Source organism: Bacillus sp. BK450 (genome assembly GCF_004364885.1).
GTDB lineage: Bacteria > Bacillota > Bacilli > Bacillales > Bacillaceae > Bacillus > Bacillus safensis.
This window is the reverse complement of sequence record NZ_SOBQ01000004.1, coordinates 57,672-115,342: the sequence shown is the minus strand read 5'-3', so window position 1 is coordinate 115,342 and position 57,671 is coordinate 57,672. Positions and strand designations below refer to the sequence as shown.

55 protein-coding genes (2 of these 55 cut by a window edge) are annotated in these 57,671 nt (G+C 42.8%); 22 read left to right on the top strand and 33 right to left on the bottom strand.

Annotated elements, in window-relative coordinates; translation table 11 throughout:
• Window positions 1-342, bottom strand: partial view of a glucose 1-dehydrogenase gene (locus EV579_RS14840; RefSeq protein WP_133744713.1) — the beginning only. It extends 438 nt beyond the left edge of the window; the window shows 342 of its 780 coding nt (coding positions 1-342); its start codon is at window positions 340-342; its stop codon lies beyond the left edge, outside the window.
• Between the two features lie 119 nt (window positions 343-461).
• A complete protein-coding gene (locus tag EV579_RS14835; RefSeq protein ID WP_024424361.1) occupies window positions 462-890 on the bottom strand; it encodes a cell wall hydrolase in 429 nt (142 codons plus the stop codon).
• Between the two features lie 527 nt (window positions 891-1,417).
• Between EV579_RS14835 and EV579_RS14830 the strand changes: the two genes are divergently transcribed.
• Complete coding sequence (locus EV579_RS14830) at window positions 1,418-2,479, top strand: DUF4352 domain-containing protein (RefSeq protein ID WP_024424362.1); 1,062 nt, start codon at window positions 1,418-1,420, stop codon at window positions 2,477-2,479.
• Between the two features lie 185 nt (window positions 2,480-2,664).
• Here the strand turns inward: EV579_RS14830 and EV579_RS14825 are convergent, their stop codons facing one another.
• The 3 genes from EV579_RS14825 to EV579_RS14815 form a co-directional block, all read right to left on the bottom strand.
• Window positions 2,665-3,003 (bottom strand): hypothetical protein, encoded by a 339-nt coding sequence (locus tag EV579_RS14825; protein WP_133744712.1) that lies wholly within the window; start codon window positions 3,001-3,003, stop codon window positions 2,665-2,667.
• A gap of 129 nt (window positions 3,004-3,132) precedes the next feature.
• On the bottom strand, window positions 3,133-4,308 hold the full coding sequence (locus EV579_RS14820; RefSeq protein WP_024424364.1) for an ABC transporter permease: 1,176 nt from the start codon (window positions 4,306-4,308) through the stop codon (window positions 3,133-3,135).
• Window positions 4,308-5,048: an ATP-binding cassette domain-containing protein gene (locus tag EV579_RS14815; RefSeq protein ID WP_025092774.1), complete on the bottom strand. Its 741-nt coding sequence runs from the start codon at window positions 5,046-5,048 to the stop codon at window positions 4,308-4,310. Before EV579_RS14815 ends, EV579_RS14820 begins: the two co-directional genes overlap by 1 nt.
• 161 nt (window positions 5,049-5,209) lie before the next feature.
• Between EV579_RS14815 and EV579_RS14810 the strand changes: the two genes are divergently transcribed.
• Window positions 5,210-5,911 carry a LytR/AlgR family response regulator transcription factor gene (locus EV579_RS14810; RefSeq protein WP_034623942.1) on the top strand — a complete coding sequence of 234 codons (702 nt, stop codon included), beginning with the start codon at window positions 5,210-5,212 and terminating at the stop codon, window positions 5,909-5,911.
• 11 nt (window positions 5,912-5,922) lie between these two features.
• Window positions 5,923-6,888, top strand: a complete 966-nt coding sequence (locus EV579_RS14805; protein ID WP_133744711.1) for a sensor histidine kinase — start codon at window positions 5,923-5,925, stop codon at window positions 6,886-6,888.
• 33 nt (window positions 6,889-6,921) lie between these two features.
• On the opposite strand, the gene EV579_RS14800 is transcribed toward EV579_RS14805, so the two are convergent.
• Entirely contained in the window at window positions 6,922-7,851 is a 930-nt protein-coding gene (locus tag EV579_RS14800; protein WP_044333610.1) for an aldo/keto reductase, read from the bottom strand.
• Between the two features lie 158 nt (window positions 7,852-8,009).
• On the opposite strand from EV579_RS14800, the gene EV579_RS14795 reads away from it, so the two are divergent.
• The 4 genes from EV579_RS14795 (at window position 8,010) to EV579_RS14780 (ending at window position 11,715) form a co-directional block, all read left to right on the top strand.
• Window positions 8,010-8,471 (top strand): DUF1453 domain-containing protein, encoded by a 462-nt coding sequence (locus EV579_RS14795; RefSeq protein ID WP_243837429.1) that lies wholly within the window; start codon window positions 8,010-8,012, stop codon window positions 8,469-8,471.
• A gap of 22 nt (window positions 8,472-8,493) precedes the next feature.
• Entirely contained in the window at window positions 8,494-9,708 is a 1,215-nt protein-coding gene (locus EV579_RS14790; protein ID WP_133744709.1) for a sensor histidine kinase, read from the top strand.
• Window positions 9,705-10,361 carry a response regulator gene (locus EV579_RS14785; RefSeq protein ID WP_044333593.1) on the top strand — a complete coding sequence of 219 codons (657 nt, stop codon included), beginning with the start codon at window positions 9,705-9,707 and terminating at the stop codon, window positions 10,359-10,361. The genes EV579_RS14790 and EV579_RS14785 overlap by 4 nt, the downstream gene beginning before the upstream one ends.
• Window positions 10,362-10,674: 313 nt before the next feature.
• Window positions 10,675-11,715 carry a DUF4352 domain-containing protein gene (locus tag EV579_RS14780; protein WP_133744708.1) on the top strand — a complete coding sequence of 347 codons (1,041 nt, stop codon included), beginning with the start codon at window positions 10,675-10,677 and terminating at the stop codon, window positions 11,713-11,715.
• Between the two features lie 46 nt (window positions 11,716-11,761).
• On the opposite strand, the gene EV579_RS14775 is transcribed toward EV579_RS14780, so the two are convergent.
• The 3 genes from EV579_RS14775 to EV579_RS14765 form a co-directional block, all read right to left on the bottom strand.
• Window positions 11,762-12,847 (bottom strand): SEC-C metal-binding domain-containing protein, encoded by a 1,086-nt coding sequence (locus tag EV579_RS14775; protein WP_133744707.1) that lies wholly within the window; start codon window positions 12,845-12,847, stop codon window positions 11,762-11,764.
• 191 nt (window positions 12,848-13,038) lie between these two features.
• The gene (locus tag EV579_RS14770) at window positions 13,039-13,977 is read right to left on the bottom strand and encodes a response regulator (RefSeq protein WP_025092765.1); all 939 of its coding nucleotides are present in this window, start codon (window positions 13,975-13,977) and stop codon (window positions 13,039-13,041) included.
• Between the two features lie 4 nt (window positions 13,978-13,981).
• Window positions 13,982-15,268 (bottom strand): ATP-binding protein, encoded by a 1,287-nt coding sequence (locus tag EV579_RS14765; protein WP_024424375.1) that lies wholly within the window; start codon window positions 15,266-15,268, stop codon window positions 13,982-13,984.
• Between the two features lie 517 nt (window positions 15,269-15,785).
• Here EV579_RS14765 and EV579_RS14760 point away from each other — a divergent pair.
• Both EV579_RS14760 and EV579_RS14755 read left to right on the top strand, forming a co-directional pair.
• A complete protein-coding gene (locus EV579_RS14760; RefSeq protein WP_044333602.1) occupies window positions 15,786-16,766 on the top strand; it encodes a glutaminase in 981 nt (326 codons plus the stop codon).
• A gap of 33 nt (window positions 16,767-16,799) precedes the next feature.
• Window positions 16,800-18,227, top strand: a complete 1,428-nt coding sequence (locus tag EV579_RS14755) for an alanine/glycine:cation symporter family protein (protein ID WP_133744706.1) — start codon at window positions 16,800-16,802, stop codon at window positions 18,225-18,227.
• Window positions 18,228-18,266: 39 nt separating this feature from the next.
• Here the strand turns inward: EV579_RS14755 and EV579_RS14750 are convergent, their stop codons facing one another.
• The 4 genes from EV579_RS14750 to EV579_RS14735 all read right to left on the bottom strand — a co-directional run bounded on the left by EV579_RS14750 (window position 18,267) and on the right by EV579_RS14735 (window position 22,663).
• The gene (locus EV579_RS14750; protein ID WP_044333504.1) at window positions 18,267-19,127 is read right to left on the bottom strand and encodes an alpha/beta fold hydrolase; all 861 of its coding nucleotides are present in this window, start codon (window positions 19,125-19,127) and stop codon (window positions 18,267-18,269) included.
• Between the two features lie 112 nt (window positions 19,128-19,239).
• On the bottom strand, window positions 19,240-19,605 hold the full coding sequence (locus EV579_RS14745; protein WP_044333502.1) for a VOC family protein: 366 nt from the start codon (window positions 19,603-19,605) through the stop codon (window positions 19,240-19,242).
• Window positions 19,606-19,705: 100 nt separating this feature from the next.
• Window positions 19,706-21,088, bottom strand: coding sequence for an amino acid permease (locus EV579_RS14740; protein ID WP_041106205.1), 1,383 nt, complete (start codon window positions 21,086-21,088; stop codon window positions 19,706-19,708).
• 66 nt (window positions 21,089-21,154) lie between these two features.
• Window positions 21,155-22,663 (bottom strand): class I adenylate-forming enzyme family protein, encoded by a 1,509-nt coding sequence (locus EV579_RS14735; protein ID WP_044333499.1) that lies wholly within the window; start codon window positions 22,661-22,663, stop codon window positions 21,155-21,157.
• Window positions 22,664-22,925: 262 nt separating this feature from the next.
• On the opposite strand from EV579_RS14735, the gene EV579_RS14730 reads away from it, so the two are divergent.
• Window positions 22,926-23,363 (top strand): MarR family winged helix-turn-helix transcriptional regulator, encoded by a 438-nt coding sequence (locus EV579_RS14730; protein ID WP_012008812.1) that lies wholly within the window; start codon window positions 22,926-22,928, stop codon window positions 23,361-23,363.
• Window positions 23,364-23,571: 208 nt separating this feature from the next.
• Here EV579_RS14730 and EV579_RS14725 read toward each other — a convergent pair whose 3' ends face one another.
• The 4 genes from EV579_RS14725 to EV579_RS14710 all read right to left on the bottom strand — a co-directional run bounded on the left by EV579_RS14725 (window position 23,572) and on the right by EV579_RS14710 (window position 28,058).
• Window positions 23,572-24,705, bottom strand: coding sequence for a zinc-dependent alcohol dehydrogenase (locus EV579_RS14725; RefSeq protein WP_024424382.1), 1,134 nt, complete (start codon window positions 24,703-24,705; stop codon window positions 23,572-23,574).
• A 158-nt stretch (window positions 24,706-24,863) separates the two neighbouring features.
• Window positions 24,864-25,886, bottom strand: a complete 1,023-nt coding sequence (locus EV579_RS14720; protein ID WP_133744705.1) for a quercetin 2,3-dioxygenase — start codon at window positions 25,884-25,886, stop codon at window positions 24,864-24,866.
• An 80-nt stretch (window positions 25,887-25,966) separates the two neighbouring features.
• Window positions 25,967-26,539, bottom strand: a complete 573-nt coding sequence (locus tag EV579_RS14715) for a TetR/AcrR family transcriptional regulator (RefSeq protein ID WP_024424384.1) — start codon at window positions 26,537-26,539, stop codon at window positions 25,967-25,969.
• Between the two features lie 37 nt (window positions 26,540-26,576).
• Window positions 26,577-28,058, bottom strand: coding sequence for an amidase (locus EV579_RS14710; RefSeq protein ID WP_208300742.1), 1,482 nt, complete (start codon window positions 28,056-28,058; stop codon window positions 26,577-26,579).
• A gap of 187 nt (window positions 28,059-28,245) precedes the next feature.
• Between EV579_RS14710 and EV579_RS14705 the strand changes: the two genes are divergently transcribed.
• Complete coding sequence (locus tag EV579_RS14705; RefSeq protein WP_044333492.1) at window positions 28,246-29,859, top strand: S8 family peptidase; 1,614 nt, start codon at window positions 28,246-28,248, stop codon at window positions 29,857-29,859.
• Window positions 29,860-29,898: 39 nt separating this feature from the next.
• Here EV579_RS14705 and EV579_RS14700 read toward each other — a convergent pair whose 3' ends face one another.
• Window positions 29,899-30,438: a ribonuclease FAU-1 family protein gene (locus tag EV579_RS14700; protein WP_200891451.1), complete on the bottom strand. Its 540-nt coding sequence runs from the start codon at window positions 30,436-30,438 to the stop codon at window positions 29,899-29,901.
• 111 nt (window positions 30,439-30,549) lie between these two features.
• Between EV579_RS14700 and EV579_RS14695 the strand changes: the two genes are divergently transcribed.
• A complete protein-coding gene (locus tag EV579_RS14695; RefSeq protein WP_044333490.1) occupies window positions 30,550-30,753 on the top strand; it encodes a hypothetical protein in 204 nt (67 codons plus the stop codon).
• A gap of 58 nt (window positions 30,754-30,811) precedes the next feature.
• Here EV579_RS14695 and EV579_RS14690 read toward each other — a convergent pair whose 3' ends face one another.
• Window positions 30,812-31,348 (bottom strand): GNAT family N-acetyltransferase, encoded by a 537-nt coding sequence (locus tag EV579_RS14690; protein ID WP_133744703.1) that lies wholly within the window; start codon window positions 31,346-31,348, stop codon window positions 30,812-30,814.
• Window positions 31,349-31,561: 213 nt separating this feature from the next.
• Between EV579_RS14690 and EV579_RS14685 the strand changes: the two genes are divergently transcribed.
• Window positions 31,562-32,779: a multidrug effflux MFS transporter gene (locus tag EV579_RS14685; protein ID WP_044333487.1), complete on the top strand. Its 1,218-nt coding sequence runs from the start codon at window positions 31,562-31,564 to the stop codon at window positions 32,777-32,779.
• A 69-nt stretch (window positions 32,780-32,848) separates the two neighbouring features.
• On the opposite strand, the gene EV579_RS19035 is transcribed toward EV579_RS14685, so the two are convergent.
• The 4 genes from EV579_RS19035 to EV579_RS14670 form a co-directional block, all read right to left on the bottom strand.
• A complete protein-coding gene (locus tag EV579_RS19035; protein WP_166644703.1) occupies window positions 32,849-33,019 on the bottom strand; it encodes a hypothetical protein in 171 nt (56 codons plus the stop codon).
• Window positions 33,016-33,603, bottom strand: coding sequence for a DUF1700 domain-containing protein (locus EV579_RS14680; RefSeq protein ID WP_024424391.1), 588 nt, complete (start codon window positions 33,601-33,603; stop codon window positions 33,016-33,018). Before EV579_RS14680 ends, EV579_RS19035 begins: the two co-directional genes overlap by 4 nt.
• The gene (locus EV579_RS14675; RefSeq protein ID WP_024424392.1) at window positions 33,596-33,913 is read right to left on the bottom strand and encodes a PadR family transcriptional regulator; all 318 of its coding nucleotides are present in this window, start codon (window positions 33,911-33,913) and stop codon (window positions 33,596-33,598) included. Before EV579_RS14675 ends, EV579_RS14680 begins: the two co-directional genes overlap by 8 nt.
• A 98-nt stretch (window positions 33,914-34,011) precedes the next feature.
• Window positions 34,012-34,842 (bottom strand): YitT family protein, encoded by an 831-nt coding sequence (locus EV579_RS14670; protein WP_243837428.1) that lies wholly within the window; start codon window positions 34,840-34,842, stop codon window positions 34,012-34,014.
• Window positions 34,843-35,180: 338 nt separating this feature from the next.
• Between EV579_RS14670 and mmuM the strand changes: the two genes are divergently transcribed.
• Both mmuM and mmuP read left to right on the top strand, forming a co-directional pair.
• Window positions 35,181-36,119 carry a homocysteine S-methyltransferase gene (gene mmuM / locus EV579_RS14665; protein ID WP_133744701.1) on the top strand — a complete coding sequence of 313 codons (939 nt, stop codon included), beginning with the start codon at window positions 35,181-35,183 and terminating at the stop codon, window positions 36,117-36,119.
• A 46-nt stretch (window positions 36,120-36,165) separates the two neighbouring features.
• Complete coding sequence (gene mmuP, locus EV579_RS14660; RefSeq protein ID WP_133744700.1) at window positions 36,166-37,569, top strand: S-methylmethionine permease; 1,404 nt, start codon at window positions 36,166-36,168, stop codon at window positions 37,567-37,569.
• Between the two features lie 140 nt (window positions 37,570-37,709).
• Here mmuP and EV579_RS14655 read toward each other — a convergent pair whose 3' ends face one another.
• Together EV579_RS14655 and EV579_RS14650 are read right to left on the bottom strand one after the other, a co-directional pair.
• Entirely contained in the window at window positions 37,710-38,192 is a 483-nt protein-coding gene (locus EV579_RS14655) for an Ig-like domain-containing protein (protein WP_133744699.1), read from the bottom strand.
• 108 nt (window positions 38,193-38,300) lie between these two features.
• Window positions 38,301-40,967, bottom strand: coding sequence for a S8 family peptidase (locus EV579_RS14650; protein WP_133744698.1), 2,667 nt, complete (start codon window positions 40,965-40,967; stop codon window positions 38,301-38,303).
• Between the two features lie 179 nt (window positions 40,968-41,146).
• Between EV579_RS14650 and EV579_RS14645 the strand changes: the two genes are divergently transcribed.
• Genes EV579_RS14645 through EV579_RS14620 form a run of 6 tightly spaced genes read left to right on the top strand, consistent with a single transcriptional unit; the run spans window position 41,147 to window position 48,697 of the window.
• On the top strand, window positions 41,147-41,668 hold the full coding sequence (locus EV579_RS14645) for a PTS sugar transporter subunit IIA (RefSeq protein ID WP_226340863.1): 522 nt from the start codon (window positions 41,147-41,149) through the stop codon (window positions 41,666-41,668).
• Window positions 41,665-41,994: a PTS fructose transporter subunit IIB gene (locus tag EV579_RS14640; RefSeq protein ID WP_024424400.1), complete on the top strand. Its 330-nt coding sequence runs from the start codon at window positions 41,665-41,667 to the stop codon at window positions 41,992-41,994. The genes EV579_RS14645 and EV579_RS14640 overlap by 4 nt, the downstream gene beginning before the upstream one ends.
• A 35-nt stretch (window positions 41,995-42,029) precedes the next feature.
• Complete coding sequence (locus EV579_RS14635) at window positions 42,030-43,148, top strand: PTS fructose transporter subunit IIC (RefSeq protein WP_024424401.1); 1,119 nt, start codon at window positions 42,030-42,032, stop codon at window positions 43,146-43,148.
• 28 nt (window positions 43,149-43,176) lie between these two features.
• Window positions 43,177-45,840, top strand: a complete 2,664-nt coding sequence (gene mngB, locus EV579_RS14630) for a mannosylglycerate hydrolase (protein WP_133744697.1) — start codon at window positions 43,177-43,179, stop codon at window positions 45,838-45,840.
• A 56-nt stretch (window positions 45,841-45,896) separates the two neighbouring features.
• On the top strand, window positions 45,897-46,781 hold the full coding sequence (locus EV579_RS14625) for an ROK family protein (protein WP_024424403.1): 885 nt from the start codon (window positions 45,897-45,899) through the stop codon (window positions 46,779-46,781).
• Complete coding sequence (locus EV579_RS14620; protein WP_133744696.1) at window positions 46,778-48,697, top strand: BglG family transcription antiterminator; 1,920 nt, start codon at window positions 46,778-46,780, stop codon at window positions 48,695-48,697. The genes EV579_RS14625 and EV579_RS14620 overlap by 4 nt, the downstream gene beginning before the upstream one ends.
• 57 nt (window positions 48,698-48,754) lie before the next feature.
• Here EV579_RS14620 and arr read toward each other — a convergent pair whose 3' ends face one another.
• The 5 genes from arr to licT all read right to left on the bottom strand — a co-directional run bounded on the left by arr (window position 48,755) and on the right by licT (window position 54,021).
• Complete coding sequence (gene arr, locus EV579_RS14615; protein ID WP_024424404.1) at window positions 48,755-49,171, bottom strand: NAD(+)--rifampin ADP-ribosyltransferase; 417 nt, start codon at window positions 49,169-49,171, stop codon at window positions 48,755-48,757.
• Between the two features lie 111 nt (window positions 49,172-49,282).
• Complete coding sequence (locus EV579_RS14610; RefSeq protein ID WP_024427440.1) at window positions 49,283-49,495, bottom strand: hypothetical protein; 213 nt, start codon at window positions 49,493-49,495, stop codon at window positions 49,283-49,285.
• A gap of 153 nt (window positions 49,496-49,648) precedes the next feature.
• Window positions 49,649-51,070 carry a glycoside hydrolase family 1 protein gene (locus tag EV579_RS14605; RefSeq protein ID WP_041106167.1) on the bottom strand — a complete coding sequence of 474 codons (1,422 nt, stop codon included), beginning with the start codon at window positions 51,068-51,070 and terminating at the stop codon, window positions 49,649-49,651.
• 19 nt (window positions 51,071-51,089) lie between these two features.
• Window positions 51,090-52,949: a beta-glucoside-specific PTS transporter subunit IIABC gene (locus tag EV579_RS14600; protein ID WP_133744695.1), complete on the bottom strand. Its 1,860-nt coding sequence runs from the start codon at window positions 52,947-52,949 to the stop codon at window positions 51,090-51,092.
• A 235-nt stretch (window positions 52,950-53,184) separates the two neighbouring features.
• The gene (gene licT, locus EV579_RS14595; RefSeq protein ID WP_024424409.1) at window positions 53,185-54,021 is read right to left on the bottom strand and encodes a BglG family transcription antiterminator LicT; all 837 of its coding nucleotides are present in this window, start codon (window positions 54,019-54,021) and stop codon (window positions 53,185-53,187) included.
• A gap of 185 nt (window positions 54,022-54,206) precedes the next feature.
• Here licT and EV579_RS14590 point away from each other — a divergent pair, with 185 nt between their 5' ends.
• Entirely contained in the window at window positions 54,207-54,407 is a 201-nt protein-coding gene (locus tag EV579_RS14590; protein WP_024424410.1) for a hypothetical protein, read from the top strand.
• A gap of 35 nt (window positions 54,408-54,442) precedes the next feature.
• Here the strand turns inward: EV579_RS14590 and EV579_RS14585 are convergent, their stop codons facing one another.
• The 3 genes from EV579_RS14585 to EV579_RS14575 form a co-directional block, all read right to left on the bottom strand.
• A complete protein-coding gene (locus tag EV579_RS14585; RefSeq protein ID WP_034283122.1) occupies window positions 54,443-56,062 on the bottom strand; it encodes an APC family permease in 1,620 nt (539 codons plus the stop codon).
• Between the two features lie 342 nt (window positions 56,063-56,404).
• Window positions 56,405-57,373, bottom strand: a complete 969-nt coding sequence (trhO, locus tag EV579_RS14580; RefSeq protein ID WP_024424412.1) for an oxygen-dependent tRNA uridine(34) hydroxylase TrhO — start codon at window positions 57,371-57,373, stop codon at window positions 56,405-56,407.
• 248 nt (window positions 57,374-57,621) lie between these two features.
• Window positions 57,622-57,671: the 3' portion of an aldo/keto reductase gene (locus EV579_RS14575; protein ID WP_034283114.1), read on the bottom strand. The gene runs 778 nt beyond the window's last position; only the last 50 of its 828 coding nucleotides appear in the window; the start codon falls outside the window, past its right edge — the gene reads right to left on this strand; it ends in the stop codon at window positions 57,622-57,624.

Genomic DNA, 57,671 nt, shown 5'->3' with positions numbered 1-57,671 from the left:
GATGACGTTTTGCCATTGCTCCAGCGTCATCTCATGCGGCAGCGCTTCTTCGCCGTTGAAGCCTGAATTATTGACGAATACATCTACTGTACCGAAATGCTCCAGTGCTGTATCCATGATGGCTTGGATGCCTTCCTCTTTGGAGACATCTGCGTGTACTTTCACCGCCCCACCTCCGTGCTGCTGAATGGCTTTTACGGTCTCTTCAGCTCCATCTTCATCGCCTTTATAGTTTACAACCACATTCATTTCCTCTTGTCCAAACCGTAATGCGATCGCTTGTCCAATTCCTTTTGAAGAGCCTGTGACAATGGCTGTTTTTCCTTTTAAATCTTGATACATCTTTATTTCCTCCATTCACGTGCTTCATCTTGCTGATACACAATGGTTACCCATTTTGGAAAAAACAAAAACACAACCCTCTGCATTTGTACTCTAAGAGGGTTGTGCGTTTCATCAAGCTAAAAGGTGTTATAAACATTTTCACACGTTTCGGCGGTTGGCTGATAAAAGCAATGCGACTTATACCTTGCCACAAACGGCTGATTGTACCAAGTCGCTGGACAATCGCCAGGCGGTTTAAAATACCAAAGGCTGAATTTTGCCGGCCAAAAACGTTCTCCGTTAATATTTCTCCGCGCAAGTGTTTTTTCCGTTTCTCGTGCTCGCTGATAGAAGTAACCATGCGTGACCGCTTCGAATGCATGCTCCTGATAAATCATTTGTGGAATCGTACGCAGCCCTTTAAAGTCAGAGCAGTTGGCACGCAAACGATTGATGCCCACGTTTCCTACGAGCAGCATCCCTCGCCTCCCTTCACCTTCTGCCTCCGCTCTCAGCAGTCTGGCCATTAAATCAATATCAGAGCTTGTCGCTCTTACCACTGCCATACATCCACCTCCAGTTCGTTTCTCTTTTATTTTATGTAGCGTTTCTGTGTAGATGACTGCCATTTTGACATGAAAAAGCACGTTCAGTGTCGGCAGCCTGTCTAAATTTGCTGGACATGTGTCTCGCTGCCAACAACACTCAAACCAAGTGACCATATACATAACAGGAAGAAATATTCATTACTATATACTCATTTACAAGTCATAAAAATCCTTCTAATTGCGACATCATCTTCAAAAACAGTCATTTGAACCTATTCAATAATCCGACTCAAAACCTTAAAATATAAAATGTTGAGTTTCTACAGGAGATATCAAATAATAAATTACAAGTTTCTCCTCTCAACTTAGTGTCATTTTTACTACTTGAAGCCAATCAACCTCGGAAACGCACTGAGGTATTGACAGTACTTTCGCTTCATTCTACAGTAAAAAACATACAGTATTTTTCTTTTTGTGCAAAAAGAATGATATGAACTACAGCTTTTCAATGAAATTCACCATAAACCCGAGGAGGAAAACACGCCATGTTTAAAAAGAAATTATCCCTGTTTCTTCTGATCTTGTGTGTAACTGTTGTCGCTGCTGCTTGTAGTGGTGGAAAAGACAAAACAGCTGCGAAAGAAAACGATACCAAAAAATCTCTTGATGCAGCAGAGGTAAAGGTAGAAAGTGCTGAGTACACATTACCACCTCAATACGATACATCTGTACAGGATGATCAGTATGTACTAAAAGTGAATGTATCTGTAAAAAATATCAGCAAAGAGCCTCTCAATGTTGATAAAAGCAACTTCACGCTTTACCAAGATGACGCACAGGTATCTACAATCTCTCCAGATGACTACAACGAAGTATTATCTTCAAGCTCTTTAAATGCAGACAAAGTGACAAAAGGCGGTCTTTTCTTTGTTGTTGACAAAGACAAAGACTATCAGCTTGTTTACACAGAGCCAGGAAGCGGATCGAAAAAAGATGACAAAACACTAGAATTCGATATTAAAGGAAAAGACTTAATGAAAAAAGCAGATACACTACAAGCATCTGCAAAAGCTCTTTCTTCTTATATTGATGTGATGATTTTTGGTAAGAAAAACGATGATTTCGAAAAACTAACAGGTGATAACAAATCAACTGTTGTGAACGAATTTGATAAATCATTCAAACAAGGTTACATCACTTCTTCAGGTATTTCTTCTAGCTCAGCGAAGGACGAAAACCTTGATAAGCTTTTAAAAGCAGTGAAAGAAACATTAGCTGAAAAATCAAAAGTTTCAACAAAAACTAAATCCATCAGTGGTGATAAAGCTGTCGTGACTGTGACTCTTACACCAATCGATGCAAGTCCGCTTGTCGATCGTTTGAAAGAGAAAGCGACTGAGTTCTACAGCAAAAACCGTTCAGCTTCTTACGATGAAGCGCAAAAATACTTACTATCGATTTACCCAGATGAGTTTAAAAAATTAGGACCATCATCTTCTGAAGAAACAGTAGAAGTCAACATGAAGAAAAATGATATCGACCAATGGAAACTTGATTTGAACGACTACAAAACAAGCTCATTAGTTGAGAAATTCATCAAGAACTAAAGAAAAACCCCCGATTCCGGGGGTTTTTTCTTAATTTATTTCGGTTGTTTCCTATATTTGATTCTGAAATACATACAAGAAAGCAAGAAAATCGCCAGCCACCCCACTGAATGTCCACCATAAATATAGTAATGGCTGCTACTATTAATATAGTGAGATCGAGCTTTTTTCATATCGCAAACATTTTATAAAGATGAATCCCTCTTTTCAGCTTCATATTCTTTAATGATCTCAATTGGATCAATCGCATCTTCCTCTTGTGCGTATTCCTCTACATAAGGAGTTGTTAATTTTTCAAACCTTTGCTCATCGTCTACTAAAGCAATATAGACATCATATCCCTCATAATCAGAAGGGAATAACGTTGCAGTAGAACTACCGGTTTCTAAAGCCTTGTCTATTGCATTTTTTAATTCTAATAAACCTACCCTGTTTCCCAAAATAAAGGCTTCAAAATGGTGTATTTGCTGAGCATATATATTACATAGTCCTAACACATCATCGTCATCTGTTTGATAAGACATACCCGAACTCCTTTCCTTGGTAAAATTAGGATAATCATATCATTTCCTCTTCCATCATGCTATCGCGAGCCTCTTTTATATGAATCTCTGAATATAAAAAACTTGCAGAATATATCTGCAAGTTTTTCTTTATTTCGCAAGCATCCATTTCTCTTTCATAAACAAGCTTCTGACGATGACAAACAGGATGACGACTGCCAAGGCTGAGGAGCCGAGTGTCAGGGCGATGGACATTGGATCGATGATACCAAACATCAATTGCTTACACAGCGCATGAATATTGAGAAATGGGATGGCAAAGTAATACGTATCTAGCTGCGTAGCACCTGCTCTCATGGTAAAGAACATTGGGAGCACACCTAGCGTAATGATCATGGACATGTACGACTGCGCTTCTTTGACTGAGCCCGACATCACACTGAGCAGCAATTCAATCATGGATACCATGAAGGAGAAGATGATTAACGCCGCAAACATAACGCCGATAATGCTCCACATTTGATCACCAAAGTTCAGAGCTTGCTTCAGCTTTTCTGTAAAGAGCAAAGTGGATAGAAGCAGCATGCCGATCGCCACAATCCCACTTAAAATACCGAACATAGAGACAGCGAGCCATTTTCCGATGAGAATCTGGAGTCTGCTGGCCGGCGTCAGAAACAACGCTTCAATGGATTTTCGGTCTTTTTCACCCGCTACAATATCAAGCGCTGCCGGCAAAGCACCTGAGATCACGGAGGTCACCAAAATCATTGGAAGGAGAATCGACAACAGCATAGCAGTCACTCCGTTTTCCCCTTCATCACCTTCTTCTACATCAACGGACTGCACTTCGAACGGATGAATAACGGACGTATCGATTTGATCCGCTGCTAAACGCTTCTCGACCACCTGGTTTTGATACTGCTCCAGCAACGATTGCAGCATTTGAACGGTGATCACTGAATCATCATCTGTCGTATATCCATGAATTTTAATGGCGAATGGCTTTTGATGCTTGAGCATATCGCCTGCCTCTTTCGGCATTTCTAGGTAAGCATTTGCCTCCCCATCCTTGACGGCTTGCTGCGGATCATCAAATGTTTCAAGGTTTAGGTTTTTGACCTCTTTGATCATTTGGTTCATTTCGGCTGGAAGCTGTTCATTGATGGCGACTGTATAGGCTTTATCCCCTGGATCTGCAATCATGCTTTCATAAAAGAACACCAGCCCAAGCATGGTCAAAAGAGGAATCAGTACGGTTAAGAGCAACGTTTTTCGATCCCTTAGCGCATCTGTCATTTCTTTCAAAAAGACGGTTTTCCACATTATGAAATCCCCCTAGCGAGCTTCGACATAAAGATATAGTTCAAGTCTTCACTTTGTTCCTGTGCATATAATTCTGGAAGTGTCCCTTTGTAAACAAGCTCTCCTTGATGAATCATCATCACACTGTCACAAAGCTGGCTGACTTCTTCCATGATGTGGCTTGAAAAGAGGATCGTTTTATTTTGCTGCTTGAGCTGATGGATAAAATCTCTGAAAATATTACTCGACGTGATATCTAAGCCTGTTGTCGGCTCATCAAATAAAATAATGTCAGGATCATGAATTAACGTTCTGGCAATCGCCACCTTTTGTTTCATTCCTCTTGAGAATCCTTTCACCTTGCGATCCATGTATTGTCTCATCCCAAAACGCTTTGCCAAATCCTCTATTCTTGCTTTGATTTCATGCTGATCTAAGCCATATAATTTGCCAAAGTATTCAAGGTTTTCTCTTGCCGTCAAACGATCGTAAAGCCCCGTCTCTCCGCCAAACAAGACACCAATTCGCTTTTTCACTTCTGTTGCTTCTTTCACTGTATCAAAGCCTGCGACAGTGACTGTTCCGTGTGTAGGCTCTAATAATGTGGCTACAGCGCGCAATAATGTTGTTTTTCCTGCACCATTTTCTCCTAGAATGCCAACGACTTCCCCTTCCTTCACGGAGAACGTCATGTGTTTCATCGCTTTTACGACTTTTTTCTTATCTTTAAACCAGCAGCTGCAATCGCTGAGAGTAATCATGTGGTTCGCCCCTTTCAACTTTCTAAGTCTATGATAGAAAAAATAACGCTTGCCTGATATAAAAATGTCGCGAAACGTCCTTTTTCTGTCTTGAAATGATCTATTTCAAAAAAACAAATGGTAAAATAGACAAATAATAAGAATGGTCATAGGTGATTTTTATGATAAAAGTAGGTCTCGTCGACGATTACCGAGTAGATTTAGAAAAGTTGCACGCCATTGTAGGCAGGATGGAGGCTGTGGACATCGTCTTTGTCACGCAGTCAGCAGAGGATGCATATGAGAAGGTCAAAAAAGGAGACATTGATCTGTTGTTCGCTGACATTGAAATGCCTGGAATGTCTGGCTATGAATTAGCGGACCTCATTCACTCTCACGCACTGAATGTCGATGTGGTCTTTGTGACAGGAAACAGTGGATATGCGGTCCATGCGTTTGATTTGAATGTACATGATTATATTATGAAGCCCTACCAAGCTGATCGAATTGCCAAATGCTTAGAGCGTTATCTGTCCACCAAGCAGGAGAAAAGCATTCATGGACGGCTTCTCATTAAACAGCAGTCAGATATTCATGTGCTGCAGAAAAAGGATGTTATTTTTGTTGAGCGAACAGGCCGGTCAACAACTATCGTGACAACAACAGGAGATATCCAGACCTATCAGACATTAAATGAGCTAAAGGGCGATCTGGCTGAAAAGGATTTTATCCGCTCCCACCGATCGTTTATCATTAATATTCATTACATTAAGAATTTCTCGGCGTATGCTAAAAATTCGTATATCGTGTCTTTTGAAGGTACAGATAAAAAAGCCATGATGACCAAGCAGCAATTAGAATTCTTTAAGAAATACTATTTTTAAGGAGAACAAACGTGAACGCTTTCTATCTTGGATTTCGCATTTATGCTCTCATATGGTTAGGTCTTGCGTTTCATGCAGCTGCTGAAGCCTTTCTGCCGCTTTCATCCATTGTGTTGTGGCTTCTTACCTTTTGCGCGGTGTGTGTTTATACATTTTTCATGTACAAAAGATTTTTGCCTCATACGAGTGGTGATGTGATATTAGGCGCTTTTATACTCATTACCTGCACAGGCCTTTTGCTCTTTCTAACGCAACCTAATGAGCTGAGCTGTCTTTTGGCGCTCATCATGATGGTGACTGTCGATATCCTCTCGTTGAAGGTGATGCAGACAGAGAAACAGTTAAATGGACGGCTTCAAGAGCTCATAAACGCAGAATCAAGAACCAATGAATTACTTCTTGAACTGCGCAGTAAACATCATGAAACAGCCAGACATTTAAATGCCTTTTCCGCGTCGAACGACGAGCTTGAGATTAAAGATTTGATTCAGCAATACGTCAAACATTTCCCCTGGATTAAAGGAGAAAATGCATATTTAGCCTCAACTCTACATTCCTTTTTGGAGCGGGCTGAGAAAGAGGACATTGCACTTTCACTAGACCTTCAAGCACCCTTTTCATCGCTTCCTTTTTCAAAGGTGGATCAGGTTAGTTTTACTGGCAACCTGCTTGATAATGCTCTAGATGCAGCGATTGAAGCGAAGCAAGCCGGAAAAGAGGGCAGCATTTCGGTCAAGACCTCTATTCGGAGCGGGCTATTTTTAATCCATTGTGAAAACAGCACAAAAGGTATGGAAAAACACGTGCTAGATCATTTGTTCAGAACTTTTGGCCGTTCGACAAAAGGCGGCGATCATCAAGGCATGGGGACGTATATCATTCAACAGCTTGTAGAAAAGGCAGACGGTACACTTGATTTCACTTACCGTTCTCCAAATTTGCGGCTCGTCATCAAAATCCCTCTCACCATGTCATAAAAAAAAGGTGCATAGCTGCACCTTTTTTTAGTGTTAAGAGAAGATCTTATCGATTTGATTGATTTCCTCTTCTGTTAATTGAACATCGTTTGTTTTTAGGTTTTGCAGCACTTGGTCTGCTCGTTTTGCCCCTGGAATAATAGCATCAATGCCATCCTGCGCTAAGAGCCAGGCGAGTGCGACGTGTGCTGTTTCTGCATTCTTTGATTGAGCAATGGCTTTCAGCTTGTCTACTTTTTCGAGATTTGAAAGGAATGCATCGCCTTGGAAAAGCGGGTCCTTTGCTCGAATATCATCAAACGTCGCATCTTTTGTAAATTTCCCAGTCAACAAGCCTGATGCCAATGGGAAATAAGGAATAAAGGAAATACCATGCTTGACGCAGTATGGAAGAAGATCCTGCTCTGCCTGACGTTTCAGTAGAGAATACTCTGATTGAAGCACGTCTAAGTAGCCATCTCGGTTAAAGGCTTGAAGCTGTTCAAAATCAAGATTTGATGCACCGATTGCCCTGATTTTCCCTTCATCCTTCAATTCCTTTAATGTGCCTGCTACTTCTTCGAGCGGCGTGCGTCCATCCGGGAAATGCATATAGTACAAGTCAATATAATCAGTTTGCAGTCGTTTCAGGCTATTTTCGACCTGCTCTCTTAAGAAATCACGGCTGTTATCAAGTTCAATTTGGCCGTTTACTTCCTTATGAGCTCCTTTTGTCGCAAGGACAAGCTTTTCTCTGCCGCCTCTTTTGGCAATGATCTCACCGATTAATTCCTCTGAACGGCCCAGCCCATAAATAAAAGCAGAATCTAAGAAATTGACACCTTGATCAAGAGCCGTCTCCACAAGCTCCCGTCCAGCATCCTCACTAAGATTCGGGAATAAATTATGCCCGCCTACTGCATTCGTACCAAGCCCTATCGGATTTACCTGCAAATCAGTTCGTCCAAGCGTTACCTTTTTCAAAAGCTCATCTCCCTTATCTACATAATCATCCTTATTTTCCCACGAATCATTTCCAACATTCAAGTATACCGCTCTCTAAAATCAACCTGCAGGTGGACGCCGCGAAAATAGAAGATGCGTATGATGAAGATAGACTAAAACGAAAAGGAGATCTTGTCATGACCATTCAAATTGTCATCATTATGATTATTCTGCTTTTAAGAACAGGCAAGGAAAAAGAAATCCGCCCCATCAGGCTTCTCATAGGACCGCTCATTTTATTAGGCACACTCTCTTATTCCTTTACCCAGCATATTGAAATCACGGCAATGAGCCTGCTTGCAATGATTGTCTTTGCACTCGCAGGTTTTGCAATCGGGCTATGGAGAGGTAAACTATACAAAGTAACATATGATCAACAGTCGGGGCGTATCACCGCCGCCAGCTCACTTTATGGAACACTTTTTTTCATCGGAATCATCCTTATCCGGATGACAGTAGGTTCAATTGTACAGGATGGCGGTCATTCCCTGATCATTTTCGCAAATGGCCTGACATTCCTTCCAATCGGCAGTATGATCGGATTACGTTTTATTCTTTTAAAAAGATATATGAACATCAAAGCATCTGCTGCTATTTAACTGACAGACAGGAGTTTTTGATATGAACCTTCAGCAGCCACTCAAGCTTTTAGGTCAAATAAGGCGGAAATTTGTATTAGGCCTTGTATTGACCTATATGTATATTCAAATGTATGAGCCCCTTTCAATAGGCGAATTGGTGTTTCGCACCTTCGTCTATTTGGTGTTTCTCCTTTGTCTTTTTCCAAAAAGCAAGCTGTCACCTAAAAAGCAATTTTCTATGCTCCTCTTGATGTGGATTCTGACACATCTCTTGTGGCTGGTGACAGGTCAGATTCAAGACAGTATTGGACTGACCTTTTTTATGATCGGCTTTATCGCTTTTCGTTTTTCAGAGGCGCATCATCCCTATCTATTTGCTATCATCTTTTTCACCAGTGGGGTCAGCTATTATATAAACGATTTTTCTTGGAACATGGTGATCACTCTCCCGCTATTCCAGCTGCTTGTGTATACACTTGTTTTGATTTCTAGAATGCGTCGGCGTGAACAGGAATTAAAGGAAGAACACTTCGGAGAACTGCAATTGGTTCACAAGGAATTATCAGAAGCCCATGAACAATTGAAAAAAGCGCATATGGAGCTTGAAGAAGCGACCGTTCAGTCACTCCAATTTGCAGTGCTGGAGGAGCGAAGCAGAATTGCACGTGACCTGCATGACAGTATCGGTCACCAATTAACCTCGATGATTGTCCAGCTGCAGTCTTTGCCCTACCGTTTAAAGCAGGAAGAACCAGAGCAGATGACGCAGACGTTTCAGGAGCTGATCCATATTTCTAAAAATTGTCTCACCGAAGTTCGTTCTGTGGTTCATCATATGGCGTCAGATGATGCAGGTCTCGGCCTTGCCGGACTTCGCAGCCTCATCAAGCAAGGAGAGATATCGGGAGAGCTTGACATTCACTTTCATACAGAGCAGCTTACATATAAAAAATGGCCACTCTCCGTATCTGAACTGCTTTACCGCATTTTACAAGAAGCCATCACCAATACAATTCGCCATGCCAAGGCCACCGCGATGACCATTACACTATCTAACGACCAGCATGAGCTGATGATGAACATTGAAGACGATGGATATTTGACCAGCGAAAAAGATATTTCATTTGGCTTTGGACTGTCAGGCATGAAGGCACGGTGTGACGCAGCAGGCGGTTCCCTCAAGACGTCCATACGCGAGCCGCACGGCTTTTGTATCCATGTTCAAATTCCTATCAAGGAGGACTCCGAGACATGACAAACCCTATTAAGATTGGCATTATTGATGATCAGCCGCTGATCCGCCAAGGATTTCGTTATATTGCAAGCGCTCAAGAGGATATTGACGTCATATGGGAGGCGTCAGACGGTCAGGAGGCGGTTGAGCTTTGCTCGATCAACACACCAGACGTACTGCTGATGGATGTACAAATGCCTGGAATGGATGGCATCACAGCAACAGAGCACATTTTAAAAAAGCATCCAGATGTAAAAGTTGTGATTCTCACGACCTTTGATACGGAAGAATACGTCTTTGACGGAATTCGTGCAGGGGCAGTCGGTTATTTGCTGAAGGATACAATGCCTGAGGAATTAATTGAGGCCATCCGTACCGCCTTTGCTGGTGAATCTGTCTTTCGAACGGCAGCCTCTGAGCACATGATGGCACGAGCTCTTCAGCAGGCAAATGATACACATCACACTCATCTGCTTCACGAATCATTCACAGAACGTGAACGCGATGTATTACAGCAAATGGCCTATGGCTTAAAGAATGAAGACATTGCTGATCAATTATTTATCAGCAAAAGTACGGTAAAAACGCATGTGCACCGTATTTTACAAAAGCTCAATGCACAAGACCGTACACAGGCTGTCGTCTTCGCCATCCGGCACCGCCTCGTGAAATAAAAACTACCTTCACTTCAAGATTTTTATACAAAAAACATTTAAAAGCTAAAATAAATCTATAAATTAATACTTATTAACCAGTATATTGTGCTTATTTAATTCCTTATTTTATAGATGATTGTGTTAAAAGCTATCAAAAATAGGGACTAAAACCTATTCCTCATCATGAATGAATTTCGATAGAATGAATAGTGCAAATCGTCATTAGGATATTTTCCCCTTTAACACCCGAATATACCAATCTATCTGTTTCTTTTTTCTTAGTCAGATAGCGGGAATGAAATGACGAAAGAAAAGCAAAGGAGCTTCAACTGTGAATCTTAAAAAAATAAGTGCACTCCTCATGATTTCATTCGTGATGATCATCTCTGCAGCATGCCAGAGCTCAGCCAAATCAACCGACGCTGATCAAAAGTCAACAAAAACAGCAGAGGTAAAAGTCAATAGCTACGAATATACGTTACCAGAAGACTCAACAACTACCCTGAGAGACAATGAATTGGTACTAAAAGTAAATCTGACGATCACAAACAAAGGTGACAAAGCCCTTTCATTATATAACTCTGACTTCTCCCTTTATCAGGACGACGCCAAAGTATCTGATTTAAAATTCTACGGCAGCAAAGACCGTCTTGACCTTGGTTCATTGAACAAAGGCAAGTCAATTTCAGGAGCTCTTTATTTCCTAGTAGACAAAGGGAAAAAATATCAGTTCGTCTATCAGGACAGCATCAAGAAAAACAGTGATTCCATCCAAATCGACCTAGATGGAAACAAAATACTCGATTCAGCAAAAAAGCTGGATAACCCAGCAAAAGCGTTATCCGCTTATACCGATATTATTGTTTTTGATAAAAAGAACGATGAATTCGCAGATTTAACGGGTGACAACCAATCGGATGTCGTCAATAAATACCATGAGATGTTTGTAAAAGACTTCAAAAGAAGTGCAGGAATATACGGAAATGAAGTGAGTGACCGAGATATTCTGTCGATGTACAAACGCATTCAAAACACCATGAAGGATAAAGCGAAAGTAGAAACAAGTGTGAAAACCATCTCTGATGACGAAGCAAAGGTTGTCGCTCAAGTAACCGGCATTGATGCTTCTAACTTAAAAGACAAGCTAGACAAGCAAAGAGACGAGTTTTACAACGGGAAAATCCGTTCTAAAGAAGAACTGTATAAAAAAAGCTTAAACATGTACGCATCTGAATTCGAAAAACTTCCTCCCGTTTCCAGCCCAGCTGAATATGAAGTGAAAATGAAACGTAATGGGGATGGTCAATGGAAAATTGACCTCAATGATTATAATACAGAGCAGTACATGAGCGGTTTTATTAAAACGAGATAATCTAAAAAAAGACGCTGGCCTCTGAAGGAGCCGCGTCTTTTTTATATTATACTGTCGCCTCTTGCTCTTCTTTCACCGCTTTTTCGATATCTTTAAAACGGCTCGATACAGTCGACGCACTAATGCCATACTTTTTCGCTACTTGTGCTTGAGAAAGCGGGGCATCGCTTGCAAGTGAATGAATGTAGTATTCGATTCCCGCAGCAAATGACGCTGCTTTACGGATCACAGGTGATTTCTGATCACAGTAGGCTTTCCAAACCGTTAAAGCACCATCTGTCAGGCTTTGGTCACCGTGCTCCTTCATTCCGTCTTCAATCAGCTTAGCAGTTTCCAGCTGGACGTCACTTGCCCAGTCCATACGATCTGCTGATAGACCTGCATCGCCTTCTGTTTGAGCAGGTGTTTCTGATTCTTCTACTTCTTGCTTCGCAAACATACACTTCAGCACATCAGGGAATGATTCTCTCATAAATGTGCTGCGCTCGCCTCCATTTGCTTCATATGCGTCAACAAGCTGGCGAACTTGAAGAAGAAGAGTATCTGTAAACTCTTTCGCAAACATCGTATATTGAATGAAAAACTCTGCCTTTTCTTCAAATTGAACAGGAAAACCAAGCACGAGACTTCCCTTTTCAGGCAGTACCGTTTGATCAGGTTTTACATCTACTTCAACCTTCTCCGCTGTTACCATATTCTCAAAGTAAAGAGACTCGTCCGTTTTTTCATTTAATAAAAGCAAAGATGGCTCCATGTCTGTCCAAGATTGGACCACTTGTCTTGTTTTCGGACGGGTAATATCTTCTGCTTTCTTTGTCAGGAACTCTTCGAAAATGGTCTCTTTCTGATCAGTTAATGGACGGAAGAAGATGCCCCATACACTCAAATGGAAAACTGAGATTTGTTGCGTTTCTTTATCCATATCTGCAAGGAAAGAAAACTCATTAATGAATTGATTGATCGCTCTCTGATGCTTAGAAAAAGCATAATTCATTAAATCCTTTTGAACTTGTACAGCTTCCTTAAACACAAGCTCAGACGTTTGTTCTCCGCCTGATTTTTGACCACAGCAATGTTTATATTTTTTTCCGCTTCCGCAAGGGCAGAGCGCATTTCGTTTAATTTTTCCCAAAATAAAACCTCCGACATTCTAGTCTAACCTCACTATTTTAACAAACGATTGCACAGGAGGGTTTTATTTTCAAGAAAAAAGAAAAATCTGAATGATCAGTTAAATCATAAAAACACCTGAAGATCACGATAGATCATAGGAAAGACAGACTTTCTCTGTTTATTTTCTCCAATCATACCAACAGATTTTCCTCAGCTCATCCCTTCGAATAACTGCTTTGCCTCAAAATAAAAGATTTGAACGAATTTCTTCGTATTGACTCTGCCAGTCGACCCTGAGGGAGAAGATGTCTTCTGCATTTCTTTCATTCTTTGACTGACATCGGTAAAATCGAAAAACTTCGACGCGTAGTGCTCAAACTTAGGATTTGAGAAATCTGTTAATCCTAGTGAGGCAAAATGATTCAAGGAATGATGAATAGCTCGTCTAATCCGCTGCTCCGCCGCTTTCACTTCCCGCATCACCTCTACATCGGTTGCACCATGATCCAGTTTTCTTTCTGCTGTTTTGATAAACAGCTGCTTTAGCGGCGGGAAATTGACCTCATGAGAATTGGCTGACTGTGTTTCATGTAAGTAGATGAGTATCTCCAGTAAATCCTTAGAGCCGCTCTCACCGACAATTCCCAGCTCAGATAAGAGGAATTCTCCAGCCTCTTTCATCGTTCTTCTCTTCGCCCCAGCGCCCGCGCCTTGAGAAATGACAGGCTCTAATGGCAGCACGTGGCGAAGAGAGGCTTGTATATCGTAAATCGATTTTTCCAGCTTGATACGCTCCATGACTTTTCGAATCACACTGACGATTTCAATGCGATTGACAGGCTTATGGATATAATATTCAATCCCTAGTTCATAGGCTTCTGCCATCATCTCTTTCGCCTCTACTTGAGAAATCATAATGACCTTGCCTTTGAATTCAGGGTGAATATGACGGATGGTTTGAATGCCATCTCTAGCAGGCATTAAAAGATCAATCAAAAGGATGTCTACTTTCTTGAGGTTCAGGGAATGTGCCTCTAATCCAACTCCGTCACCCGCTTCATCTACGACCTCTCCCAAATCCTCATCCTCTATGATTTGACCTAAAATCGAGCGTATTGCACGATCATCATCTGCAATGAAGAATCGCATACACTCACCCTCTCTGTATTAAATTTTGTATAGGAAGGACAAGCAGAAAAGCTGCACCTTTTGTTTCTTTTGGTTCGATTTGAATATGACCGCCAAGCTCTTGAACCAACTCTCTCACATAGGATAAGCCAATCCCTGTAGACGGTGTTCCAAATGCATCAAATTTGGAGGTATACCCTGGATCAAACACAATCTCTCTCATTTTTTTAGGAATCCCTGGTCCGTCATCTTCAATCCGAATCTCTATTTTATCATGACTTCCTTTCAATTCGAGTGAGATCATCCCGGTATCTTTTATTGCTTCGACTGCATTGGCCATTAAATTATTAATCAGCGATAAGAAAATAAACACATGATAATCATGCAGATGAATGCCCCTTATATCAGATGTAAAGGAGATGTTTTTCCCAAGAGATAAAGCATACTTCTCTTGAATCCGGATGACAATTTGGACGAGCTCTTCCGCCTTCATATAGTCTTGCATATTTTCCTTCGAAATCAGCTTTGAAAGCCCAGCATAAATACGCTGATTGTCCTTTTTCACTTCATGAATTTCTCCTGCGAGCTTTAACAGCTCCTGACTCACTTTTTTCCCCGCTTCGTGTTCATGCAGCAGACGGTAAAGCCGGTATGATTCTTGTGTAATATGCTCTGTATGTTTTAACGTTTTCTTTAAATGCACCGTTTCTTCATATAAATTCGAAATGACCATCATCATATGCTCATTTTGTTTCATGATCTGCTTTTCTCTTGATTGAGCCTCATACAGCTTCATCATATTAAAAAAACTGATCACCACAAAGCTGTGAGCAAATGCAATGAGGAACATATCGCTCAGCTTTGATAAGGTCATCGTTGTATCAAACACTAGAAATTGTACAAACAGCTCGACAAAATCAGCAACTAATTCGATCATCAGGCCGATGATCCCAATGAAAATAGAGCGCTGTTTAAAGCGTCCCGTACGGACGGCAAAAAACAGGAAAGCATAAGTGAAATAGAAAAAGAAGCTTGGGAATTGCTGATAAAATGATGAAGCCAGATCAGCATTCTGCTGAATCAAATCTAAACCTACCCGAAAAAGCACAATGGCTGCGCCTGTTAAAAACCCCGGCAATAGCGGTTTAGATTTTCTTAAGAGTAATAAGCAAAAGAAAAACGCAGGTGCGCCAAAACTGATGCGAAACGTCTCATTCACAGGATAAAACTTCAGCTCTCCTGCAAGCGGCACAATGACCATCATAAAAATTAAAATGAATGCGTCCTTTTTGACAAGCTGATTTAAACTCAAATGACTGACATCCCTTCCCCTGTTTGCATAGCCACAGTATACAAGGAGACTCTTTTCTCCACAATGTACAAAAAAATAATTTTCACTGCTCCTTTTATCCTCAAAATCCTTTTTTATGACTATTCTCCGGGGTAGCAAGGTGACCTTTCAGCTATTCACTGTTTTGATCATTGACGACAATAATAGGAATTGTTTAGACAATCATCGACAGACTGATTTTTATTTGTAAGTTTTTCTGTAGATTTACGTCAGATTGTGTAGTTTCCAAGATAAATTGAATGAATAATTTTAGTGAAACTATATGTAAGCGTTTTCTTAATTTTCACTAAAAACCCTTTTTGTTTTTCCGCCGACAATGCCTTCATTTGTACATATATTTAGGTGTAAAGGAGTGGTGCAAGCAGCGCATGACAAGTTCTTTGAAGATGTGTAACATGTTTTCGTGCCTATTTGATCGCATTTTTTGTCATCCGCCAATTCAATAGGGTACTTTTTGATTTTTGATTGGAGGAATCGTATGAAAACAGCAATTTCTAATAATACACAACACGCATGCCAGTCTTCTGTTGATCAATGGGCAGAAGAAATACGTCCGTATTACATAAACGGACAGAATGCTGGCTACATTCCAGCACTTGGAAAAGTGAATTCCTCTCAACTTGGTATCAGCGTGATAGGCCCAGATGGATCATCTGTACGATATGGTGATTGGGACGTTCCCTTTACCCTGCAAAGTATCTCAAAAGTCATCAGCTTTATAGCTGCCTGTTTAGGAAGAGGCGTTCCTTACGTCTTGGATCGGGTAGATGTAGAGCCAACTGGTGATGCATTTAATTCCATCTACCGTCTTGAGATGCATAAACCAGGGAAGCCCTTTAATCCAATGATTAATGCTGGAGCTATTACCGTATCCTCCATCCTTCCCGGAAAGACTTCTACAGAAAAGCTAGCATATATTTTCGATTTAATCGAAAACTTAATAGGTAAGCGTCCTTCTGTTAATGAAGAGGTTTATCAATCAGAATGGGCAACTGCGCACCGAAATCGAGCACTTGCTTATTATTTAAAAGAAACCAATTATTTAGAATCGGATGTCGAGGACACGTTAGAAGTGTATTTAAAGCAATGTTCCATCGAGGTCACAACAGAGGACATCGCCTTGATTGGACTGATTATATCAAGTGATGGCTATCATCCCTTTAAACAAGTCCAAGTCATCCCAAAGGATATCGCCAGACTAACAAAGGCATTGATGCTGACATGCGGCATGTATAATGCGTCTGGGAATTTTGCTGCTTTCGTAGGGGTACCAGCGAAGAGTGGTGTGTCTGGAGGAATTATGGCTTGCGTTCCGCCAAGCGCAAGAAGAGAATTTCCGTTTCAGACAGGCTGTGGAATCGGTATTTACGGTCCCGCCATTGACGATTGCGGAAATAGTATTACCGGTGTCATGATGCTGAAAAAGCTCGCCAAAGAGTGGGATCTCAGTATTTTTTAAAAAGAACAGTGATGAATTCGAAGAGGTGATGTTATGAACGAAAAAGCTTTGCTATCTTATTTAACACATACAAATGATTTTATTTGGACTTATATTGTGATTGCTCTGTTACTTGGAGTTGGACTCTACTTCACATATAGAACACGCTTCATGCAAGTGAGAATGATGAAAGAAATGCTGCGTGTCCTGAAAGAAGGAAGAAAAGAAAAAGAGGGAATATCACCGTTCCAAGCATTTGCCATCAGTATGGCAGCACGTGTAGGGACAGGAAATATCACAGGGATTGCTATCGCTATTGCCATTGGCGGCCCTGGCGCCATCTTTTGGATGTGGATCGTAGCCATTATCGGATCTGCTTCAAGTTTCGTTGAAAGTACACTAGCTCAAGTATATAAAGTAAAAGACAAAACAGGCTTCCGCGGAGGACCTGCTTATTACATGGAAAAAGGGTTAAACAAGCGCTGGATGGGGATTTTATTTGCGATCCTGATTACGATTTCTTTTGGAATCGTCTTTAACGCAGTTCAATCAAATACGATCTCTGTCGCTTTTAAAAACTCCTTTGGTTTAGACCGTTTAACCGTCGGTATTGTGATGGCTGTCATTATTGCAGCAATCATTTTCAAAGGCATCCAAGCGATCGCAAAGGCTTCTGAATACATTGTCGTTGTGCTTGCAGTTGCTTATATCGGAATTGCGTTCTTTGTCATTGTCACAAATATCACGGAACTTCCTGGTGTCATCAGCACGATTGTGAAACACGCCTTCGGGTTTGAACAGTTCGCTGGCGGTACGCTAGGCGGTGCTTTATTACAAGGGATTAAACGCGGTCTTTTCTCGAATGAAGCCGGTATGGGTAGTGCACCTAACGCAGCAGCAACGGCTGTCACAAGCCACCCTGTTAAACAAGGATTAATCCAAGCATTCGGCGTGTTAACAGATACATTAATTATTTGTACAAGCACAGCCTTCCTTGTTCTATTTTCTGATGCGTATAAAACAACAAGCCTGCAAGGAATTGAATTAACACAGGCTTCTCTTAGTCAGCATATTGGACCATGGGCCTCTGGCTTCCTTGCCATCATGATTTTCCTATTCGCGTTCAGTACATTGATCGGTAACTATTACTATGGGGAAACGAACATTGAATTCCTAGGAGCGAACAAAATTTGGCTAAACATCTATCGAATTGCCGTTATTGGAATGGTTCTGTTCGGTTCGGTTGCCACTGTTCCTCTCGTTTGGGGTCTAGCCGATCTCTTCATGGGACTCATGGTCATCGTCAACCTCATCGCCATTACCATGCTGTCTAAGGTCGCCTTCGCAGCACTGAAGGACTACACGAGACAGAAAAAAGAAGGCAAAGATCCTATTTTCTATAAAAATGCCGTTCCAAACAATGAGAAAATTGAATGCTGGGACGACGAACCTACTGCATTGAAAAAGAATCAAATCGGATAAATCAAAAAAGCTCTGGTCAACTGATCAGAGCTTTTTTCTTTATGACAAAAATTCAAGTATAAGTTTGTTGACGACCTCTGGTTTCTCATGATTGATCCAATGAGAGGCATCATCGACAAAGATCAGCTGGCCATTTGGACAGATCTTTATCGTTTCCTTCGCCAGCTTTCTGCTTAAAAATTTGTCCTCCATCCCCCAGATCATGCGAACAGGGACGAGAATTCGTTTTGAAATTGGCTTTTCAAAGCCGCCTTTTTTGATGGCTCGATACCAATTCAGCATTGAGGTCAAGGCGCCTGGCTGCGTCCAAGCGAGCTTGTAGCTTGAGACATCTTCCTTCGTGAACAAATGTGGTCTTGCCGTCAGCCCAATGGCTTCATCCAGCTTTTGAAAGTGATTTTCTTGAAGTGCTGCCTCTGGAGCATTCGGAAGCTGAAAAAAAGCGATATAGGAGCTTTTCTTCCACTGCGGCGGATAAAAAGGAAGAACCTTCATCATCACCCGCGGATGCGGCATATTGACAATGATTAATTTCTCGACATATTGCGAACGGGTTGAAGCCAAATGCCAAGCAACAGCTCCGCCCCAGTCATGTCCGCCGACAATCGCCTTTTGGTTCGGGCTCAGCGTCTTGATCAAACCCACAATATCATCTCTCAGTTTATCTAATACGTAGGATTCGACCCCTTCTGGCTTGTCACTTAGATGGTAGCCTCTTTGGTCAGGAACGACAACACGATAGCCTGCCTCAGCCAAGGGGATGATTTGATTTTTCCAGCCGTACCAAAACTCAGGAAACCCGTGGAGCAGCAAAAGCAGCGGGCCATTTTCTGGTCCAGCCATTGCTGTGTGAAGTGTTACACCATTTGTTTGGATTGATTGAAACTCAATTTGTTCCATTCCTTTGCCACCCTTCTCCTTGTCCTTTTATTCTTCCAACATAGCATATTTTCCATTTTTCAGAAAATAAAAACACTCACAAAAAAACCTTCACACTCGTGAAGGTCTTCGTCTATTTCATAAAATTCAGAACCCAGATCAACCCATTTTTCCGGTCCTGTACTTGTCCGTGAAGTGCGCCAAAGAAGGTATCCTGTAATTCGACCAGTACATCTCCATCAGCTTCCAGCGCTTCATAGACAGCCTTTAGTTCTTCTTCATTGTCAAACTGCATGATCAATCTAAGATTCTCTGGCTTTGGTGTACGTCCAAACGTATCTGAAAAATGAAGCAGTGATTCCCCAAGATGCAATTCAGCATGCAGGACACGGTCCTGGTGTTCATTTAAGATCTGAATATCCCCACCAAAAATCCCTTGATAATATTGAAGAGATTCTTTCACATCTTCTACAACAATATAAGGACTAACACTAATCATATCCCTCATCCTCCTCTTGTTCCGTCCATTATCTCTTTTATAGCTTATCCCAAATCGTATGAAAAAAGGCACAAATCGTCAACGGATTTGCACCTTTTTCTCATGAAGATTTCGCTAATTCACTATGTTTGTTTGAATACGCTGCGTACATGACGACACCGATTAACAGCCAAACCCCAAAGTAAAGCCATGTCCGGCCTGGTAAATTGAGCATAAGGAACAAGCAGCAGCCCATTGAAATAATCGGCAAAACCGGCACAAAAGGAACCCTGAAGCCCCTCTCAAGCTGCTGATGTGTTTTTCTCAGAATAAGCACAGATAAACTGACCATGGCAAACGTTAATAACGCACCGATATTCGCTAAGTTGGACAGATCCTTCAAATCAATAAAGCCTGAAATAACAGCTGTCATTCCGCCAATCATCCATATGCTAGCAACAGGCGTATCGCTTTTGTTTGTTTTTGAAAACACTTTAGGCAAAAGTCCGTCTCGGCCCATCGCATAGGCAATTCGAGTTGCTGCATAATTATTGGCGAAAATCACAGCCATCAATCCAATGACCGCACCAACAGAAATAATACCAGCCACGCTATTTTGATGTACACTTTGCAGGACATAGGACATAGCCTCTGTAACATTCAGCTTTGTATAATGCACCATGCCTGTCATGACCAAACAAACGACAATGTAAATGATCGTACAAATAAGTAATGAACCTATGATCCCAATTGGCAGGTTCCGCTGCGGATTTTTCACCTCTTCTGCTGAAGCAGAAATTGCATCGAACCCTAAAAAGGCAAAAAATACAGCAGCAGCACCGGCGATGACGCCTTCTGCGCCAAACGGCATAAATGGCTGCCAATTGGCTGGCTGTACATAAAAGCCGCCTACTACAATGAAAAGAACAATAATACCGAGTTTCACAAACACCATGATATTATTAAATTTTTTACTTTCCTTCGTTCCTCTAGATAAGATCCACGCAATCAGTAAAGCAATGATAATCGCCGGCAGATTCATATATCCGCCTTGCTCCGGCCCCGCTAAAAATTGATGCGGAATCGAAATTCCAAATCCCTCAAGCAGGCTGTTGAAATAACTCGACCAGCCGCTGGCGACAGCTGAAGCAGTCAGCATATAAACAGACAATAAGGTCCAGCCCATCAAATGGCCTACAAGCTCGCCCATGGTCGTATATGAATAAATGTACGCACTGCCGAATACAGGAAGCGCTGAAGCCATTTCTGCATAACAAAGTGCTGCCAAACTGCACACAATGGCTGCAATCGCAAAGGAGAAAATAACAGCCGGTCCTGCATCCTTAGCCGCTGTTATACCAGTTAACACCATAACCCCTGTGCCAATCACTGCCCCTATACCAAGAAGCGTGAGATCTAGCCCGCCCAGTGTTTTCTTTACCTTTTGCTGTCTGCTCTGTTCCAACAAATCGTGAACGTGTTTCTTACGAAGAATATGTCGCAAACCCTTTCCCTCCAAAACGTTAGAAAAACAAAAAATCATTCAAATTTCATTATAGCAGAATAGGTACTAAGCATTCACAACCAATTCACGTAAATCTTTCTTCATAATTTTACCAAGCTTGTTTTTTGGCAGATCACTGATGAAATGAATGGATGGCACTTTGTAATCTGCCAAACGTTCCTGACAATAGTTCACCACATCTTCTTCGCAGAAATCGGCGGATTCGTCTTTTACGATATATGCACTTGGCACTTCACCATATAATTCATCCGGCACCCCGATGACAGCTGATTCAATCACACCTGGAATTTGTTCAATGACTTCTTCTACTTGATCAGGATAGATATTATCTCCACCGTATAAAATCACATCTTTGTATCTGCCTGTGATAAATAGAAACCCGTCTTCATCTAGATAGCCTGCATCTCCCATATGGAACCAGCCATCTTTGAGCACCTTCGCAGTAGCGTCAGGCTGATGATAATAGCCTAAGAAATAAAATGGGCTTCTCATGACGACTTCGCCAATTTCTCCAGCTGGCAGTGTTTCCTCAGTCTCAGGATGAACGATTTTTACTTCTACATCTGGATCCACTTTACCAGCAGAGCCCATTTTATCCTCGCCCATCGCAGGATGCCACGCACTGACAACCCATGCTTCCGTGCTTCCGTAGCCATGCATCATCTGAATGCCTACTTCTTTGTAGTCCTTAATCAAACGGACCGGCACCTTCGTACCGCCAGAAATCGCAATTTCAAAGGATGAAAGGTCATACGAACCGCGCTTCATTTCTTCCAGCATGTACGTATAAGCTGATGGGAAAGCCATCATGAACGTAATTCTTTCTTTTTCGATCGTTTCTAAAATGCGCTTCGGTGTTGCATCATGTAAGAAAACAAGTGTATACCCTTCAATGGCAGCAGCGATCAGATGATTAATTGAACTCATATGATAGAGAGGGTGACTCGCCAAGTACCGCTTTCCTTTCAAGTCAAATCCTCGATTCCCGCGTCTTGTTAAAAATTCATAGATTCGTCCATGTCCGACCATACAGCCTTTTGGATTCCCCGTTGTCCCAGAGGTAAATAAGATCATTGCTAGATCCTCTTCTGATACCTCTTCCGCAAGATCGCTGCCATCGTTTGAAGCCAATATGTCTTCAAACAGCTGCGTTGTTTTCGCATTCACACCAGATTCCACCATGAGGCAGTTGTCTAAAGACACATTCACCGCAGCAATCACATCACGGAATTCTCGGTCAAAAAATAAAGCCTTTGGCTCTGCTTTTTTCAAAATACCTTCCAGCTCAAAAGAAGTAAGCTGCCAGCTAAGCGGAACTGCGACTGCACCTGCTTTAATAGCTGCCAGCATAATCGTTGAAAAGTGATGATGGTTTTGACAAATAAAGCAAACGCGGTCACCTTTTCGAATTCCTTTTTGATTTAAGTAATGAGCAAGCTGGTCGATGCGTTTTGCATATTCTTCAAATGTATAAGACACCCCTCCGCCAGTTACCGCCTCAATTTGTGAAGAGCGTTCCATTCTGTCGTTTAGTAATGCCTGTAAAGTATTCAATATCTTCATCTCCAAACGTTTGATTTCCAATAGCCAATTTCCAGCGAATTGGGTTGGCAGATTTTATCTCATTCACATTCTAAAATAAAAACAGCTGAAAGTAAAATCATTTCATTTTGGAATTGTTCTTTATATTAATTGATAATATAGGTAATTTTATAGCCGTCTTCCATTTTGGTTTAAATCATGATGATTATTATGATAAGATAGACCTAGTAATTGATCGGAAAATGCGAATGCAATAGGAAAAGAGGTATGGAGAATGCAACATTTCGAGCTAGAGGCAAGTTTGTTAGACCATGCACTGACGAAGTATTTAAAGGCGACGAAACAAATAGATGAAGAAAATATTCCGAAAAACGTGACGAATGTTAAAGGGTTTATTTTACGTATCATCTACCGCCATCAATCATGTACTGTGAAAAATATTCTGCAGGAAGTTTCATTATCTCCCTCTGCAACAACAACCGCTCTCAATCACTTAGAAGACGAAGGGCTGATCATCCGCTCTCGAAATAATAATGACCGCCGTACAGTGTGGATTGAACTCTCTGAATCGGGTGAACAAATTGCTAAACAAATGATCGACAATCGCCAGCTGCTTGTGAATCAATTGTTCAACCACCTTTCAGAGGAAGATAAAAAAACATTTTTTGAATTAATCGAAAAAATGATGGACGAGCACACATTAAAGGCTTAGGAATTACTCCTAAGCCTTTAAATTTTCGACAAAGGGCTAATAGCCCTTTGTCTTCTTTTCAGCGTCATAGAAAACCTTTGCAGTCTAGGAAGGACGAGTACCGGAGCGGAGCGAATTGGGCATTCGTGAGCACCGGCACGCAGACCTGACACCGAATGCGAGGGTTTGTCTACACGCTGAGGCTTAGGAATACTCCTAAGCCTTCTTTTTATGGCTTTAAAACGACCTTTATACAATCATCCTGTTTGTCATTGAAGATGTGGTACGCATGTGCAGCTTCATCTAATGGTAATTTGTGAGTGATAATGGCTCTAGGATCAATTTCACCGCTTGTCACTTTTTGATAGAGCTTTGACATGTATCCTCTCGCCGGGGCTTGGCCCATTTTCAGGGTGACGTTTCTTGCGAAAAAAGCGCCTAATGGAAACATGTTGTACAGGCCGCCGTACACACCCGTCATCTGCACTGTTCCACATTTGCGAACGGCTTTTGTGGCAATTTGAATGGGTCCGATCGTTCCGCCTTGCAGCTTGAGCTTTTGCTCAATTTTTTCAAGCGGCGACTTCTTTCCATCCATTCCCACACAATCAATCACAACATCGGCTCCGCCCTTGGTGAGCTCCTTTAACGTTTCTCCCATGTCGGGATCTTCTGTAAAGTCAAAGACCTCAACGCCGCTCATTCGTTTTGCATGCCGCAGGCGGTAATCAATGTAATCGACGGCAATCACACGTTCTGCTCCTTTTTGCCAAGCAAATTGCTGCGCCATTAACCCAACAGGTCCGCAGCCTAGCACGATGACCGTATCGCCTTTTTTCACACCTGCGTGCTCTACACTCCAATAGGCGGTTGGGAGGACATCTGATAAGAACAGCAATTGTTCATCCTCCAGCTCACAATCTTCTGGGATCTTAAACGGTGTATAGTTGCCAAAAGGTACGCGTAAATACTCTGCCTGTCCTCCGGGGTAATTCCCATATTTCTCACTATAGCCAAAAAGTCCACCCGAATCGTAGTGCGGGTTTGAGTTGTCACATTGGCTTTCTAAGTGATGATCGCAATATTGGCATTTACCACATGCAACTGTAAATGGAATGACGACACGGTCTCCCTTTTTTACGGCTGTGACATCCGGGCCAACTTCCTCCACAATCCCCATTGGTTCATGCCCAATCACATAGCCGATTGGAAGCGGGAAATTCCCCTGATACAAATGTAAATCTGATCCACAAATTGCTGTTGATGTAATACGTATGATCACATCTTCCCGATCTTGAATCGACGGTGCATCTACTTTCTTCACTGCAATGCTATTTTTCCCTTGATAAGTAACAGCTCTCACATGGATTTCCTCCTTTAGCTCAAGTCATCTTTACATAGCTTCACCTTGAATGAATGGTTCATTCATCAAATGAGAAATTTATGTGGAGGAGGCAAAAAACAAAAAAAGCCTGTCGATTGTTTCGACAGACTCCTGATGTCGTGTAACGCGTTACACACTTATTCCTTCTCGACAAAAAACAAATCATATTGAGTTGAAGTCTCCCGATTGAACATGAAATTCCCTTCTTGAATAAAATAGGGGCATATATTTGGGCTTGGAGATTCTTCAAACTGCTCATACACCTGCTCAATTTCTCCTGGAAGCAGCAAAACCAACATTTTATTTGAATGAGACACAAATTCATAAGAGTGGATCGTATCCGGCGGGATATAGACAAAGTCCCCCGGCATCAAGCAAATATCCTCTCCGTTCAAATGAAGGTTCATCTTCCCTTCAACACAATAGATTGCTTCTGTATGAACTTGATGATAATGCGGCGGGAAATATTTCTCCTTCGCTCCTTCAACCACAAAATGACTGAATCCGCCTCCTGTTGTTTCTACTGTTGCAATCAGCTCATGAATTTGACCATCAATGATGTATTGCTTCCCTTCACCAGCCTCTAATACATAAGGCTGTACCTCGTGAGGAAGCTGACTATGAAATAAAACGGAGGGCCTCGTTGTATTAGACAGTTCTCTGATTCCATGCATCAGCATGATATCGCTTTCTTTTTCAGCCTGCTGAAAACTGGTTGCATCGAAAGCATGATTCATCAAAAAACATTCATTTTGAAAAAGCCTCTTTCCAATTTGCTGATAGACATCTGTCATTTTTCCGCCCAGCGTATATGAAATAAATCTTGTTTTATGACTATGCATTCTGTAGCCATGAATCGTTTTGGGCGGGATATGAATATAATCAAAGGCTGTGACCATGTATTTTTTACCGTCCAGCATCACTTCAAGCTTTCCTTCCAGCACAAAAATGGTTTCAAATAAGTGCTTATGACAGTGCAGCGGGAAATATGCTCCTTTCCCACCTGTGATTAAGGCAAGCTCAAACAGCTGATTCGTTTGATTTGCTTCTGCCAGCATATGAACAAGCTGATTCTCCAGCCCATACATCTTTCCGGAACCAGACACGGTATAAAAAGGGGTACCTTCGGATTGCTTCATCGATTGCGGTTGCTCCGACATCCCATCACTCCTCATGACAAATTGACTATCTATATTATATAGACCAATTGATATAATAGATAGACAATATGCGAGAGATTTTACTCTTCTCGCATAAATAAGTGTCTAAGGTAACTTTTTACGTGTTCTAAAGGGGTCGTTTGCTTGAGTGCAGTGGTCATCGATAAACCCCCGATGACCATTGAGTGAAGGAGAGAAGCCAGCTCATCCGCTTTGTTTTCTTCATACCCGCTGTTCATTAGCTTTTCTTTTACAAGCTCCTGCCAGCGGATCATTTCTTGTTTGCATGCAGCATGAAGCTGCGCGTTTTCAGGCTTGGACTCTGCCGCAAGCAAGACAATTGGAATCCCTCTTTCACTTTCTTTCTCCATAAATCCTCGAATGATCTTTGTCATAAAACGATCGATAGCGATATATGGGTCATCCGAATAGGCAAAGCCTTCTTCAATTTGATTGATGACCTTTTGACTAATGTATTCAACAGATGCAATGGCCAGCTCTTCTTTTCCATTTGGAAAGTAATAATAAAGAGAGCCTTTAGGTGTGCCGCTCTCTCTGATAATTTGATTCAATCCTGTCGCATGGTATCCCTGTTTACGTAAAAGAAGTGCTGCCGTTTGAATGATTTTATCCTTCGTACTCACGTGTGACACTCTTTTCCCTCCATAGACCAAAGTCGCTTATCATGCGTTATTGATTTAATTGACTAATTCCTTTCCAAATTGAGGATATCTCCATTTCCGCCGCAAGCCTGAGCAGCCAGTCCTCTTTTCCTTTAGGTGCTGTCACTTGTACCCCTAAAGGCATGCCCGCGCTAGTCAGATGAACAGGAACACTCATTGATGGCTGACCTGTTAAGTTGGCAAGCTGTGTAAATGGGGTGTAGGTCAAGCTCTTGAGGAACATGTCATAAATAAGATCCTGCTGTGCTTGCATGGAAAGAGATGACACACGTAAAAGTGCGGCTGTTTCCTGATCTGAATGCATAAGCTCACCAACCTTTGGAGCTGAATAGGCAGTAGCTGGTGTCACATAGAGATCGTAGGTTTGATGAAATGTTGCCATTTGTGCAGCAGCCCGATCCCACGCATCAAGACTTTCTGTATAAGCAGCAGCGGTCACATTCTTGCCAGCCTCCGCCAGCACCCATGCCACGATGTCCGTTTCCTCCGGCTTTACTGGACGCCCTAACGAACGAGCCAAGGAAGTGAATAACGCAGACATTTCTCCGCTGTTCATCACGTAATATTGCTGCATGAGATGAATCCCATCAATTTCCGGTTTGGCTTCCTCTACTTGATGACCTTGCTCACTCAGCCATTTCACTGTTTGCTGAACCGCCTGCTTCGCCTCCTCACTGACCTTCGTGCCAACTGGAGATTCTACGCTGTAAGCAATTCGCATAGAAGATGTACGTTTCACCAGATCCTCTTGGTAACTGCCATCGTATAATGGGGTTTGGAAAGCAGCTTCAGGCTGAATGACTTGAAGAAGATCAAGAAGGGCTGCACTGTCCCGCACTGTTTTTGTGAGTGTAAAGTCAATGGAAGCCCCTTGCCACTGCCTTCCTGCGCCTGGGCCTACTGGCGTTCTTCCCCGCGTAGGCTTAAGGCCGAACAAACCGGTAAAGGATGCTGGAATCCGGATGGAACCACCGCCATCACTTGCTCCGCCAGCAGGTACAATGCCGCTTGCAACAGCTGCTGCTGTACCGCCGCTTGAGCCTCCCGGAGAATAGTCCGTATTCCAAGGATTTCTCGTTGGACCATGTAACGCAGGCTCCGTCACATTTCTTAAACCGAATTCCGGTGTATTTGTATGTCCGATCATGAGAAAACCAGCCTGCTTCAACCGATCAACAAAGTGCGAATCCGAATTTGCTTTTACATCCTTTAACAGCAAAGCTCCTGCTGTCAGCGGTTCATTTTTAATCCCTTGTGATATATTTTTCAGCACAAACGGAATGCCCGCAAATGGCTGATACTCATGTAATTCCTTGATGTCTTTTAAAACTTGTTCTTGTCTTGTCCGTATCACAGCGTTTAGTTCTGGATTGACCTCATTCAATCTATTAAATGCCGCCTGCATAAGCTCCTCGGGCGTTACCTGCTTATTCCGCACAAGTGCTGCCAAGCCAGTCGCATCATACGTCATATACTCTTTTACGTTCATCAGCATGTCCTTCTTTCTCTTATCATGATGTCTCTATTGTCTACTAGAATTCTATGAATTTCAATTTCAGGTTACTTGTAAAAATAACTTTCTGAACAAGACGACAATTCTACTATCCCATCCCTCTGCTTTCTCCGATATAATAGAGAAAAAAAGACCGAGGTCATCGGATGAGAGGAGCCACGCATTGAAAAAGAAATTACTTATCGTCATTGCGTTTCTTCTTGCGTTGACAACTGCTTTGCCCTTCCATTCGCAGGCAGCTGCACCGCCAAAAGAAACAGATGTCATCATCGTCTATAAAAATCAAAAAGGAAAACAAACAGCTATTGAGGAAAGTGAGAAAGTGAACGCACAGTACATACATCTTCCGGCTGTCGCTGTGACAGCAGATGAACAAGCGGTCACCTCACTCAAAAAAGACCCAAACATCGCTTACGTCTCAAAAAACGTAAAGGTCAAACTCGCGGCTTCTACTGTGAAGAAAACAGCCGCTGCTACTAATCAGGATGCATTGGTACAAAAATCTTACAATCTGCAAAAACTAAATATAAAGCAAGCAATAAAAGAAGGCGTCACTGGTAAAAATGTAAAAGTAGCCGTTTTAGATACTGGTATTTTCTCACACGAGGATTTAAAGGTATCCGGCGGTAAATCATTCGTGAACTACACATCCTCTTATAAAGATGATGAAGGACATGGCACACATGTCGCCGGCACGATTGGTGCGCTTAATAACGATTATGGAACAGTCGGCGTCGCTTCTGGTGTGAAGCTGTATGCTGTGAAAGTGTTAGATAAAAAGGGAGAAGGCGACCTATATAGTCTGCTTCGAGGCATCGATTGGGCGATTACCAACAAGATGGACATTATTAATTTAAGTTTAGGCTTTGAAGACAATATCCCAATCTTGCATTCAGCAGTAGATGAAGCATATAAAAAAGGACTGCTCGTGGTTGCTGCAAGCGGAAATGATGGGAAAAAGAATCATATTAGCTATCCAGCCGCTTACAATAGCGTCATTGCCGTTTCTGCAACGACTGACAAAGACAAACTTTCGTCTATCTCAAATACAGGGAAAGGGATTGAATTTTCTGCTCCTGGCGAGAACGTCATCAGTACTTATTTAAAAAATGAATATTGGTATGCAACGGGTACATCACAAGCCACGCCGCATGTCACAGGAATGCTGGCACTGTTAAAGCAGCTTCATCCGAAGAAAACAAATGCACAGCTTCGCACTTTATTGCGCAGCTATACAGTGGATCTTGGCGCAAAAGGAAAGGATCCACAATTCGGCTATGGCCGCGTGCAATATGTGCCGCAATCCACCTTTTTAAAGGCAGCGACCAGTGCTGTCAAAACAGCCGAAACATCTAAAAAGCAGGCAGATGTCAATCAAGCCAAAACAAGAATTGGCAGGCTCACTGCAAGCAAGCAAAAAACAGCACTCACAGAACGGGTGAAGAAAGTCCAAGCAGCCATTGATATCCGCTCGGCACGTGCAAAGGTCAAAACAGCCGAAAAAAACAAAACACAGGGCGCTATAAAAAGTGCTCAAACGGCCATCAAAAAACTAAATAAAGGCAAAGAAAAAACAAGCCTGCAAAACCGGCTCGACAAGGTCAAAAAACAAGTCGCTTATCAAAAGAAAGTGACGGACGCTAAACAAAAGGTCAAAAAAGCGGAAGCCAAACGAACAAAGAAAACAAAAGCAGCGGCTCAAAGCGCTGTCAAACAGCTAAAAGCCTCCAAAACAAAAACCAATTTACAAAAACGATTAAACCGTATTAAGGTTTAACAGAAAAAACGATTCCTTTCAGCGAGGAATCGTTTTTTTCTATTTCAACATTGGCTCAAACAAGCTGTGATGATATTTCCCTTCGGCATCTGCCCTCACTTGATCGAGAATGCTTTCTAACGAAGCCGTCACGCTCTCTAATGCCCGCCGTACTGTACCGTGTTCAAAATCCGCTAAACTCTCCGGCAATTCATCTTCATCCAGCACAAAGACATCACCATTCGGAAGAACGAGAAGATCAATAATGAGGTCTTCAAACATGACCAGCTGCCCGTTGAACTGTGTATCTCTCACAATATTAAAATAAGATCCTAGTTCCTTCCCTTGATCATCTCTCCAGAAATATATGTTGTAAGGACGATCCTTCCAATAATAGGCGGTCGTATAGCTCCCTTTTGGAATGGTCAGAAAACCATCACCCGCCCTCATCGTAAACGGGTCTTCAATCTTGTGAAACAGTACAACCTGCTGCTCCTTTGTGTCTAACAGCTGACAGGTATGTTCCACAACTTTTTGATCGTATTTGATTTTTCTCTCGATGACTTCATCCCAACGATCCGCATGCAGCGAAAACAACATGTCACAACTCCCTCTAAACATCTCGTTTCTTTCCAGTATACACCGATTTTTTCTGAAGAAATAAAGGATTGCCTCATTTACTTATGGAAGACCTATGATGAGGTGAAATAAATGAACGGAATCACGATTCTTGAAAACTTTACACAAATTGGACAAATCATCCTCATGATTTGCGGCTATGTCCTTTATTGGCAGCTGGTGAAAACGAAGAAAGAACGAAAGCTGTCTCCTTATGAGCGCATGTTAAAATTCTTTGTCATGTTCGGTTTCATCTCGTGGGTGGTATCCTATTGGGCGCTGGCACTGTGGGCGTAAATTGAAAAAAGGAAGAGCTGTCCATGGAGGTAAGCTCTTCCTTTTGCTGCACGTTATACTATGAACCTGCCGGCTGTTCTTTCTTGATCACATATTGATAGCTCTTGACATGTGTCCCATTTTGGTTCACAAATTCTTTATCAAGCGCACGCTCAAAGCCCATTCTTTCATATAGGCGAATGGCAGCCTGCATTTTATCAGATGTATGAAGATACAGGACATTTTCGCCCCATGATTTCGTCAGTTCAATACTTTTACGCAGCAATGATTCTGCAATGCCTTTTCCCCTCACATCGGGATCTACTCCTAAAAACCGGACGATGGCTGATGTAATGCCCATTTCAGGTTTGTCATATGCTTGCTCTGATGACCGGAACATTTGAAGCGTCCCCACGACCTTGCCGTCAAGCTCCGCCACAAGCATCAGCTCCATGTTCGGATTATCTACAGCTGCTGCAAGCGCGGCAGAATAATTTTGCCAGCCTTCCTCTGTAAATTGAGGCTCATACTGTGCATAGGATTTGATCAGCACGCGTGTGATGGCCTCATGATCTTCTTTGACTGCTTGACGAATGATCAGCTCTTGCTGCTTCATGTCAGCACCTCCTGCTCTCTATTAGTGGGTATACGCATCATACAATCACTGCATGCGATCACCTTACTCTTTTCTCTACTCATTCAATGTAAAGAGTCTCATTCGAAAGATCAATCATTTTGCACGGAATCATCTTTGAAAATTTTTCATTGAAAAGGAACGCTTGATTCATTATGCTGTGTTGAGGAAGTATACGAGGAGTGTTGTCATCATATGAGTTCTTTATCTTATCCCCAAGAATCGAAAAAAAGTCGATTTCTCCTAGCCGCATTGCTCGGATCTTTAACAGCCCTTGCTCCGCTGGCAATGGATATGTATTTACCTGCTTTGCCTCATATTGCTCGTGATTTTGAGGCGAGCACGGCGTTGTCTCAATTAAGTCTGATGGCTTGTCTCATTGGACTGGCGCTTGGCCAGCTGATTGCAGGTCCGATCAGCGATACGATCGGCAGAAGAAAGCCGCTGATGATTGGTTTGGTCATCTTTATTGTTGCATCCCTTCTTTGTACAGTGGTCACATCGATTTGGACGTTCATTCTTCTTAGATTGATTCAAGGACTTGCTGGTTCAGCTGGCATTGTCATTGCACGAGCCATTGTCCGAGATCATTATGAAGGATCAGAAATGACGAAATTCTTTGCACTGCTGATGTTAGTCAACGGGGTTGCTCCGGCAGCCGCGCCTATTGCAGGCGGACAGATTTTACGCTTCACGACATGGCAGGGTGTATTTGTACTACTCGGAATTCTCGGGGCATTGATGCTGCTGAGATCGATTTTTTCACTGCAAGAAAGCTTACCCGCAGAGCGTAGACAGACCGGGGGCTTTCAACAGATTGCAGGCGCGATGAAAATTTTAGCCAGTGATCGTCTCTTTGTTGGATATGCTCTCTCACAAGGTCTTGTATTCGCAGCGATGTTTGCCTATATTTCTGGTTCACCGTTTGTGCTTCAGGAAATTTTCAACCTTTCTCCACAAGGATTTAGTGCGGCCTTTGCGGTAAATAGTCTTGGAATCATCACGGCTGGACAAGTATTTGCCCGAGTCGCTGCGAAAATCGGCGAAGAGAAAGTCCTTCGCATTGGATTGCTGACAGCTGCATTAGGAGGAGTCACTTTATTTTTGATGATCTCGATTGATGCAGGATTGTACGGCATTCTGATTCCGCTGTTTTTTGTTGTCTCAAGTGTTGGAATTGTCGGCACCTCTGCACCGTCTCTTGCGATGCAGCATCACGGGGCACATGCAGGAAGTGCAGCTGCACTGATCGGTGTGGCGCAAATGCTGCTAGGCGCTTGCATGACACCTCTTGTCGGACTAGCCGGAAGCCAAACAGCCTTTCCAATGGGCCTGATCATCATGCTTTGTGATCTAGGCGCACTTTGCTGTTATTTCTTCTTTGTGGCCCGAGCGAAAAAAAGACCCGCATAAGCGGGTTTAAAGACTGTTGGTAAAGGGCTAAAATGATCTTGATTTTAGCTCTTTGTCTTTTTTCATTTATTATGGCTTACTCCAATTGATGGTGCGGAACACGTTGCTCTGGTCATTGTTGTGATATGCATCTAGATCAAAGCCTGATATGCCAAAACCAATTGCCATGACAATTCCTCCGGCAACGGTGAAGATGATCCCCCATTTGATGCATTGCTTTTTTAAATCATTCAAGTTCATACTCTCACGACCTTCTTTTTAAACATTCCCATGAATGCCTTAGTGGTTTGAATAGTTATTTGCACAAATAGCTTTGTCAAATACGCCGTGGCTATGCCGCTTAATAATCCGACACCTAATAGAAAAATACCAACGCCAATCTGCGTCACCACCACATGCAAACCGTCCTGAAAGATAAATGGAGAACCAATGATACTCCAAAAACCGCCGAGCAGACCAGTAAGCGTCAATGTACCTGTCACGAGTGGAATGCACCAAATCACCATATACACAGAAAGAATCAGCAGAAAGACTGTTGCTAGAATACTGCCCCATAACGGAAAACCTAAAATGAGAATGGAGAGTCTTGTGGCTTTTTCTCCAAACGTCGGCACCTGAACGGTTTTTATTCCTTGTTCCTTCATAATCCCTTCAGCGATCATAGCAGGCTGCCCGACTTGATGAACCGCTTCCTGTTCACTGTAGCCATCTTCCTGATAATCCTCAATCATTTCATCGTAGTATTCGATAAACCGATCACTATCTTTGTCGCCTAGAAGATGCAGATGCTTCTTTAGGCTGCTCAAAAATTCTTTTTTATTCATTGCCCTGTCCTCCAGAAATAAAGTCGTAAATCGCCATCACCTGATCCCATTCCTCTAAAAACTGCGCCATATGCTCCCGCCCGCTTTCTGTCATGCGGTAGTATTTTCTTAATCGACTGTTATGTTCCTGGGAATAGGTCTCCACATAATTGTTTTGCTCTAAACGCTTTAAAATCGGATACAATGTCGATTCTGAAATCTCAATACAATGGGACATATCTTTAATGATTTGATAACCATAGGAATCGCCTTTCTTTAATACCGCCAGTACACAAAATTCCAGTAATCCTTTTTTTAATTGTGCATTCATGTTTACAACTCCTAACTCTTTATACTATACATTACATAGTATTATGTGACAAGAGGTATAGAGAATAAAAAAAGACCCATTTTAGGGTCTTTGCATTTTTATATATTTACAAATCCTTCTCCGAACACATCGCGTACGTCATGGACAACAACGAATGCGTCTCGATCTATTTTCTTAATAATTTTCTTAAGGCGCATGAGCTCCTGCTTTTGTATGACCGCGTACAGAATTTCCTTCGATTCCTTTGAATAATGACCGCGTCCGTTTAAAATCGTTACGCCTCGGTCCAGGGTGTGATTGATTTCTTCCGCAATATCATCTTTGCATGAAGAAATAATCGTCACTGCCTTTTTCGTGTTAAGTCCTTCTATCACAAAGTCCATCACCTTTGTCGCCACGTACAGCATCACAATGGTAAACATTAATTTTTCCGCACCAATAATAAAATAGGAAGCAAATACAACGATCAGATCAAAGAACAAGATGGCATAGCTCACGTTCCAGTCTAAATACTTGTTGGCAATTCTTCCGAGAATGGCTGAACCCGCCGTTGTTCCACCGGCTCTGAGCACAAGACCAATCCCAATTCCGATGATAATTCCTGCAAAAATCGCTCCAATGATCAATTCATGTACATTCACGACCCATGTTGTGGTCAGGTGTAAAAATAGGGAGTTACTTGCAACGGCAACCACCGTATAAATCGTGGTCTTTTTGTCCAAGTATTTATATCCCACAATTAATAAGATCGCATTCAACACAAGGTTCGTCAGCCACGGTGCTATTTCAAACAAATAATAAAAAATGATGGACAGCCCCGTGACACCGCCTTCACCAAATTCAAGCGGAATGACAAACATGTTCACTGCTGCGGCAAATAAAAAAGAACCAACTAGAATCATCGCTATATCTTTTACACATTTTTTCAATTTCTTCTTTCCTCCTTTTTTAAGCATATAAAAAACCCTCTTTCTGCACGAAAGAAGACAGTCGTTGGACAACATAAAAATCAAAAGACGGCGCGCCTTTTGATGAAGCTTTCTGAAATCAATCTTTCCATAATATATATCTCTTTTTAGAGGCTGTCAATGACTTGGTTTTCTATTATTTTGACTGCATTTTTATGCATCAAAACCCGCATGTTTTCAGGGTTTTTCCGCCCTATGATGCTTTTTCCTCTCCTTGACAAAAACACTTTAGTCATTTAAACTACTGCCTCATATCATATCCATTATTTCCGATCTAAAAAGGAGGCTGTTTGATTCCAATGAATCCTATTCAAAGCCGTTTACAGGCTCACGCACCTTTGATTTTAGACGGTGCATTAGCAACAGAGCTTGAACGAAAGGGCTGTAACTTAAACGATCGTTTATGGTCAGCCAAAATACTTATTGAACAGCCAAAATTGATTCAGCAAGTACACTTGGACTACTTCCAAGCAGGTGCTGACTGTGCCACAACCGCCAGCTATCAAACAACGATTGAAGGCTTTGCTGAAAAAGGCTATACAAAAGAAGAAGCGCTTGAACTGATGAAACGCTCTGTCACTTTAGCGAAAGAGGCACGCGATCTTTTTTGGCAGGATGAAGCGCGTCGTGAAGGACGGACAAAACCATTTGTCGCTGGATCTGTGGGGCCATTCGGCGCTTATTTGTCTGATGGTTCAGAATATAAAGGAAATTATGGACTCTCAGAGCAGGCTCTCATCGATTTTCACAGACCAAGAATTCAGGCATTAGTAGAAGCGGGTGCAGATATTCTTGCATGCGAAACGATCCCTTGTCTGATTGAAGCAACTGCCATTGCAAAGCTGCTGCAGGATGAATTCAGCGGGACATCTGCTTGGATCACATTCAGCGCAAAGGATGGCCTGCACATTAGTGAAGGTGATTCTATACGAGAATGTGTACAGGCGCTTGAGCCTTATGAACAAATCGCTGCTGTCGGCGTGAACTGTACGCCGCCGCAATTTATTACTTCTCTCATTCAAGAAATGAAAAAGGGAACGAGCAAACCGATTGTGGTATATCCAAACTCAGGTGAAATATATGATCCTGAAGAAAAGGTATGGAACGGAGATACGTCTCATCTTACTTTTGGGGAATGTGCGCATCAATGGTACAAAGACGGCGCGCATATCATCGGCGGCTGCTGCCGGACGACCCCAGAAGATATCAATGACATCTTAAAACGAACCACATCATAGCATCATGAATCATCACACATACTTCTAAGCAAAAGGGCGGGAAGACATGGAACAAGCAAAAGATCAGTCACAACAATATCAACGAAAAATGACGAGCCGGCACCTGTTCATGCTTTCTCTAGGCGGCGTCATTGGAACAGGGCTCTTTTTAAGCTCTGGGTATACCATCAATCAGGCCGGACCTGCGGGGACCATTCTTGCCTATCTTGTCGGGGCTTTAATTGTCTACCTCGTGATGCTTTGTTTAGGCGAGCTGTCTGTTGCAATGCCGGTCACAGGGGCTTTTCATACGTATGCAACAAAATACATTGGACCTGGTACAGGCTATACGGTCGCTTGGCTATACTGGCTGACGTGGACAGTGGCACTCGGTTCGGAATTTACAGCGGCAGGACTATTAATGCAGCGCTGGTTTCCAGACACTTCGGTTTGGATGTGGAGTGGCGTTTTTGCTCTTCTCATCTTTTTACTGAATGCATTTACAGTCAAGTTTTTTGCAGAATCAGAGTTTTGGTTTTCCAGTATTAAAGTGATGGCTATTATTCTCTTTATTATTCTTGGCGGAGCTGCAATGTTTGGTTTGATCCCATTAAAGGGCGGTGAGGCCGCTCCGTTCTTTTCTAATTTCACTGGCGAAGGCGGACTTTTCCCAAACGGCTTTTTACCGATTTTAATGACGATGCTTGCTGTCAATTTTGCTTTTTCAGGTACAGAGTTGATTGGGATTGCTGCGGGTGAGAGCGTCAATCCTGACGAGACCATTCCAAGAGCCATTCGCACAACCGTCCTGCGTCTCGTCCTGTTTTTCGTTGGAACGATCGTTGTGTTGGCTGGCTTGATTCCAGTAGAAGAAGCCGGGGTGATCAAAAGCCCATTTGTCGTGGTATTTGACCGTATCGGGATTCCTTATGCCGCAGATTTCATGAATTTTGTCATCCTGACCGCGATCTTATCTGCCGCAAACTCAGGATTATACGCATCATCTCGTATGCTTTGGTCGCTTTCTGAGGAACGGACACTTCCTAAAAAACTGGCGAAGCTGACGTCAAAAGGCATTCCTTTGAATGCACTCATTTTAAGTATGATCGGTGGTATTCTTTCTTTGCTATCGAGCGTGATCGCACCAGAAACGGTATACCTTGTCCTTGTGTCAATCTCTGGACTGGCCGTTGTGGTCGTATGGATGGGGATTGCTGCCTCACAGTTGATGTTCCGGAAAAGATTTTTACAGGAAGGCGGACAGCTTCATGATTTATCCTTTCGAACACCGCTCTATCCAGTAGTTCCGATTGCAGCCTTCCTCCTATGTCTTGCATCTGTCATCGGCATTGCCTTTGACCCAAATCAGCGGATTGCCCTCATCTGCGGCATTCCTTTCATTGCGCTCTGCTATGCTGCCTATTACGTGACAGCTTGGATTCAGAAAAAACGAGAAAAACCTGGTGTATAAACATCAGGGTTTTTTCATTGACAAATAAAGGATATCGCTAGTAAAAGTGTTTGTTTATCGACTCATTCGGTTGCCGCCCAGCAGGTTTGCTAACAAAAAGAAAAGGATGTCACCTGATGACATCCTTTTTTTCTATGAGATTAGTAACGTGATGTATATGCCAAATGGTACACACTTGTGACATTTGAAGATAGTATGATGTCGTTTGACGTGAACGTCACTGGAACGATATCGTAGTAATGTGTTGACCAGCCTGCATTATTGTATGATTGGTAGCCTGCACCTGCAGGAACTTGAAACGTCAGTGAAAACTGTCCATTCTCATCTGTTGTGCCTGTCGCTGTTTGAGCATATGATTTGATGGCTGCTTCAAAATAAAGCTTGATCGGCTGATTAGGCATGAGGTTTCCGCTTGCATCTTTTAGTGTCCCTTTAAACGTAGCTGGATAATAAGAACCCACGCGATATTTACTGCCATAGCCGTAATTCACTATTCCACTATCGGCTGCTGTGACACTTGTTACTTCTACTGATGCTGGTACTGCACCTGTTTCTTCAGCATGTGCAAAGCTTGGGAATACGAGAAGCAATGATAGAACGAAAGCAAACATGATTTTTTTCATCGATAAATCCTCCTTTTTTTTCCTACTATTTTACTATCGACATTAATTGGTATTTTTCCAGTTAAAAACAAAAAAACTTCCCTTTTTTTAGAAAGGGAAGTCCTTTTTTTATTTTTTCACAACCACTTTTACCGCTTTGCTTTCTCTTTTTCTCACATCTGAAGCGGTCACATATAAAACCGTTTTGGCTTTCTGTGGTTTTATTTGGGCAGTAAATGCACCCTTGCTATTGGTTTTGACTGTTTTGATGACTTTCTTTGATTTGTTTTTCACTTTAATGGTCAAGCCTGCACCCGCAGTCCCTTTGACCGCTTTACTTTTGACTGTTACTTTACTCACTTTCGGCTTAGCTGGTGCTTTGCCTTTCTTCACGACAGTTTTGAGCGTCGTAGCAGCCTTTCCTTTTGACATTTTAATGTGAAGGACCTTGTTTTTGTTCTGATGCTTGATCTTCACACTAAAGGTTCCTTTTTTGCCTGCTGTGCCTTTTCCAAGCAGCGTTTTGCCTCTATACACAGAAATAGCAGCGCCGGCTTTTGCTTTACCTGTCACCTTTTGATGCTGATCTTCCACTTTGTTCACTGATGCATTCAATTCGACAGCACTTAATGCAGCAAATGCATTCAGTCTGCCATGTCCTGTCATCCAATCAATTCCTGGGATTTTCGGATCGACAATTGGCTCCTCGTTTTCATCATAGAAAACGTCGTCTTTTCCATCAATAGATTTAAATGAGATGTCATCTGCTGTACTTTGCAAAAGATTTCTCACTTGATTTGGCTTTAAGGATGGATTTTTAGAAAGCAGTAACCCTGCTGCTGCTGCCACATATGGTGTCGCCATTGATGTCCCGCTCAGGTATGAGACATTCCCATCAGGCATGAGGCTCGGAATATCCGACCCTGGTGCTGACATGCTCAGTCCTTTGCCATAGCTTGAGAACTCAGCAGCAATATCCATACGGTTGCTTGCGCCAACCGCCATTGCGTATTTTGACGTCGCAGGGTAGCCCATTTCTGGTACGCCATCATTTCCACTTGCCACGACGACTAGTACATTTCTTTGAGCAGCATAATTCATGGCATATTCAATCACTCTGCTGTAGTAGCCGCCAAGGCTCATGTTGATGACCTTTGCGCCTTTGTCCACTGCATGCTTGATCCCAAGTGCAATATGCTCTGTATCGCCAAAGCCATAGGCATCCAGCACCTTCACCGGAATGATGCCCGTATGTTGATTGAGACCTGCCATTGAGTAATGATTATCGGATTTTGCGGCAATGATGCCTGCCACATGCGTACCGTGTCCATTGTCATCAATCGCATCTTTGTTTCGTCCAATGAGATTCGCACCTAAGTCTGTACGAACAGTCCCGTTTAAATCTGTCAAACGGCTGTCTACACCTGTATCCACAACAGCAATTAATGTTTGCTTCATTTTGCTTGTGCCAATCAGTGTATTCATTTGTTCAAATTTGACGTCAGCGCCTTTTTTCCCGCTGTTTTGCGCACTGTTTTTCAGCGGCCACTGATAACCATACTGCGCGTCGTTGCTTAGCGCACGATAGGTTTGAACAGGCTCTGCAAATTCAACATTCGGCATGCTGGAAAGCTTTCTTGCCGTGCTTTTGATGACCGCTTTGCCTGCTTTTAGTGTCTTTCCAGCTGATTCTTGCCCTGCTGGCACATCATAGACATACATTCCTTTGAATAAAGGACTAACTGACTGTGATGTCACACGGTTTTCTTGGATGCCGTAGCTTTTCATTTTCTTTTTCGCAGATTGAAGTGTTTGGCCATCCTTTAATTTAAAAATGATCTTATTCGTTTTAACCTTCTCTTCTTTTACAAGCTTTTGTTTCTCTAATACATAACCAACTGACTTTCCTTCAAGCTGATCGATGCCAATTTTTTGACTGACGGCTTCTAATTCCTTTTTTAAATATGCCGGACTTGCTTCTTTGAGCATATCAAAAAGGGAGCCGATCGCCTGTTGTTCTTTTTCTGTTACGATATGACCACTAAATGCACCATTTTTCTCTACGTCACTTAGCAGTGTTTTTAATGTGAGCAGATGGTTGTATACCTTTTGCTGCTCTTTTTGATGTTTGATGAGCTTTGATTTGAGAAACGGCTTTGTCTTTTGGAGCAGACGCGAAAGCTTCCGACCTTCTGCCGTTTCATTGAATCGTTTATCTTCGATTGTACGAATCGATTGAAGAATTTCACGCCCGTACTTTTTCTCAATAATGATGATTTCAGGCTCATCTTCTTCAGGAAAAACAGGTTCAGAAGGCGGAAGATTAGCTCCTTTATATCCGATTGTATATACCGCATCCTCTTCCTCATCACGGCTGTCTTCCTCTGACCCTAAATAGAGCACTTTGACATAATAGGGACCTGACCATGCATGCGGGAAGTTGATCTCTGTCTCTCCGCTCGCTGTGTCCACGCGATATCTTGAATATGTGTCATCCTTCATCGCTCTGTCCTTGCTTGGATAGACCGATACGGACAGCACTTGTTTACTTTTCACAGAAATTTGCATGTGTGTATGTTTTGCCACCTCTTGTGCAGATGGCGTGATTTCATACCACGACTCTTCCTTTTCATTCTGTAATGTACCTGAGATGACTTCACCATTTTTTAACCCAATGGCTTCATTGACACTTGTTCCATGACTGGCAGCTGCTGCCTCGTATCCAGGTAATGCTGCCATACATAGAATGATGGCCATGAGTACGATCACACAGGATTTGACCTGCTTTTTGAACATGAAAAGACCCCCTTATCTTTTATGATACCTTGGAAGAATATCACAGAAATACATATAGTAGAATCTGTTTTTTACATAATTAAACTCGTTTTAAGCTAGGATTTGAGATATTCAGTCAGCAAGACGGATAGCTTCATAAACTTTTTGCCATTTCAAACGGAAAATGATGCTATTTAACCATGCTGAAAAGTACATTACAATCAACTTGTAAGCGCTTAACAAACAAGAGAGAAGGGATCAGCTTGTTCCAAAAAGATCATGTTTTCACACAAGTAAACGGACGATCAAAGAATGAGATTTTACAATACATTTCCGAGAAAGCTGAAGACCTTCAGATTACTAACAATCAGGCGGGGCTATTAGCAGATTTGTTGACACGCGAAGACGAAGTCTCAACAGGACTTCAGCAAGGCTTTGCCATTCCACATACAAAAAGCTCCGCTGTACAAACGGCTTCACTTCTTTTTTTAGAACTTGAACAACCCATTGAATGGGGAAGCTTCGATGATTTGCCCACAAGCTATTTATTTACACTGCTCGTTCCACTAGAAGAAGCAAATGTCACACACCTGAAATTACTGTCAGGTATTGCGACCAGTCTAATGGAACCTGCTTTTATCGAGAAGATTCAACCAGGTCAAACAGCTGATTACTATTACGAAGTCATTGAACAACAATTGAAAGAGGGGATTACACAATGAAAATTGTCGGTGTCACTTCATGTCCAGCAGGGTTAGCTCATACTCCAATGGCAGCCAAAGCGTTAGAAAATGCAGGTAAACAGCTCGGACACGAGATCAAAATCGAACAGCAGGGGATTATGGGTCAGGTCAACGGCATTACAGCAGAGGAAGCACAGCAGGCAGACCTCTGCATCATTGCCTCAAATCAGCATATCAACGATGCGGAACGCTTCTCAGGCATTCCCACTGTACGTGTCGAAATCGGACGTGCCCTAAAAAATGCCGAGCAAATTATCACTAAAGCTGTAGCACTTGTTGAAAAGAAAAAGTCTGAATCTCAATAAACATGAGCAATGCCATATAGAAAGGAGCAAAGAAAATGAAAGCAAAATTAAAAGTCATTGAAGGCCATCTCATGACCGGTATTTCTTATATTCTTCCTGTAATCATCGGTGCCTCACTTATCGTTGGTTTAGCAAAACTGGTCGGGTTAGGGTTTGGTGTTTCAGATTTAAACACCTATAAGGATGCTGGCGGCATACTGCACGGTGCCTATTTAATGGAGCAGGTCGGCTGGACAGGCATTGGCTTAATGAACGTTCTGCTCGCTGGATTTATCGCCTATTCGATTGCGGATAAATCAGGTCTTGCAGCCGGCTTTATCGGCGGTGCTCTCGCCAGCTCAACAAATGCTGGATTTATTGGTGCCGTCATTGCAGGCTTCTTCGCAGGATATGTTGCTCTTTTTGTGAAAAGAAAAATTCAAATTCAAGGCTCTGCAGCTGGGCTCGTCCCTCTGCTCATCCTGCCGCTTATTACCGTTGGCTTAACCGGACTTCTTATGTCAGTTCTTCTGGGCGGCCCATTAGGCGCTTTGAACACGGCATTAATTGAATGGATCAAAGGTATGGTCGCTGATGGAACAAGCACACTCGCACTCGCTCTCATTTTAGGTGCGATGATTGGCTTCGATCTTGGCGGACCGGTGAATAAATCAGCGTGGATGGCTGGTAACGCCCTCTTTCTATCAGGTGTCTACCTCCCTGCCATTCTCGTCAATATTGCGATTGTCATTCCACCGCTTGGATACGGGCTTGCGACATTGATTCGAAAACGCAACTTCTCACCAACCTTTAGAGAAGCAGGACGAGGCGGTCTTGTCATGGGCATTATCGGTATTACGGAAGGGGCGATCCCTTTTACCCTCGTCAATCCTTTGAAATTGATTCCGCTCAATGTTGTGGCATGTGCTGTTGGAAGCGGGGTCGCTGCATTATTAGGAGTTCATGACATCATGCCGCCAATTGGCGGGCTATACGGCTTCTTCTCAGTCGGAAACTGGTGGGCTTATTTAATCGGAGCTCTAACTGGCGCACTCGTCATCGGTATTGGCGCCAATCTGCTTGTGAATTTCTCTGAGAAAAAAGAGCCAAAAACGCCGGAACATGACCAAAAGCAGAAAGAAGAAGACGATTTTGACCTTGTACTAGAAGGATAATTTGAACGTAGAAAGGTGTCGTTGATCAATGACTGTCAATGTACATGTGATTCCACATACTCACTGGGACCGGGAATGGTATTTCACCACCTCCCGCTCCCGTATTTACTTAATGAAAAGCGTAATGGACATCTTAGATACCCTTGAAACAGATGAAAGGTTCCATTACTTCATGCTCGATGCCCAGGCTTCCTTATTAGATGATTATCTGAAATGGCGGCCAGAGGATGAAAATCGAATCAAAAAGCTTGTCACTGCGAAACGTCTCATCATCGGCCCATGGTATACCCAAACCGACCAGCTCGTCATTTCAGGTGAATCGATTGTGCGGAACCTACAATATGGGATTGAACGCTGTCAGCAGTTCGGCCACGTGATGAAAGTCGGCTATGTCCCTGATTCCTTCGGTCAATCCGCACAAATGCCTCAAATTTATCGCGGCTTCGGCATTGTCGATACGGCATTTTGGCGTGGCGTTTCTGACCATATGACGAACCATACCGAATTCAATTGGCGCGGTGCTGACGGCAGTGAAGTCTTTGCTGTGAATCTGCCATTCGGCTACTACTACGGTGGAAATATCCCTGAGAAGGATGAGGACTTACAAGCCTTTTTATCTGAAAAAATCGGTGCACTGCAAGCAAAGGCAACCACAAAGAATGTCTATTTCCCGAATGGCTTTGACCAAGCACCGATCCGCAAAAACCTGCCTGATTTATTAGAAAAAGCCAATGAACTTGACGAGCATCACTATCAAATCAGCAGTTTAGAAGATTATATTGCAGCAGTGAAAAAAGAGCGGACATCTTTTGAGACATTACACGGAGAGCTCATTCATGCGAAGCATATGCGGATTCATAAATCTATTTTTTCAACACGAGCGGATTTAAAAATCTTAAACAATCAAATTGAAAACTATCTCGTGAATGTGATGGAGCCCATCCTAACGATCAGCTATTCTCTCGGACACGACTATCCGCATGATACGGTTCGCGATATTTGGTACCTCATGTTTGAAAATGCAGCGCATGACAGCATTGGCGGCTGTAATAGTGACACGACAAACCAAGATGTCTTCTTCCGCTACAAACAGGCAAAGGAAATCGCCGAGAATCTTGTGGACTTACACATGCGTCTCATCGCTATTCGACTGCAAACAGAGCAAGAAATCACATTCACCTTGTTCAATACCCTGCCTTCAAAGCGTTCTGAAGTCATTGAAGTCGAAACCTTTATCACGGAACGTCCATTTACGTTAAAGGATGCAAATGGACAAACGCTTCAGTACACAGTGAAAAGCAAAACCGATGTCACAGATTATGTGCTGGCACAGCAAATTTCTCTTAACCCAAGTAAAGAAGTGTACATGCCAAAGCAAGTATGGAAAGCCGTGCTGCTGATTGAAGCCATCGACTTACCGTCAGTAGGCTATACACAAGTGAGCATGGTCTTTGATGAATCAAGCGAATCTCTATGGGAACAAACTGAAGGACGCGTAATTGAAAATACGTATTACCGCATAGCGGCAAATGACAACGGATCACTGGACATCACAGATAAACAAACTGGCCGGACATTCTCTAAGCAAATGATCTTTGAAGACAACGGAGACGATGGGGATTCTTACAACTATTCACCCCCGCGTGAGGACCTGTATGTGTCATCCAAGGATCTTTCATCAGCAGACATCTCAGTGGCTAAAAGCGGCCTGCAGCAAGAGCTGACCATCAAGCTTCAGCTCACTGTCCCTTACGACCTAGAGGAGCGCTCTAAGCAATTGGCTGCGACTTCACTTCCGATCACAGCGAAGATAGCATTAAACAAAGACGATGCTGTCATCCGTTTTCATGTAGATGTGGACAACCATGCGTTAGATCATCGCCTGCGCGTTCTTTTTGATACAGGCATCGCATCAAACGTATCACTGAGCGATCAACAGTTTGGTACAATCGAACGCCCAACAGAGCTGACGCAAGAGCTAGAATGGTGGAACAATGAACATTGGGAAGAAAAACCGATCACCATTGAACCGATGCAATCCTTTGTCGCACTTCGTGATGAAGCATATGGTGCCGCTCTGTTGACCGACTGCGTGAGAGAATATCAGATCACAGGAGAAGGCTATACAACGATTGCATATACGCTCTTCCGCTGTTTCGGAAAAATGGGGAAAGAAAACCTGCTTTACCGTCCAGGACGCGCCTCTGGGGAAAAAATTATTGATACACCTGACGCTCAGCTGCAAGGTGCATTGTCATTCTCATTTGGAATGCACTATAGCAAGGACGCGGTCAGCGAGGGACACTTGGCACAGCTTGCCAAACGGTACACCACCCCTGTTCAATGCTACGAGCGGGCAGACTTTTTAAACGGTCGTTTAATTTTCTCTTTCCGAGATGAAAAAGAAGACTTACAATCTACTTATAGCCTGCTTGACATCGAGACAGATGGAGCCATTCTAAGCGCTCTGAAAAAAGAAGAGCATGGAACAGGCATTGTCATTCGTCTCTTCAATCCATATTTAACGCGTCAAACAGCCGCTTCAATCAATAGTTCATCTCTACAACACGGAGAAACAGCGAATTTAGGAGAAACACCTGAAGGACATATACTCAAAGCACAACATGGATCATTACACATTGAACCGCTTACACCTTGTCAGGTACAAACCTACATTGTAAAGAAAAAATGAACATGTAGGGGCGGGATCCATTGGATTCCGCCCCTCTTTAATGGAGGGCATTGATCATGCGAATTGGAGGCATTGAAGCAGGCGGAACGAAATTTGTCTGCGGCTACGGAACAACAGACGGAACGATTGAACACATGACTTCCTTTGCAACAGGGAATCCAGTTGAAACATGCCGGCAAGTGATCGATTACTTTACAAAGCATCGTGTCGATGCCATTGGAATTGGGGCATTCGGGCCTGTCGATGTGAAAGAGCAAAGCCTAAGCTATGGGACGATTTTAGACACACCAAAAACAGCCTGGCGCCAATTCCCTTTCCTCTCTACCTTAAAACAAGCCCTCGGGATCCCGATGAAGCTTGATACCGATGTGAACTGTGCAGCACTCGGAGAAGCCCGTTTTTCAACTGAAGCAGAAAAGCCTGCCTCCTTGGTCTATATTACTGTTGGGACTGGAATAGGCGGCGGTGCCTATATTGAACATCGCCTGATTCACGGATTGCTGCATCCAGAAATGGGTCATATCACCGTTCAGCGGCATCCTCATGACACCTACGGAGGCTGCTGCCCTATACATCATGACTGTTTAGAGGGACTGGCATCTGGTCCTGCCATAGAAGGACGCTATCATACACTGGCACAAATGCTGCCAGAGGATCATCCAGCCTGGTCACTTCATGCTTACTATCTCGGGCAAATGACTGCTAACCTGCTGCTCACCCTTTCACCTGAACGCATCATTCTAGGTGGAGGCGTGATGAAACAGCCAGCTATGCTGCCGCTTATTCTTGATGAAACAGACAAACGGCTTCACGGCTATTTGCAGCTGCCAAAGCCTTTACATGAAATTATCACAAAACCATCCTTTGATGGACTATCTGGTTTAATGGGCGCCATCGCTCTTGGAACTGATGCCTTACAGGCGCAAGGAGCCGCGCAATGATGATGACGGCAGATCCTCGAACCTATCAGCTGATTCAGCGGCTATTTGAAACGAAGGGGTTCGTGAAGCTGGAGGAGCTCACTGCCTCTTTTCGCTTATCTGACCGCTCTATCCGCAATTTAATCAAGGAAGCAAATGAGTATTTAAAGGAAACTGGGGCCATGATTAAAACGATTCGCGGGAAGGGATATACTCTTTTAACGAGTGACCAAGATGCTTTCTTACTTTGGCTTCATCAGCAAAAGCTTCCTGCCCGCTCTCTTGTCCCCGTCATGCCAGAAGAGCGTGTACGATTTATGATGAGAAAGCTGCTGCTTCAATCAGATTACTTAAAAATTGACCAGCTGGCTGAAGAACTGTTTATCAGCCGCATGACGGTCAGCAGCGATTTAAAAAAAGGACGAGAGCTGTTAGCCCGTTACGGCATGACCCTTGTATCAAAGCCTGGATTTGGCTTAAAGATTGAAGGAGATGAGCTGCAAAAAAGAACGTGCTATGCAGACTTACTTCTTGAAGAAGAGCCTGCTCTCTCTCATATCACCGAGCGGGAGCAGCTCCATTTTCCTGATATTTCTCTTGAAACCATTCGATCTATTGTGTTGACGAACCTGCATCAAGAGTCATTGCTCATTAAAGACATTGCCTTAAAAAATTTAGTCATTCACTTAGCCATTGCGATTCAGCAAACACGAAAAAACCAGCGGATATCCGCAAGTACCGCCCGCACACAAAGATCACCCGTTTTGATGAGAATTGCACAAAAAATCATACAGCAGGTGAGTGACACTTTTTGTGTGACCTTATCAGAGGATGAAACAGATTACTTAGTCATGCATCTATTGGCGAATCAAACGTGGAAAGAAGCCGCCCAGCATCAGACGACAGTGGAAGTTCAGCAGGCGGTTACAGTCTTTCTACAGCACATTGAAAAAATAAGCGGTCATCGTTTTGCTGATGACAGCATCCTACAGCAAGACTTGATGCTTCATATGAAACCGTTATTAAATCGCATCCAATATGGCGTATCATTACAAAATCCGCTTTTGCATGAGATCAAAACGTCCTATCCTTACCCGTTTGATTTGGCTGTCAGCGGGCTGAATGCCTTACAGCTGGTGCGGACGCCAAATGAAGATGAAGCGGCATATGTTGCCCTGCATATCGCTGCTTCATTTGAAAGAAGTCAGCTCGACACATCGCAAAAAAAGAAAGCGATTATCGTGTGCGGGTCTGGACTAGGGACGGCCAGACTGCTTGAAATTAAATTGAAGGCAGCCTTTCAGCACGAGCTTGACATTGTTGAGCTCTATTCCTATCAGGATTATCTCATGAGCTCCTCTTTGCCGTGTGACGTCATCATCACAACCGTGCCTCTCACATCAAAGGGGAAACCAGTCATTCAGGTCAGCGCCTTTTTTGAACATCATGATATACAGCGTGTAAATGAAGTCATTCATTTATTAAATGGACACGGGGCACCCTCAAAAGAGCTGATGGCGTTTTTTCAAGAGCGATTGACTTTCATGAATGCTGATCTAAGCAGCAAGGAGGAGGTATTAGATATATTATGCAGCCATTTAGAGGCGCATCAGCTAGTATCGTCTTCTTTTCGGCCCTCGGTGCTTGAGCGGGAGCAAATGTCGTCTACCTATCTTGGCAGCGGCATTGCAATGCCGCACCCGCTCATCACAAATGAAGGCACCTCCTCTGTAGCCATCGCACACTTAAAACAGCCGATTGACTGGCAGGGAGACCAGGTATCAATTGTCTTTTTATTAGCGATTCATAAGGATGACGCTACCTGCATGAACCAATTCTTTGAACAGGCCGTCGATTTACTAGACAATCCAGACCGCATTCGCGCCCTCAAGCAAGCCAACACATTTGATGAGCTGATGGATGCGTTGTTCCAATAAGATCAAACAAAAGGCCGCCCAGTTCATGAGGCGGCCTTTTTATTTAGATATACATCATCAATCGTAGATGACATTTTTTCCCTCTTCACTTAATTTTTTTAAGGAGCTCAGCATATGATTGATTTCTTCATCGGAATGTCTTTCCCAAGAACCTAATTCTGCGACTATTTTCAACGGAGATTTCGATCGATAAGAACGTGTTGGGTTGCCAGGAAATCTTTTATCAGTCACATTTGGATCATTTTCAAACTCGCCTAACGGTTCTACAATATAAATTCTTTCTTTCGCATCAGACCTAGCTAATTCAGCACCCCATTTGGCCGCGTTTAGTGTTCCGGTGAAATAAATATGGTTCGATTTTTTATCCTGATAATTGGATAAATGCAGCGGTTCAAGCAGATCTCCAATCTTCAATTCCGCTTTGGTCCCATGAAAAAATGGCCCGGGATCTAACACCTTTTGCTTGTCATTCATACAGCCACACCCCTCATCGTTTTTGACTTGCGTATAACAGTATACGGCTAGATATGGGCGAGAAACAGTCTATAAATTTCATTAAATTCGGGGTATAATAATAGTAGAGAGTTAGATGTGAACAGACATAAGTACTGTAAATAAAAACGGAAATTTCGCATTCACACCAACAATGACGAAAACAAGAATACCTTCCACAGCTGACAGCGTCACAATCAATCCATGGTTCATTGGATATTCCTTCGCAATTAATTTCTGTCCTATATAATTCAAACCATAAAAAATCAAAAACAATGTGAAGAACATAAAAAAAATCGTCATCATATAAACAACCCCTTTCTGATAATGGATTTTTATCCAATTTTTACAATATATCATCAGACTATCATGTTAGAACAACTCGAACAATATAATCTTTCCAATAAAATGAACGAAAAAAAGCCAGCCACCCGCATAAGGTGATTGGCTTTTTTATCGTTATTTCCCGATGTTGTCTCCATTTTGCTGAATCAAGGTTTCATACCAATAAGAGCTCTTTTTGCGAATTCTTTTAAGGTCTTTTAGGTCAAATTCGTCGCGATTGACGTAGATGAACCCGTAGCGCTTGGAGCATCCTTGATGTGTGCTGATTAAGTCGATGGCTGACCACGGGCAGTATCCGAATACCTCGACGCCGTCTGTGATTGCCCATTTGATTTGCTCGATATGTTTTTCTAAATAATCAATTCGATAATCATCCTGAATTGATCCATCTTCTTCTAACTTGTCGAATGCACCCAATCCGTTTTCCGTGATAATAAGCGGCAGCTGATAGCGGTCATAAATCTCGCGCATCGTTGAACGGAAGCCGACAGGGTCAATCTCCCAGCCAAACGCATTTTTGCTTAAGAATGGGTTGTTGCCGCCTTTGTAGACGCCATCTTCACCGGATTTCAAATGCTGATCTCCACCGCGTGCAAATTCGTCGTTGCCATCTCCTTTACTCGCTTCAACCGTTTGTGAGGTGTAGTAGTTAAAGGCAATGAAGTCTGGCTTCGCGCTTTTCAAAATATCCATATCTCCCTCTTCGATGACAGGAAGAATGTCTTTTTCTTTCATGTACGCCCAAGCAAGGTTGTTATAACGTCCGAACACGGCCATATCAAGATAAAGCCAGTTGCGGATCGCATTGTAATTCGCCGCAGCAAGCACATCTTCAGGCTTTGGAGAAGCCGGATAAATGAGCGCAATGTTTGGCGCTGGTCCAATTTTCGCTTCAGGCAGCATTTGGTGACAAAGCGTCATCGCTTTTGCCTGTGCAACGAGCATATGATGATTCTGCTGGTACAGTTCTTTTTTCGGATTTTCTAAATTTGGATCAAGTGTACCGAGCGCTGATCCATGTAAGATCATCATGTTTTGTTCATTAATGGTCAGCCAATATTTCACCTTCTGACCATACTCCTTGAATAGCACCTCTGCATAGCGTTCAAACGCATCCACTGTCCCGCGGTTAGACCATCCTCCCTTTACTTGAAGTGCATGAGGCAGGTCAAAATGATACATTGTCACGATTGGTTCAATGTCATAGCGGCGCAATTCATCGATGAGAGAATGATAGAATTCAATCCCCTTTTGATTGATTTCCCCATCTCCATCTGGAATGATCCGTGTCCACGCAATGGAAAAGCGATAAGCCTTCAAGCCCATTTCTGCAAACATCTTCACATCCTCTTTATAACGGTGATAGTGATCGCTTGCGACTTTAAAATCCGTTGTCCCTTCAGGATAACTTGCTCTCATGTCAATGACAGAAGGCCCCTTGCCATCCTCGTTCCACGCACCCTCTACCTGATAGGCGGAAGTAGATCCGCCCCAGAAAAAGTCTTTTGGAAATGATGCTAGTGTTGAATATCTCATGATTTCTTCCTCCTTTTGATTAAACTAGATGTAAAAATGATTGGCCTGGTGTGATTTGTTTCTCTTCCGTTTCAATGATATCGCTAAACTCACCTGAATTGGTAATAATGACAGGTGTTGTGACTGACAGGCCTGAAGCTTGGATGGCTTCTATGTCAAACTCAGCAAGCAGTTCGCCTTCTGTGATGGTTTGCCCCTGAGCAACCTTCGGGGTAAAATGCTTTCCGCCTAATTGTACGGTATCCAGTCCGATGTGAATGAGTACCTCTGCTCCGCTTTCTGAGGTTAGACCATACGCATGTCCAGTTGGGAACACCGTTGTTACAACTCCTGATACTGGTGCAAACAGCTTTCCTTCTGATGGAATGATGGCTGCGCCCTTTCCTAGTGCACCAGATGAGAATGCCTTATCCTGCACTTCCTCCAGCTTGATGACCTCGCCCTTTAAAGGACTTTTCACATGAGCGGCTTTGACCCCATGTTCGTTTTCAATTACCGGAGCAGAAGCGGCTGCCGGCGTTGCATCTTCATCTACTGGATCTTTAAATCCAATCAAATAAGTTAAGATGATCGAAAGGACGAACGAGACCGAGATACCGATGATGAACCCTGTAAATCCTTGACCGTAGAAAATCGGCAGTGTCAGTAAACTTGGAAGGCCTGACGCAATTGCAATACTTTGTGAATAACCGATAATCGCACCGCCGACCCCAGCAGAGATAACGGCTGCAATAAATGGTTTTTTCAAACGAAGTGTGACCCCGTATACAGCTGGCTCTGTGATCCCAAACACAGCAGAAACTGCTGTCGATCCAGCCAATGATTTCAGTTTTTTATTCTTTGTTTTCAGCATAACACCGATGGAAGCACCGGCTTGTGAGAATACAGCTGGCGCAGTGGCCGGCTTGATATGATCTTTCCCATGAACTGCGATATTATTTAAAATCACTGGCACAAGTCCCCAATGGATACCGAAGATGACAAGAATCTGCCAAGCCATCGCAATTAAAGCACCTGCAAGTGTAGGACTAAAGGAGAATACTTTCAGCAAAACAGCTGCAATGCCATTCCCTGCATACACACCGAATGGTCCGAATACGATGAGTGTCAGCGGAACAACCGTGACAAGCAAAATCAGTGGAGTAATAAAGTTTTTGACACTTTCATGAATGACTTTGTTAAAGAAACGTTCGATATATCCCATGACAAACACTGCCAAAATGATTGGGATGACCGTAGATGTATAAGACATTAAGACGACTGGAATCCCGAAGAATGTCACATCTCCGCCGCCTTTTGACAATTCTTGAATGGTTGGGTAAATCAGTGCACCTGCTATCGTCACAGCGACAAACGGATTCGCTTTAAACTTCCTAGCAGAAGTGAATGCGAGCAATAATGGCAGGAAGTAGAACAAGCTGTCAGATGCAGCAAATAAAATTTGATACGATGTATCTTCAGGAGATAACCATTTCGCATTGATACAGATGCCTAATAGACCTTTTAAAATACCTGCACCCGCCATGACACCGAGAAGTGGTGTGAAAATCCCCGATACAATGTCGACGAATTTCCCGAAAAGGCTCGTGCTCTCATCACCTGATTTTGCAGATGAAGCAGCGGAATCCTCTAATAGATTCGTAAACTCTCCAATTTCTCGATATACCTCTGGTACGGTATTGCCAATGACCACTTGAAATTGGCCGCCGCTTTCCATAACGGTAACGACGCCATTTAATTTTTCAATGGCCGCTTTATCTGCTTTTGATCTGTCATTTAAGGTGAAACGAAGCCTTGTGGCGCAATGCACCAATGAATGGACGTTTTTCTCTGTACCAATGTGTTTAATAATGTCTTCTGCTAATTGACGATAACTCATGCAAAAACCCCCTTTTTTTCAAAAAAATACGTTTTTGGGCAAAATAAAAACCTAAACGGGCACCAAAAATAGTCGCAGCTTGCTGTTGCGCTTTTTCAGTGAACGTTTAGGTTTTGCCTGCCGAACAGTCACAATCCTCTAAGACGATCATTGTGAAACCGTATTCTTTTATGTTTATGAGCAAATAGTACCACTCACCTTTTCTCATGTCAACGCTTTCTTTTAAAATCTATCTTTATTTTTCTCGTTTGATCAGTCGATTCAAATGAATGGATAGATACAGCATCTCCTCTGATGTGAGATCTCGGTGATAGGTTTGATAGACATATTCTGCGATTTTCTTTGCGCAATCGTATGCTTTCGGATATTTCACTTTGATCAGCTGATATAAGTCCTGATCTTCGCTGACAAGCAGTGTTTCGTTAATCAGACGCTGGACGAAAAAGCGCAAATGCGTGAGAAAACGGTAAAAGTTAAGCGAGTCTTCATCAAATTCCATGTTGAGATGATATTTCACAATGGTGAGAATGGCATTGACTTCCTTTGTGATATTGACCGTCGTATTCATATCCTCATTGAGCTCTGCGTTAATGATATGCATGGCAATAAAGCCCGCTTCATCCTCAGGCAGTTCAATATGAAGACGCTCTTCAATCATCTCAAGACAGTCCTTTGCCACAAGAAATTCATCTTTGTATAAGCGTTTAATCTCCCAAATAAGCGAATTCTCAATCAAATGATTTTTCTTCAGCCGTTCGATGGCGTAATGAATATGGTCTGCCAGCGATACATGCAGACTTTCGTTTAATCTTCGGTTCAGCTTTGTATGTGCATATTGGATCATTTCTTCGGTCACCTTGACCACATCATACGGAACCTCTTGAAGCAGCATTTTCATCCGCTCGTGAACGGAATGATCCTCCAGGCGGAAGACTTTATCAATCAACGATTCGTCCACCGGGTCCCCGGGACGTCGCTGGAAAGCGATGCCTCTGCCCATGACAACGATTTCTTTTCCATGTTCATCTATGACACTAATGACATTATTGTTTAGAACCTTTTGAATCTGCATTTCCAAACACCTCCGTCTATGACCAACAACTTTACTCAAAATATGCTCTCATCTTAACACAACTGTCAAATCACTTGGCGTTTTTATCTGACTTTTGCAATAGATTTCACCATGATTCTACCCTTTCATAGCTGGTCTGATCCTTCAATTGCCTGCATACAATACTCCTGAGGAGGTGACCTTCTGTGAAGGCTTTTTTCTGGTCTGCATCATTTTTATTCTTGCTCATGTTCACCCTCATCATTCTAGGCATCGTGTTCTGGCTGAGTGGACAAGGCTTAGGCCAGCTTTGGAGATATGTGCTCATTTCACTTGTCACAGCGGCGGTTTTGCGCGGCGTTACCACTTGGCTGAAACGGCATGTGATGCACCTTTCATCCAAATAAAAACGGCTGCCCCGAGTGTTCAGGCAGCCGTTTCTTTATTCTTTGGTTGCTGCAGCTTCTTTCTGAGAAGCACGCAGCTCATCATTGATTTTTTTCGCATCCTCTAAAAACTCTGTTTCATATCCACTTTTGAGTGCCCACATATAAAATAGCAGAGCTACCACTGTAATCAGTGCCATGTCCCAGCCATAATGAATGATGTTATAACCGCCGAATTTGTCACTGCCAAGGCAGGAAATCGTCATCATCACAAGCAGGTACACAACCATCCAAGCACCCGCCTTAAAGTTGCGGCCGAAGCCTTTCCACTTCGCTTTTGCTTGATAGTAAAAATAGATAGGTAGACCGATGAGAATAATGAACAGCACCTGACCTGTTAACGGCCATCTTGCCCAATACAGTGTCAATGAGGCAAAGACAAAACCGAGAGGAGCAATGATGCTGAGTCCTTTTATTCGAAGCGGACGATATAAATCTGTCCCTGTCTTTCTCAGTGTCATGACGGTCACTGGTCCAGTCAAATAAGAAATGAGTGTAGCGACAGAGATAATTTCTGCAAGTACACCCCAGCCTCTAAATAAAAACAGAAAGATAAACGATACGGCTAAGTTAAAAAACATTGCTGGACGAGGCACGCCGTAAATAGGGTGCAGACGGCCAAGCACACTTGGCATGTATTTGTTTTTTTCCATTCCATAAATCATCCGAGACGTCGTTGCAGTATACGTAATTCCTGTACCAGAAGGTGACACAAACGCATCCGCATATAAAATCAAAACAAGCCAGTTAATCCCAAGCGCAATGGCAAGGTCCGCAAATGGCGAGTTGAAATTCAAATGACCCCATCCGTTCACAATCATAGATGGATCAACAGCACCGATAAAGGCGACTTGTAAAAGGACATAAATCACAGTTGCAATGAAAATCGATCCGACAATGGCAATTGGAATCGACCGGCCTGGATTTTTTGCCTCACCGGCCATATTAATCGGGCTTTGGAAGCCATTGAAGGCAAACACAATCCCAGATGTCGCAACCGCTGTCAGCACACTCGCCCAGCCGTTAGGGGCAATACTTGTTCCAGAAGTAAAATTCTCACTATGAAAACCTACGAATAAGAGCGCACCAATTGTTAATCCTGGAATGACAATTTTAAACACGGTAATGAATGTATTTGCTTTTGAAAATAACCCAACTGTCCAATAATTAAGCAGAAAGTAAATCACTAGAAGCACACTGGCAACCATAAGACCTTCTGTCGTCAATACCCCTTTGGTGACCAAATGGGATGTCCACTTTGCCCATTCCCAAGGCCAAGAGCTCATGTACTGGACGGAAGCAACCGCCTCAACTGGTATCACGGAGACAATGGCGATCCAGTTCGCCCAAGCTGCAATAAACCCAATAAAAGATCCGTGTGAATATTGCGTATATTTCACCATTCCGCCTGCCTCAGGAAACATCGATCCGAGTTCACTATAAGACAAAGCGATAAATAAAATCACAACCATCCCAATCAACCAGGATAAAATAGCAGCAGGACCGGCGATTTGAGCTGCACGCCAAGCACCGAAGAGCCATCCTGAACCAATGATTGAGCCAAGACCTACCATCATTAAAGCGAAAGTTCCCATCCTACGATGCAAATGATTCATGTTCATAACACCTTTCGATTAAAATACAGAGCATGTGTCAAGCAAGCGTCTTTCTTTCAAAGCAGCTCACTTTTCATTTCACTGGCAAATATTTCTTCTATTGAACCTTTACCTTTGTTCATTTTTTCGCCTGTTATATTATCTCTCAATTCTTCATTTTCTGAAATAGTCGAACATGCTTATTTCAAAAGAAAGCGCTTTTTCACCTGTTCAATCTATTAGACTGAATAACTACCTTTACCCTTATTTTGAAAAAAACAAAACAAAAAAGATAGAGGAAATGACTTCCTCTACCTTCTAATCCCCGTCAGGTATAGAAAAAAAGGATAGAGGGGATTCCCTCTATCCTTGTGAAATCGCTTGTTCTTTTTCAATGACAGCTAGTCTTTCTTGTACTTCTTCTTCAGATAAATTGTGTTGTTTCACATACAAATTCCGTTCGCTTGTGCGGCATTCATGACTGCAACTGCGCATATACTTATGCTCACTCTCTTCAGTGGCAATCATCTTACGGTTACATGCAGGGTTCGCACAGTTCACATAACGCTCGCAAGGCTCACCAGTGAAGAAATCTTTTCCGACAACCACATGCTCTGTTTGATTCACTGGTACTGTTAAGCGATTATCAAACACATAGCATTGACCGTCCCATAGCTTTCCTTGCACTTCTGGGTCTTTTCCGTAAGTGACAATTCCGCCGTCAAGCTGAGAGACATCTTCAAAGCCTTCACGCTTTAACCAGCCTGAGAATTTCTCACAGCGTACACCGCCTGTGCAATAAGTCAGGATTTTTTTCCCTTCAAGAATCTCTTTATTGTCACGAATCCACTCAGGTAATTCACGGAATGTCTCAATATCAGGACGGACTGCCCCTCTAAAGTGACCAACATCAAACTCGTAATCATTACGTGCATCAATCACAACCGTATCAGGTGATTGCATTTGCTCGTAAAATTCGACCGGGCTAAGATGTTTCCCCGTTAATTCTAACGGATTCACGTCATCCTCAAGGCTGAGGTTCACGAGTTCCTTCCGGTGGCGGACGTGCATTTTCTTAAACGCATGTCCATCTGCTTCGTCAATTTTGATCGGCATAGACGCAAAGCGCGGATCTTCTTTTAACGCTTGCATGTACTTGTCCGTTTGCTCAATGGTTCCAGAAACCGTTCCGTTCAAGCCTTCTGCTGATACAAGGATACGGCCTAACAAACCAAGCTCCTTACAGAATGCTAAATGCTCTGCTGTAAACGTCTCTGGGTCCTCAATGGGGACATATTGATAGTAAAGTAAAACGCGATATTGTTTTTCCATCTATATAAACACCTCTTAAATTTAATCAAAACATACCATTCTTTATCATACAGGAAATACATACCTAAAGGCAATGTCGGCGGCTCAATTCCATAAAACGGAAGGGCCTTTCTTCTCATATATTCGATTGTTTGATTGGAGACTATGTAAAGAAAAGATTATCGACGCCATTCAAATCATTGAGGCCTTTCAACATCAAAAAACTGCACAAAAAAAGCACAGGCATCGCACCTGTGCTTTTCTTTCGATTAAAAATCAAAGTTATCTGGATCTGGACCTGTGCGCTCATCTTCATTGA

Coding starts and splice junctions, on each gene's coding strand:
- EV579_RS14835 (WP_024424361.1), bottom strand. CDS start 890: ATGGCAGTGGTAAGAGCGACAAGCTCTGATATTGATTTAATGGCCAGA.
- EV579_RS14830 (WP_024424362.1), top strand. CDS start 1,418: ATGTTTAAAAAGAAATTATCCCTGTTTCTTCTGATCTTGTGTGTAACT.
- EV579_RS14825 (WP_133744712.1), bottom strand. CDS start 3,003: ATGTCTTATCAAACAGATGACGATGATGTGTTAGGACTATGTAATATA.
- EV579_RS14820 (WP_024424364.1), bottom strand. CDS start 4,308: ATGTGGAAAACCGTCTTTTTGAAAGAAATGACAGATGCGCTAAGGGAT.
- EV579_RS14815 (WP_025092774.1), bottom strand. CDS start 5,048: ATGATTACTCTCAGCGATTGCAGCTGCTGGTTTAAAGATAAGAAAAAA.
- EV579_RS14810 (WP_034623942.1), top strand. CDS start 5,210: ATGATAAAAGTAGGTCTCGTCGACGATTACCGAGTAGATTTAGAAAAG.
- EV579_RS14795 (WP_243837429.1), top strand. CDS start 8,010: ATGACCATTCAAATTGTCATCATTATGATTATTCTGCTTTTAAGAACA.
- EV579_RS14790 (WP_133744709.1), top strand. CDS start 8,494: ATGAACCTTCAGCAGCCACTCAAGCTTTTAGGTCAAATAAGGCGGAAA.
- EV579_RS14785 (WP_044333593.1), top strand. CDS start 9,705: ATGACAAACCCTATTAAGATTGGCATTATTGATGATCAGCCGCTGATC.
- EV579_RS14770 (WP_025092765.1), bottom strand. CDS start 13,977: ATGCGATTCTTCATTGCAGATGATGATCGTGCAATACGCTCGATTTTA.
- EV579_RS14760 (WP_044333602.1), top strand. CDS start 15,786: ATGAAAACAGCAATTTCTAATAATACACAACACGCATGCCAGTCTTCT.
- EV579_RS14755 (WP_133744706.1), top strand. CDS start 16,800: ATGAACGAAAAAGCTTTGCTATCTTATTTAACACATACAAATGATTTT.
- EV579_RS14750 (WP_044333504.1), bottom strand. CDS start 19,127: ATGGAACAAATTGAGTTTCAATCAATCCAAACAAATGGTGTAACACTT.
- EV579_RS14745 (WP_044333502.1), bottom strand. CDS start 19,605: ATGATTAGTGTTAGTCCTTATATTGTTGTAGAAGATGTGAAAGAATCT.
- EV579_RS14730 (WP_012008812.1), top strand. CDS start 22,926: ATGCAACATTTCGAGCTAGAGGCAAGTTTGTTAGACCATGCACTGACG.
- EV579_RS14720 (WP_133744705.1), bottom strand. CDS start 25,886: ATGTCGGAGCAACCGCAATCGATGAAGCAATCCGAAGGTACCCCTTTT.
- EV579_RS14710 (WP_208300742.1), bottom strand. CDS start 28,058: ATGAACGTAAAAGAGTATATGACGTATGATGCGACTGGCTTGGCAGCA.
- EV579_RS14700 (WP_200891451.1), bottom strand. CDS start 30,438: ATGTTGTTTTCGCTGCATGCGGATCGTTGGGATGAAGTCATCGAGAGA.
- EV579_RS14695 (WP_044333490.1), top strand. CDS start 30,550: ATGAACGGAATCACGATTCTTGAAAACTTTACACAAATTGGACAAATC.
- EV579_RS14690 (WP_133744703.1), bottom strand. CDS start 31,348: ATGAAGCAGCAAGAGCTGATCATTCGTCAAGCAGTCAAAGAAGATCAT.
- EV579_RS14685 (WP_044333487.1), top strand. CDS start 31,562: ATGAGTTCTTTATCTTATCCCCAAGAATCGAAAAAAAGTCGATTTCTC.
- EV579_RS19035 (WP_166644703.1), bottom strand. CDS start 33,019: ATGAACTTGAATGATTTAAAAAAGCAATGCATCAAATGGGGGATCATC.
- EV579_RS14680 (WP_024424391.1), bottom strand. CDS start 33,603: ATGAATAAAAAAGAATTTTTGAGCAGCCTAAAGAAGCATCTGCATCTT.
- EV579_RS14675 (WP_024424392.1), bottom strand. CDS start 33,913: ATGAATGCACAATTAAAAAAAGGATTACTGGAATTTTGTGTACTGGCG.
- mmuM (WP_133744701.1), top strand. CDS start 35,181: ATGAATCCTATTCAAAGCCGTTTACAGGCTCACGCACCTTTGATTTTA.
- mmuP (WP_133744700.1), top strand. CDS start 36,166: ATGGAACAAGCAAAAGATCAGTCACAACAATATCAACGAAAAATGACG.
- EV579_RS14655 (WP_133744699.1), bottom strand. CDS start 38,192: ATGAAAAAAATCATGTTTGCTTTCGTTCTATCATTGCTTCTCGTATTC.
- EV579_RS14650 (WP_133744698.1), bottom strand. CDS start 40,967: ATGTTCAAAAAGCAGGTCAAATCCTGTGTGATCGTACTCATGGCCATC.
- EV579_RS14645 (WP_226340863.1), top strand. CDS start 41,147: ATGCTGAAAAGTACATTACAATCAACTTGTAAGCGCTTAACAAACAAG.
- EV579_RS14640 (WP_024424400.1), top strand. CDS start 41,665: ATGAAAATTGTCGGTGTCACTTCATGTCCAGCAGGGTTAGCTCATACT.
- EV579_RS14635 (WP_024424401.1), top strand. CDS start 42,030: ATGAAAGCAAAATTAAAAGTCATTGAAGGCCATCTCATGACCGGTATT.
- mngB (WP_133744697.1), top strand. CDS start 43,177: ATGACTGTCAATGTACATGTGATTCCACATACTCACTGGGACCGGGAA.
- EV579_RS14625 (WP_024424403.1), top strand. CDS start 45,897: ATGCGAATTGGAGGCATTGAAGCAGGCGGAACGAAATTTGTCTGCGGC.
- EV579_RS14620 (WP_133744696.1), top strand. CDS start 46,778: ATGATGATGACGGCAGATCCTCGAACCTATCAGCTGATTCAGCGGCTA.
- arr (WP_024424404.1), bottom strand. CDS start 49,171: ATGAATGACAAGCAAAAGGTGTTAGATCCCGGGCCATTTTTTCATGGG.
- EV579_RS14610 (WP_024427440.1), bottom strand. CDS start 49,495: ATGATGACGATTTTTTTTATGTTCTTCACATTGTTTTTGATTTTTTAT.
- EV579_RS14605 (WP_041106167.1), bottom strand. CDS start 51,070: ATGAGATATTCAACACTAGCATCATTTCCAAAAGACTTTTTCTGGGGC.
- EV579_RS14600 (WP_133744695.1), bottom strand. CDS start 52,949: ATGAGTTATCGTCAATTAGCAGAAGACATTATTAAACACATTGGTACA.
- licT (WP_024424409.1), bottom strand. CDS start 54,021: ATGCAGATTCAAAAGGTTCTAAACAATAATGTCATTAGTGTCATAGAT.
- EV579_RS14585 (WP_034283122.1), bottom strand. CDS start 56,062: ATGAATCATTTGCATCGTAGGATGGGAACTTTCGCTTTAATGATGGTA.
- trhO (WP_024424412.1), bottom strand. CDS start 57,373: ATGGAAAAACAATATCGCGTTTTACTTTACTATCAATATGTCCCCATT.